Source organism: Pectobacterium carotovorum (genome assembly GCF_033898505.1).
GTDB classification, from domain to species: Bacteria; Pseudomonadota; Gammaproteobacteria; order Enterobacterales; family Enterobacteriaceae; genus Pectobacterium; species Pectobacterium carotovorum_J.
The window spans coordinates 1-57,671 of record NZ_JAXAFK010000003.1; the positions used below are offsets into that span (position 1 = coordinate 1).

A 57,671-nucleotide genomic window follows, 5' to 3' on the forward strand; every position below is an offset into this window, starting at 1 on the left:
TCTTGCGAGGTTATGCGGTATTAGCTACCGTTTCCAGTAGTTATCCCCCTCCATCAGGCAGTTTCCCAGACATTACTCACCCGTCCGCCGCTCGTCACCCAAGGAGCAAGCTCCTCTGTGCTACCGCTCGACTTGCATGTGTTAGGCCTGCCGCCAGCGTTCAATCTGAGCCATGATCAAACTCTTCAATTTAAGATTTGTTTGATTTGCTGAACTCGTCAGCGATGCTCAAAGAATTAAAACTGTTTATTCGTAATGAATTTACTGTTGTTCACTCTTCAAGACTTTTTATATCGTTAAGATACGGTCTTGTGAGTGCCCACACAGATTGTCTGATTAAATTGTTAAAGAGCAGTGCGTTGTGGCCTTAACCACTTCGCGAGGTGGCGTATATTACGCTTTTCACCTTCAGAGTCAACGCTTATTTTAAAGCGTTTTCTCTTTCTTTACCGACCCGGTTGTGAATCACAGCGCCGTGTCGATGGAGGCGCATTATAGGCAGCCGATTCAGAAGCGCAAGCAAATCTAGTAAACTTTTTTCTGTTTGCGCATCTTTCATTCGTTCCGCTGATTAAGTGCGCGTTTTTATCCATTTTGGCAGGTCTGCAAGACTTTCCAACACGCTATCAGCCAGCATTTCGCCTTGTTCGGTGACAGGTTTGCCCGAGCGAACCAACAGTTTGGTTCCTACCCCTGCGCCAATTGCAGCCTGCATATCCTCTAATTTGTCACCCACCATATAAGACGCCGCCATATCAATGTGCAGATCGCGTTGTGCAGAAAGCAACATGCCTGGCTCAGGCTTTCGGCAATCACAAGTCTGGCGGTACTCATCTTTCCCAGCTTCAGGGTGATGCGGACAAAAATAGATGCCATCCAGATCAATACCACGATCTGCCAGCGACCAGTCCATCCACTCTGTCAGTTGCATAAACTGATCTTCTGTAAACTTGCCACGGGCGATGCCGGACTGATTCGTCACCACAACCAGCGCAAACCCCATATTTTTCAACTCACGCATGGCATCGATGACGCCATCAATAAATTGAAAATGGTCAATGTCATGAACATAACCGTGATCGACATTGATCGTGCCGTCACGATCAAGAAAAATTGCTGGAACGCTTTGTGCCACTGACTTTGCTCCTGAATGGCCTAAATTACGCAGTAGTATCGCATGTTTTCGCCTATAGGGAGAATGCAGAGCCTTGACAATCCCGATTGACTTAGACGTCTAGACGCCCTAACATCCATTTCATCTTCTGTTAATACAGAAACGGATTTATCCAGCCATAGGCACTCACGATAAAAAACATATGATTGAACTTTCTAATATTACTAAGGTTTTTCAGCAAAACGGGCGGACCATTACCGCGCTTGCTGATGTCAGCCTTCATGTTCCTACCGGGCAAATCTATGGTGTTATCGGCGCATCGGGCGCAGGTAAAAGTACACTCATCCGCTGCGTCAATTTATTGGAGCGCCCGACAGAAGGGAAAGTGCTGGTTGATGGGCAAGAGCTGACCCAACTGTCGGATAGCCAGTTGACGCGCGCACGCCGCCAAATCGGCATGATTTTCCAACATTTCAACTTGCTCGCTTCACGTACCGTTTTTGGCAATATTGCGCTACCGCTGGAATTAGATAACACGCCAAAAGCTGACATTACCCGGCGGGTCAATGAATTGTTGGATTTGGTTGGGCTTGCAGATAAGCACGACGTGTATCCCGCCAATTTGTCCGGCGGACAAAAACAGCGTGTCGCCATTGCCCGTGCGTTGGCGAGCAATCCCAAAGTTCTGCTGTGTGACGAAGCAACCAGCGCGTTGGATCCAGCAACGACCCGGTCGATTCTTGAGTTACTGAAAGATATCAATCGCCGCCTCGGCCTAACCATTCTTCTTATTACACATGAAATGGATGTGGTGAAGCGTATTTGCGATCAGGTTGCGGTAATCAGCGATGGACGACTCATCGAGCAGGACACGGTCAGCGAAGTCTTTTCACATCCGAAAACGCCGCTGGCACAAAAATTCATTCAGTCCACGCTGCACCTGGACATCCCTGACGATTACCTCATCCGTCTGTCCCCCGACTATCGCCCAGATACCACGCCGTTATTACGGATGGAATTTACCGGCAAATCGGTAGATGCCCCGCTGCTCTCCGAGGTTGCTCGACGCTTTAACGTCAACAACAACATTATCAGTGCCCAGATGGATTATGCCGGTGGCGTCAAGTTCGGCATCATGCTGGCAGAAATGCACGGCAACGATGCGGATATTAAAGCCGCAATCCAATTCCTGCAGGAAAGTCACGTTACAATTGAGGTTCTGGGTTATGTCTGAAGCAATGATGTGGTTAATGGCTAAGGGAATATGGGAAACCGTCGCAATGACGTTCGTTTCTGGTTTCTTTGGCTTTGTGCTTGGCTTACCCGTGGGAGTCTTATTGTATACCACGCGTCCGGGGCAGATTATCGCCAATCCAAAGCTCTACCGGACCGTTTCTGCACTGGTAAATATTTTCCGCTCGATTCCATTCATTATTTTGCTGGTATGGATGATTCCTTTTACTCGCATGATTGTTGGAACCTCTATTGGCCTGCAAGCGGCGATCGTTCCTCTCACCGTCGGTGCCGCACCGTTTATTGCCCGCATGGTGGAAAACGCGCTGCTTGAAATTCCGACTGGCCTGATTGAAGCAGCTCGTGCGATGGGTGCGACGCCGATGCAAATCGTCAGAAAGATACTCCTGCCAGAAGCATTACCGGGCCTTATTAATGCCGCAACCATCACGCTAATCACGCTCGTAGGCTATTCTGCTATGGGTGGAGCCGTGGGTGCAGGCGGCTTAGGACAAATTGGTTATCAGTATGGTTATATTGGTTATAACGCGACGGTCATGAATACGGTATTAATATTACTGGTTGTTTTGGTTTACCTGATTCAATTCTGCGGCGACAGGGCAGTAAAAGCTGTCACACACAAGTAATCACCACAATACGCATTTGCCTGAAGGCATCTGCCAAGAAAATAGTTAATTAGGGGTAAGGATATGGCGATTAAACTGAAATCTATTGCGACCATTGGCGCACTTATTGGTGCTCTGGCGCTAGCGGGATGTGGTCAGGAAGAAAAGAATCCTAATCACATTAAAGTCGGCGTTATTGTTGGCGCAGAACAGCAGGTTGCTGAAGTCGCGCAGAAAGTGGCAAAAGACAAATACGGCCTGGACGTTGAATTGGTCACATTTAACGACTACGTGTTGCCAAATGAAGCCCTGAGCAAAGGCGACATCGATCTGAATGCCTTCCAGCACAAGCCTTATCTGGACCAGCAAATTAAAGATCGTGGCTACAAACTGGTTTCTGTCGGCAACAGCTTTGTCTACCCGATTGCTGGTTACTCCAAAAAAATCAAATCGCTGAATGAACTGCAAGACGGCGCTCAAGTTGCGCTGCCAAACGACCCGACCAACCTGGGCCGTTCCCTGCTGCTGCTGCAAAAAGTCGGCTTGATTAAACTGAAAGACAACGTTGGTCTGCTGCCAACCGTACTGGATGTCACTGAAAACCCGAAAAACATCAAACTGGTTGAACTGGAAGCACCACAGCTGCCACGTTCTTTAGATGACGCGCAAATCGCACTGGCTGTAATCAACACCACTTACGCTAGCCAGATTAACCTGACGCCAACTAAAGATGGCCTGTTTGTTGAAGAGAAAGATTCTCCGTATGTGAACCTGCTGGTTTCACGCGAAGATAACAAAGACGCTGAAAACGTGAAGAAATTCGTTCAGGCCTATCAGTCTGATGAAGTGAACGACGCAGCAAATAAAATCTTTAATGGCGGCGCGGTGAAAGGCTGGTAATCCAGCAATTATACGCTAAATAATTCAAGTTTTCAGTAAGGCGGCAAGGGAAGGAATCCCGATGAGCTTACTCAAGTAAGTGATTCGGGTGAGTGAACGCAGCCAACGCACATGCAACTTGAAGTATGACGTGTATACGCGTTTAATTAAAAGATATCTGTAAGACGGGCTACGGCCCGTCTTGTTATTTATGCAATTGCTTGCTTCAATACTCGCTCTTTGAGAAAAAGCAGAGGAATCCTTAATGCGTGCTGTTCCCTTTATATTGTTGGCCATGTCGCTGACAGGCTGTTCTTTATTTCAGAAGCCACCGGCACCGGCTCCTCAACCTGTTATTGAAACCAAAACCGCAGAACCCGCGCCTAAACCGAAGCCAGTCGCTCGCCCGACTCCAGCGGTGTTATATAAAAGTGCAGAAGAATTGGTGGGTAAACCTTTCCGCGACATGGGCGAAGTGTCAGGCTCTTCATGCCAGGTCAGCGCTCAGGATTCCCCCCCTAACGCAGCAAATGCACGTAAAAGAATGCAAAACCGCGCCACGGCCATGAAAGCCAATGCGGTTTTGCTGCATGAATGCCAAACCGTCAGTGGTGTAGCGGGTTGCTACAGTCAGGTCGTTTGCCAGGGCACCGCGCTGAAAGTCTCTGCACAATGAGTCAATTTGTTTTCAATCAGATCGGGATTATCCGCTCTCCGTATAAAGAAAAATTTGCCATTCCGCGGCAGCCGGGTCTAATTGAAGATGGAGGCGGAGAACTTCAGCTATTGCCGCCATACAATCAGGCGGAATGTGTGCGAGGGCTGGAGGAGTTCAGCCATATTTGGGTATTGTTCATCTTTCATCAAACGATGGAAGGCGGCTGGCGTCCGACAGTTCGGCCACCGCGTCTGGGGGGAAACACACGGACGGGCGTTTTCGCTACGCGTTCTACTTTCCGCCCCAACCCTGTTGGTATGTCGCTGGTTGAATTAAAAGGGATTCGAGTAAAAGGCGATGCCATTACACTCGAATTAGGCAGCCTCGATCTGGTCGATGGCACACCAGTCATCGATATCAAACCTTACCTGCCTTTTGCAGAAAGCCATCCTCAGGCGCGAGCTGGTTTTGCCCAAATGGCACCTGATGCGGCAATGCCGGTGCTTTTTTCGCCCCTTGCGGAAAACCAGATAGCCCAGCATCAAAAGAAATATCCCCAGTTAAAACGTTTTATCTCACAGGTATTAGCGCAAGATCCACGTCCGGCCTACCGCAAAGGTGAAAGCACCACGCGGGAATACGCCGTTTTACTGCTGGAATTCAATGTGCGCTGGCGCGTCTGCGGAGAACAAACCGAAGTGCTAAGCCTCGACTCGTCAAACGCGTGTTAACACATTAACCACAGCAATATATTCTAAAATTGTTCCTGCTCTCTTTTGACGCGCCGTCCGCGCTGGTAAACTAAGCCACTTTTTATGTGCTTTCGGCTGCGCGGCAGCCCTATGCTATTTGTCGTTCTAACGGAACTAAAACCCCATGCGTACTAGCCAATACATGCTCTCCACACTCAAGGAGACGCCAGCCGATGCAGAAGTCATCAGTCATCAGTTGATGCTCCGGGCAGGAATGATTCGTAAACTGGCCTCTGGCCTTTACACCTGGTTGCCGACCGGTTTACGTGTTTTGAGAAAAGTTGAAAACATCGTGCGCGAAGAGATGAACAACGCTGGCGCGATTGAAGTGTCCATGCCCGTTGTTCAACCTGCCGATTTATGGGTAGAGAGTGGACGTTGGGATCAATATGGCCCAGAGCTGTTGCGCTTTGTCGATCGTGGCGAGCGCCCTTTCGTACTCGGCCCAACACATGAAGAAGTCATTACTGACCTGATTCGTAATGAAATCAGCTCCTACAAGCAGCTGCCGCTGAATTTCTTCCAGATTCAAACCAAATTCCGCGATGAAGTTCGTCCGCGTTTTGGCGTGATGCGCTCGCGTGAATTCCTGATGAAAGACGCCTACTCTTTCCACACTTCTCAGGAATCATTGCAAGTTACCTACGACGCGATGTACGCCGCTTACAGCCAGATTTTCAGCCGTATGGATCTGGATTTCAGAGCCGTTCAGGCGGATACCGGCTCTATCGGCGGTAACGCATCCCATGAGTTTCAGGTACTGGCTGCCAGCGGTGAAGACGATATCGTTTTCTCAACGGAATCCGACTACGCGGCAAACATTGAACTGGCAGAAGCGGTTGCACCGAAGCTAGGCCGCGCAGAAGCGACGGAAGAGCTGCGTCTGGTTGACACACCGAATGCCAAGACCATCGCCGAGCTGGTTGAGCAGTTTAAGCTGCCGGTAGAGAAAACCGTGAAAACGCTGCTGGTTAAAGCGACGGAAGAAAGTGGCCATAAACTGGTTGCGCTGCTGGTTCGTGGCGATCACGAACTGAATGAAATCAAAGCAGAGAAGATTGCTCAGGTAGCCAGCCCGCTGACATTCGCAACGGAAGAAGAAATTCGTGCCACCATCGGCGCAGGCCCGGGCTCGCTGGGTCCAGTCAAGCTGTCGATTCCAGTCGTTGTCGATCGCACCGTTGCAGCCATGAGCGATTTCGGCGCTGGCGCGAACATTGATGGCAAACACTATTTTGGCATCAACTGGGAGCGTGACGTTGCGCTGCCACAGGTTGCGGATATCCGTAACGTGGTTGAAGGCGACATCAGTCCAGACGGTAAAGGCGCACTGCAAATTAAACGCGGTATCGAAGTGGGCCATATCTTCCAACTGGGCAGCAAGTATTCTGAAGCGCTGAAAGCGACGGTTCAAGGTGAGGACGGTCGTAACCAGACGCTGACGATGGGTTGCTACGGTATTGGTGTAACGCGCGTTGTCGCGGCGGCGATTGAGCAGAATCATGACGAACGCGGCATCATCTGGCCAGACGCGATTGCACCTTTCCACGTTGCTATTCTGCCAATGAACATGCACAAGTCTTTCCGCGTGAAGGAAGTCGCTGAGGATATCTACCAGCAGTTGCGCGCTAAAGGCATTGAAGTTCTGCTTGATGACCGCAAAGAGCGTCCGGGCGTGATGTTCGCCGATATGGAACTGATTGGCGTGCCGCACACCATCGTCATTGGCGATCGCAATCTGGATAGCGAAGAGATTGAATATAAGCATCGCCGGGTTGGTGAAAAGCAGATGATTAAAACCAGCGAAATCGTCGATTTCCTGCTGGCAAATATCGTCCGCTAATCGCTGCCAGACCGCCCTTTCGCAGGAAAGGGCAAATGCAGACATAAAAAAATGGTGGGTTTCCCCACCATTTTTTATTTCAAGACTTCAGTAACTTATCGCGAATTATTCACGAAACAGTTCTTCAATGCTCAACCCCTGAACCTGCAAAATTTCCCGCAGGCGGCGTAAGCCTTCAACCTGAATCTGACGAACACGTTCACGCGTTAAGCCAATTTCACGACCGACATCTTCCAGCGTAGCCGCTTCATACCCTAGCAGGCCGAAACGACGCGCCAACACCTCACGCTGCTTGGCGTTAAGCTCAAACAGCCATTTAACGATATTCTGTTTCATATCGTTATCCTGAGTGGTGTCTTCAGGTCCGTTGTCTTTTTCGTCTGCCAGAATATCCAGCAGCGCTTTTTCCGAATCACCGCCCAGCGGGGTATCGACGGAAGTAATACGTTCATTCAGGCGCAGCATGCGGTTGACGTCATCAACGGGCTTATCAAGCTGTTCGGCAATTTCTTCCGCACTCGGCTCGTGATCCAGTTTGTGAGACAGTTCGCGCGCGGTGCGCAGATAAACGTTGAGTTCTTTGACGATGTGAATCGGCAAGCGGATGGTACGGGTTTGATTCATGATCGCCCGTTCTATCGTCTGTCGAATCCACCAGGTTGCGTAGGTTGAAAAACGGAATCCTCTTTCTGGATCGAATTTTTCAACCGCACGGATCAGGCCGAGGTTCCCCTCTTCAATCAGATCCAGCAGCGCCAGACCACGATTGTTGTAACGGCGGGCAATTTTCACCACCAACCGCAGATTACTCTCAATCATCCGGCGGCGCGATGGAACATCGCCACGCAACGCACGCCGGGCAAAATAAACTTCTTCTTCTGCGGTCAAAAGCGGCGAATAGCCGATTTCACCTAAATAGAGCTGTGTTGCGTCCAGGACACGCTGTGGGACCCCTTGCGATAACAGCTCGTCTTCCGCCGAGTCATTATCATTGGTATCTTCCTCTGCCAGCGCCTTATCGTCAAAAACGTCAAGTCCATTCTCGTCGAAATCGGTATCTTCATGTAACTCGTTAACTTTCAGCGTACTTTGGCTCATAAGTGGCTCCTACCCGTGATCCCTTGGCAGAATACCGAAATACTCTGCCCGATTTATCGCTGCGGCAGAAAACGCAGCGGGTTTACGGATTTCCCCTTGTAACGAATTTCAAAGTGCAAGCGAACTGAGCTGGTGCCCGTACTGCCCATCGTAGCGATTTTTTGTCCTGCCGTGACATCTTGTTGCTCACGGACTAGCATCGTATCGTTATGGGCATAGGCACTGAGGTAGTCATCATTATGCTTGATGATTATCAGATTTCCGTAACCACGTAGCGCGTTACCCGCGTACACCACGCGCCCACTGGCGGTTGCGGTGATCGGTTGCCCACGTGAGCCGGCGATATCAATCCCTTTATTTCCCCCTTCGGAATCGGAGAAACTATCTATGACTTTCCCATCGGTAGGCCAACGCCAACTGCCGACAGCAGCCGTATTGCTGCTGGCAACAGCCGCTGGTGCGGAAACAGGAGCGGTTGTCGTTGCCCCTGCCGTAGGTAACATCTTACCTACATTCTGTTTACCCTGATTACCAGAATACGCATTAGTTGACTGAGAATCAACCGATGTAGTTTGTATTTGAGCACTTGATGGCGGTGTTGGTACACCACCTCGGGTGGCATCGGTTGTTGCCAGCATACCACCACCGCTCGTCAAGCCACCGCCCGAAGCGTTGTTGCCGGCTCCGTTGCCTAAATTCAGTGATTGCCCCACATTCAGGCTGTATGGTTCAGGAATATTGTTGCGCTGCGCCAGATCCCGGTAATCATTGCCGGTAATCCAGGCAATATAAAACAGGGTATCGCCACGTTTAACGGTGTAGGAATTGCCGCCGCTGTAGCTGCCTTTCGGAATATTACCGTAGCTGCGGTTATAAACGATCCGACCATCGGACGTCGTTGCCACACTTTCACTCGTCGTTGAAATACGCGATGGTGGCGCAGATAACATTCCCCCTCGGCTGCCCGTATTTCCGTCAACGCTGCTGATCGGTGCGGATTTGGAATTATTGTTGGTACATCCAGCCAATCCTAAGACAATCACCGTACAAGCAGCAATGTGACGCAAATTCATCATTCGGCTTCCCATGCGCCTTACTCCCCTATAACTATAACGTTCAAAAAAATAGCGTTCAAAAAAGTGTCGATAACATTCAAGAAACAGTAATACTCAGAACCCAATTCGGACATGTTTGCCTCGCATCTGCTGCCGTTTTACTGGCTGTAGCCCAACTGCCCATTGCGTAGTTACTGCCGTTGCATAGTTACTGCCGTTGCGTAATTGATTGTAGCGTAAACGATCTCCGCTCATGTATTCGTTAATTGGAACGAGAAAGATCGCTACTTCACCATCGCTGGCGCATAAGCAAAACGGGAAAGGCACCACGATGATTAGAGGCTAACAATATCAACAAGTTCGCACTATAAAACAGTTGTGTTGAAATTTTAAAGACTTAACAACAAATGCACACCAACGCCACGGTATCAGGCTAATTCCCCTTTGACCAGAGGAACAAACCGAACAGCTTCAACCGTTTGAATAATAAACTCATCGGCATGGCGCTGTACAACTTGCAGTATTTGCGACTGTTCCCCGACGGGCAACACCATTACGCCGCCTTCATCTAACTGTTCCAGCAGCGCACGGGGAATTTCCGGTGGCGCCGCGGTAACGATAATGGCATCAAACGGCCCACGCGACGCCCAGCCCTGCCATCCATCGCCATGGCGGGTAGAAACATTGTGCAAATCCAGCTGCTTTAAGCGGCGCTTAGCCTGCCATTGCAGCCCCTTGATGCGCTCCACCGAGCAAACGTGTCGCACCAGATGCGCTAAAATCGCCGTTTGATACCCCGAACCCGTACCAATTTCCAACACGCGAGATACCGGCGTCAGGCTGAGCAGCTCCGTCATTTTCGCGACCATATAGGGCTGCGAGATAGTCTGACCGGAACCAATAGGCAGAGCGGTGTTTTCATACGCTTTATGTTCAAAAGCTTCATCAACAAAACGTTCTCTGGGTACGGCTTCTATCGCCTTCAGCAGACGTTCGTCCTGAATGCCCTGCTGGCGCAGCTGCGCCAACAACGTTTCTATACGCTTGTTTACCATTCCCCGCCGACCTCAGCTCTGGTTAACCTCGTCACCAATACAGCAATTTTCCCGCACAAGGGCCAGCTAACCGCCGCGACCGCACCGTTGCTGGCATGTATTCTCTCAACTATTTTCTGCAAAAAGTCGTAACACATCAGACACCGATATCGGCATCCTGATATGAATGCAGTAATTCACGTACCACGCTGGTCGCAAAACTGCCCGCAGGTAGCCAGAATGTCACTTCCACGGTCGCGTCGTCCTGCCATTCCCAGTGCATCTGTTGCGGATACAGCAGTATCGCACGCCGGGCCGATTCAACCCGTTCACGCTTGACCAACGACCACAGCGTTTCTTGTCCCGCCAAAGCCTGCTCTTCAAATGCCCGCGCCTCATCCTGCGTACCCAGCTCACCATCACCGGGCAGCGGCGCGGTAATCTGGAGTTCACCAGCATCAAGGCGCGTCTGTAAGGCTTCCAGTTCGTCAGGCTTAGCAACAAACCAGCTGCCGCGTCCTGTCAACTGCAATGCGTCACCAGACAAAACGCTTTTCGCCTGCTCTCCCGCCAGTCTTGCACTAGCAACCTGATTAAACATCGCACTGCGGCTGGCGGAAAGATAAAAACTACGTTTATTACGTTCTTTTACCCGAATTTCGTTATTCGCCCAAAGACGAGCCTGCTCAAGATTATTTCCGTTGCGTCCGAAACGCTGGCTGCCGAAATAATTAGGAACGCCGTTCGCGGCAATCAGCGTCAAACGAGCATCAACCTCGCGTCGATCGCTGACCTGACGCAGCACCAGAGTAAAATAGTTACCCCGCAGCGTACCGATGCGCAGTTTGCGACGGTGGCGAGCAAATTCCAGCACCTCACAGCCTTCAAGCGCCAGCGAGGAGAAATCCGGCGTATCCTTGCCCGGCATATGCAGACAGAACCACTGTTCGGTGACAGCATGACGATCTTTCAGGCCCGCATAACTCACAGCACGTAGCGGCAAGCGAGCGAATTTCGCCAGCATTTCGGCCACAAATTGCGTATTGCAGCCGCGCTTGCGCACGCGCAACAGAACATGTTCACCGTCGCCGTCTGGCTGAAATCCCAGATCTTCGACGACGACAAAATCTTCCGCAGCGGACTTCAATGAGCCGGTAGCCTGTGGTTCGCCGTGCAACCAAACGAGTTGTTCGCTATTTTCCATCATTATCCTACAAGGTCATGACCGGATGACGCGCAGCCATGACATTGTTTCTTATACTGTTAATTTTCTATGATTGATAAGATCTTGCTGACAAGACATTGATTACAAAAAAACGGCTTACCACGCGACGATTTCGCCCGTTCCTTTTTTCACCAGCAAAGCAACGGCTTCGCAGGCAATGCCTTCACCACGACCGGTAAACCCAAGCTGCTCTGTCGTGGTGGCTTTCACATTGACGTCATCCATGTGGCACAGCAAATCTTCTGCCAGATTCACGCGCATTTGCGGAATATGCGGTGCCATTTTCGGTGCCTGCGCAATAATCGTAACGTCCAGATTTCCTAACTGATAGCCTTTTTCGTTGATACGACGCCAGGCTTCACGCAGCAAACCACGGCTGTCCGCACCTTTAAACGCCGGATCGGTATCAGGAAACAGCTTGCCAATGTCGCCCAGCGCAGCGGCGCCCAACAGGGCATCTGTCACCGCATGCAGCACCACATCCCCATCGGAATGCGCCAGCAGGCCCTGAATATAAGGAATTCGCACGCCACCGATCACCAACGGACCTTCTCCACCGAACTTATGGACATCAAAACCGTGACCGATACGCATCGCGCATTCTCCTTATATGTATTTAACGAATAAATTTAGCGAATAAAATGAGGTTACTGCAAACTGGTTAAATAGAATTCGGCTAATGCCAAATCCTCTGGACGAGTCACTTTGATATTATCCGAACGTCCGCTGATAATTTGCGGGCGATAGCCACAATATTCCAACGCGGAGGCTTCATCTGTGACGGCAACGCCATCCTGAAGCGCCCGTTGCAGGCACTGTTTCAACAGCGCCGCGGGAAAGAGCTGCGGCGTCAGCGCATGCCACAAATCGTTACGTTCTACCGTGCGATCGATAAACCCATCCGTGCTGCACTTCATGGTATCACGAACCGGGGCGGCCAAAATTCCACCAACATCACTCTGCTCAACAATCGCCAGCAGGCGCGTCAGATCGTCCTGATGCAGACACGGACGCGCCGCGTCATGCACCAGCGCCCACGCGCTATCCGCAACGGCGGACAGCCCAGCCAGCACGGAATCAGCACGCTGCCGTCCGCCCGTAACGGCAAAAATACGGGGGTCGTTAGCAATCGCCAGAGTATGAAAAAATGCGTCATCAGGGCTAATAACGACAACGACACGCTGCACGCGTGGATGGCGTAAAAGCGCGTCGATGGTGTGTTCAAGAATGGTTTTATGGCCGGTTGCGTCATTACCAATCGTCAGATACTGCTTAGGACGATCGTTTTGCATTCTGCTGCCGTTACCCGCGGCGGGCAAAACGGCAACAATATCAGGCGGGGAGAGGCTCGGTGTCTGCATGCGTCAACGTTGTGTATTGTTGGATGGAGAAGGATTAGATGAAGTCGTATTCGCGTTACGGTGGTTCGATTCCGGTACCAGACGATAGAAGCTTTCACCGGGTTTGATCATACCCAGTTCATTGCGTGCGCGCTCTTCAATCGCTTCCTGTCCGCCATTGAGATCGTCAATTTCGGCAAACAGTTGTTCGTTACGGTCTTTTAATTTGGCGTTGTTCCCCTGCTGGACAACAACATCATCCTTCACCCGAACATAATCATGAATGCCATTCTTGCCCAACCACAGTGAGTACTGAAGCCAGCCAAGCAATATCAATAATAACAGCGTAAGCTTTCCCATCCCGCCCCCTGAAAAACCGCCTAATCATCCCATAACTTTTGTTTCGACTCCACTGTGTCCGGCAGTGGAAGGCAAGATTCACCTTGTCACGTCCCTAAATGGGGATATTTCGGGCAGGAATTCGCACCAAGCCAGCCACCAAATCACATTCGCGCCATCTATGCATTATCTTCTCGTTATCTTCGCGCTTTCTGCCGTCTCCCACGTTGCCAGAAAACGCAACCCCATAGGAAATAGCGGGATAAAACCGGCCATAGGAAAACGTCAGTTGAACCATTAATGCTATCTGTGTATTTTTATGCATACAAAGTGCATAAAAAAAGAAAATTTTACGTTTAAACCAGGAGAAAACCATGTTCAAAAAACTGTTATTCGTTGGTGCGCTCTGCGCCACCGCACTATCCACGACCGTACTCTCCACCAGCGCCTTCGCCGCTGAGCCCACTTACGTGGTCGGCTCTGGTGGAACCTATCGCCCCTTTGAGTTTGAAAACGCACAAAAAGAGCTGGAAGGCTTTGATATTGATATTATTAAAGCGATCGCCAAGGCGGAGAATTTCAATATCAAACTGATCAATACGCCGTGGGAAGGTATCTTCGCGACCCTTAACTCCGGCGACCGCGACATTATCATCTCCGGCATCACGATTACCGATAAACGTAAGCAAATGGTCGATTTTTCCGCACCGTATTTCCCTGCAGAGCAGTCTATTGTGGTACCTAAAGGCTCGGCAATCGACTCGATTGCCGCATTGAAAGATCACAAAGTCGGCGTCGTGAACTCCAGTACCGCCGATATCGTGGTCTCTGACGTATTAGGGAAAAACAGTACATCGATTAAGCGCTTCGATAACACTCCGTTAATGTTACAAGAGCTGTATGAAGATGGCGTGGGTGCAGCGGTTGGCGATGTGGGCGTCGTGAAGTTTTACATTAAGACTCACCCTGAAAAACAGTTCAATCTGGTTTCCGACGCCAAATTCGAACGCCAGTATTTTGGGATCGCCGTGGCAAAAGGCAACGATCAACTGCGTGAGAAGATTAACGCCGGGTTGAAAAAAATCGTTGCCGATGGTACCTACGCCAAAATCTATCAGACCTGGTTTGATAACAACGTTCCGACCTTACCCGCAGAATAACGCCTGCAATACACTGCGAACCTCTCCTGGTCTCCATCGCCTCACGCGAGACGTCGCACCAACCGGGCAGCCAGCCTGTCCGGTTTAATTAAAAAAATCATCACGTTAGCCTATTTAAAAAAGGAAACGATCTTGACGGGATTTCGTTGGGAGATCATTCAGGAGTATGCCCCGCTATTTATGGAAGGCACCTGGATGACCATCAAATGCACCATTATCTGTGTCATTCTTGGCACCTGCTGGGGATTAACGCTGGGATTAGGCCGCGTAGCGCAAGCGCCGCACGGGCCGTGGAAATATATCCTGCACTACGGCGTTCAATGGCCGGTACGCATCTACATTAGCGCCTTTCGCGGTACGCCGCTGTTTGTACAAATCATGGTTGTGCACTTTGCTCTGGTACCACTGTTCATCAACCCGCGCGACGGGTTGCTGGTGACCAGCAATATCATGTCGGTCGATTTTGCCCGCACGCTACGCGCAGATTACGGCGCGTTCCTCTCCTGCATTGTGGCCATTACGCTGAATGCGGGTGCCTATGTCTCTGAGATATTCCGTGCGGGTATTCAGTCAATCGATCGCGGCCAGATGGAAGCATCCCGCTCGCTCGGCATGAGCTATGGCCGCACCATGCGGAAAGTCATCCTGCCACAGGCTTTTCGCCGAATGCTGCCGCCACTGGGCAACAACGCTATCGCGATTGTGAAAGATTCATCGCTGGCTTCGGCGATCGGATTGGCGGATCTCGCCTATGCCGCTCGCACGGTGTCAGGCGCTTACGCCACGTATTGGGAACCCTACCTGACGATTTCCATTGTCTATTGGGTTATTACTTTCCTGCTCTCTCTGCTGGTGCGGCACATGGAAACGAGGTTTGGCAAAAGTGATTCACGTTAACAATCTGCAAAAACAGTTTGGCGATACGCATGTCCTGCGTGGTATTTCCTGCGACATCGCGCCTCAGGAAGTGCTCTGCCTGATTGGCCCATCCGGTTCAGGAAAAAGTACCTTTTTGCGCTGTATCAATGCGCTGGAGACCCTGTCAGCAGGCGAGATTACGGTCAACGGCTTTGCCATTCACGATAAGAAAACCGATATCAATCGTATGCGCGAAAGCGTGGGTATGGTGTTCCAGCGCTTTAATCTGTTTCCACACATGACGGTGTTAGAAAATGTGATTATGGCACCGATGGATGTGAAAAAATTGCCCCGCGCTCAGGCCGTTGAACGCGCTAAAGTGTTGCTCAGTAAAGTCGGTTTGCTGGATAAAATTGATGCCTGGCCGAACAGCCTGTCTGGAGGTCAACAGCAGCGTGTTGCAATTGCCCGCGCGTTAGCAATGGAACCCAAGATCATGTTGTTTGATGAACCCACCTCGGCGCTGGACCCAGAACTGGTTGGCGAAGTGTTAGCGGTCATGAAAACGCTGGCAAATGAAGGCATGACCATGGTCATCGTGACTCATGAAATGGCCTTTGCCAGAGAAGTGGCTGATAGAGTGATCTTTATCGATCAGGGGATTATTCAGGAACAGGGGACGCCAGAGGCGATATTTACTCATCCGAGTAACCCGCGCACACAGGCTTTCCTAAGCAAGATACTGTAAATACTCGATAAACTGTAAAACCAAGGCTGTCAGCCTCTTCTACGCTGACAGCTTTTTTACCACCCCGTCAGAAAAGAAAATACCAGCCAGAACAGGCAGATCACCGTCAGTCCCGTCGCAAAAAGCGTATAAAAAATATAGCCTCTCAGCAGAAAGCTAAACCCGACGCCAACCAGCACCGAAAACGGCATCAGCGCCAGAAAGAACGGCCAGGTGTAGAGCATGAAGAAAAACGTGGTATTGGAGCCGTATACCAGAAAGGGGATGCTAAAGGCCAACCAATAGAAGGAGAACCCCGTCACCGCCCCCATAAACAGGTAGGAAACGCCGTCATCCTCTTCTTGCGCTGGCCGAGTCTTGCTAATCGTTAACTGCGTGGCATTTTGCATAATCTTTCCCATTCTTCCCCAGCATCACCCAACAGCGCGGTGAAAAAAAGCGGGGGTGTCAGAGCTTGATAATAGCTCGCTTGCCAAGCAGATCTAACAATTGGCCTGTCAAATTTGTTACTAATTGTTCACCATCCAGATGACTATCGGGCGCTTCCGGGGCTTCATACGCCGAGTCGATCCCGGTGAAATTACGCAACTCTCCCGCGCGGGCTTTTTTATACAACCCCTTAGGATCGCGCGCTTCACAGGTCGCTAACGGCGTATCGACGAAGACTTCAATGAACTGCCCTTCGCCCAGTAAATCCTGCACCATTTTGCGCTCGGCGCGGTGCGGCGAGATAAACGCGGTCAGGACCACCAGACCGGCATCCACCATCAGTTTGGCGACTTCACCCACGCGGCGAATGTTCTCGCGCCGATCGTCGTCGGTGAAGCCCAAATCCCGGCACAAACCGTGCCGGACGTTGTCGCCATCCAGCAGATAAGTGCTGACGCCGCGAGCGTGTAGCGCCTGCTCCAGCGCCCCCGCCAGCGTGGATTTACCGGAACCTGACAGCCCGGTAAACCAGATAACCACGCCCTGATGACCATGCAACTTCTCGCGCGACTCACGGGTGACATCGTGCGCATGCCAGACGACATTCTCGTCAGTCGGTTCATCGCGTAAAGACACGTTATTTGCCTCCCAGCAGGTCGCGCGCGCCCCAATGCGGGAAGTGGCGACGAACCAGCGCATTCAGTTCCAGCTCAAACGCGCTGTACGCGCCCGGCTCCTGATACACCTGCTCGATAGGTTCCCGTACCAGACCCGCGCCTACCGTGACATTACTCAGACGATCGATAAAGATCATCCCGCCCGTCACCGCGTTGTGCTGATAGTTGTCCAGCACCAGCGGCTCATCAAAAATCAGCTCAACCGAACCGATGCCATTCAGCGGCAGGTTCTCCGCGACGCGCTGCGTCAGCGTATTAATCTCAACCTGATACTGAATATTCTCGACCCGGGCACGCGTTTTCTTACCACCAATCTTGATGTCATAGCTCTGTCCCGGCACCAGCGGCTGTTCCGCCATCCAGACCACATCCACCAACGCATGCTGCACTGCTTTCAGCGATTCACCGCTATCGACCAGCAGGTCACCGCGGCTGATGTCAATCTCATCCGCCAGCACCAGCGTAATGGCTTCACCTGCCTGCGCCTGCGGTAAATCACCGTCAAAGGTCACAATACGGCTGACAGTGGATTCTACGCCGGACGGCAGCACCTTAACCCGCTGCCCAACGCGGATAATGCCAGATGCCAGCGTGCCCGCGTAGCCACGGAAATCCAGATTCGGGCGGTTGACGTATTGCACCGGGAAACGCATCGGCTGTTCCAGCGTGCGCTGCGCTACGTTGACCGTTTCCAGCACGTCCAGCAGCGTTGGGCCGGTATACCAACTCATCGTCGTGCTTGGCGTGGCGACATTGTCGCCATCCAGCGCGGAAATCGGCACAAAGGTGATATTCAGGTCGGCAGGCAGTTGCTGGGCAAAATCCAGATAGTCCTGCTTAAACTGCTCAAATACCGTTTGCTGATAATCCACTAAGTCCATTTTGTTCACCGCCACCACCAGATCGCGAATCCCCAGCAGGGTCGCAATAAAGCTGTGACGACGGGTTTGATCCAATACGCCTTTGCGGGCGTCAATCAGCAGAATCGCCAGCTCGCAGGTTGATGCGCCAGTCGCCATGTTGCGGGTGTACTGCTCATGTCCCGGCGTGTCGGCGATAATAAACTTGCGCTTTTCCGTCGAAAAATAGCGGTAGGCCACGTCAATCGTGATGCCCTGTTCACGCTCGGCCTGAAGCCCATCGACCAGCAGTGCCAGATCCAGCTTTTCACCCTGCGTCCCAAGACGCTTGCTGTCATTGTGTAGCGTGCTGAGCTGATCTTCATAAATCTGGCGCGTATCGTGCAGCAAACGGCCGATCAGTGTACTTTTTCCATCGTCGACGCTGCCGCAGGTCAGGAAACGCAGCAGCGTTTTATCCTGCTGTGCGTGTAAATACGCTTCCACACCGCCCTGCTCGGCGATCTGCTGTGCCATTGCATTGTTGATAGCACTGGCATCTTTCTCAGCTGCATTTTCTGCAACGGTGTCTTTTAAAGAAATTTGGCTCATTCGACGATTCCTCAGAAATACCCTTGACGCTTTTTCAGCTCCATTGAACCGGCCTGATCGCGGTCAATCACCCTTCCCTGACGCTCACTGGTGGTGGAAACCAGCATCTCTTCGATGATTTCCGGCAGCGTCTGCGCATGCGATGCCACCGCGCCCGTCAGCGGCCAGCAGCCCAGCGTGCGGAAACGTACCATGCGTTGTTCGATGACTTCACCCGGTTGCAGGTCGATACGATCGTCATCCACCATCAGCAGCATGCCATCGCGTTCCAACACCGGACGCGGGGCGGCCAGATAGAGTGGAACAATCTCGATGTTTTCCAGATAGATGTATTGCCAGATATCCAGTTCGGTCCAGTTAGAAAGCGGGAAAACGCGGATGCTCTCGCCCTTGTTAATTTGGCCGTTGTAGTTATGCCACAGCTCCGGGCGCTGGTTCTTCGGATCCCAACGGTGGAAACGGTCACGGAAGGAGTAAATACGCTCTTTGGCACGCGACTTCTCTTCATCGCGACGTGCCCCGCCAAACGCGGCATCAAAACCGTATTTATCCAGCGCCTGCTTCAGCCCTTCGGTTTTCATGATGTCGGTATGCTTGGCACTGCCGTGTACGAAAGGGTTAATCCCCAACGCTTCGCCCTGCGGGTTGCGGTGCACCAGCAGTTCACAGCCGTAGGCCTTCGCCGTCCGGTCACGAAATTCGTACATTTCACGAAATTTCCAGCCGGTATCAACGTGCAGCAGCGGGAAAGGCAGCGAACCCGGATAGAACGCCTTGCGCGCCAGATGCAGCATCACCGAAGAGTCTTTACCGATGGAGTACATCATCACCGGGTTACTGAACTCGGCCGCCACTTCGCGGATGATGTGAATGCTTTCGGCTTCAAGCTGCCGTAAATGCGTGAGTCGTTTCTCGTCCATACCCTTTCCTTAAGCCAAGTTTACTACCGCTGGGCGGCTGTCTTGCGGCACCGTCGGCGTTGTCTGACCAAACCAGGCAATCTGATGGTGTAAATCCACCACCTCGCCAATTACCAGCAGCGCCGGGGTCGGCGCTTGCCGTGCCAAATGTTCTAACTCTTGCAGCGTGCCGATTTGCACCTGCTGATCGTGTCGAGTGCCGCGGCTGATTACCGCGACAGGGGTCTGTGATGAGCGGCCATGCGCGATAAGCTGCTGTGCAATCTCTGCGGCCTTCATCGTTCCCATATAAATCGCCAGTGTCTGACGCCCACGTGCCAGCGTTGACCAGTCCAGCTCGTCGCCATCCGGGCGACAGTGACCGGTAATAAAAAGCACGCTTTGTGCGTAGTCACGGTGCGTCAGCGGAATCCCCGCATACGCCGTGACGCCCGCCGCAGCCGTCACACCGGGCACCACCTGAAACGTGATGCCAGACTGCGCCACCGCCTGCAACTCTTCGCCGCCGCGGCCAAAAATAAAGGGATCGCCACCTTTCAGGCGCACAACCCGCTTACCTTCCTGCGCCAGCGTCACCAATAGCTGATTAATCTCATCCTGCGGGAGCGAATGCGCACTGGCACGTTTTCCGACGCAGATGCGTTCGGCATCGCGGCGCACCAGATCCAGCACGTCGGGGCTGACCAGATGGTCATACAGCACCACGTCCGCCTGCTGCATCACCTGCAACCCTCGCAGCGTCAGCAATCCGGCATCGCCGGGGCCTGCGCCAACCAGTGCGACTTCACCGCGTGCCGCCGCTGGCTGCTGTTGTTCCTCTTGCTGAAGCGTAAGCTGCTGTTGCAATTCATCTTCGGCCTGCGCCAGTTGACCGGCGGACACCAGAGACGCAAAACGTCCGACAAACAGCCGCTCCCAAAAGCGACGGCGTGCCGGCATCGAATGCAGTCGGGTTTTAATGCTGTCGCGCCAGCTTCCGGCGATATCCGCCATCGTGCCCAGACTGGTCGGCAGTAAGGATTCCAGCTTTTCACGCAGCAGACGCGCCAGCACCGGTGCCTTACCGCCCGAGGAAATGGCGACGACCAGCGGAGAGCGATCGACAATCGAGGGGAAAATAAACGAGCACTTCGGCTGATCGTCCACCACGTTCACCAGCAAATGACGCTGATTGGCCGCCTCAAACACCGCCGCGTTCAGCTCGGCATCATCCGTAGCGGCAATAACCAGAAACACGCCGGATAGCAACTCTGGCGTAAACGTCTGCGCCAGCCATTCAACCTGCCCGACCTGATGCTGCACAGCCAACGGTTCAGCCAGCGCCTGCGCGACGATTTTTACCTCCGCACCCGCGCGTTGCAGTAGATCGATTTTGCGCGTCGCAACCTCGCCGCCGCCGACAACCAGTACCGGACGCTGACGAAGATCGGCAAATAAAGGGAGATAGTTCACAATCGCCTTAACTAAGCAAAAAAGTAGATAATGCGACTATACGGTGCGGATAGAACACTTATGAAATGCCGAATTGGAATGACAAGTTCCGTAATGGAATAACAATACGTTCACAAGCGTTATTCAGGCGATAAAAAACCGGGCGATGCCCGGTTTCTGTTTACCCTTCTTACCCTTCGTGCAGCCCACACTCGCGTTTCAGGCCGAAGAAGCGGGTTTCCTCTTCGCTCATGCCTGGTTCCCATTTGCGCGTAGTGTGCGTATCGCCGACCGACAAATAGCCTTGATCCCATAGCGGATGGTAGCTCAGGCCATTTTCTTTCAGATACTGGTACACCGTCCGGTTATCCCAGTCGATAATCGGCAAGAATTTAAATACGCCGCGCTGAATCGCCAGCACCGGTAATTCTCCCCGGCTGCCGGACTGCTCGCGGCGCAGGCCAGCAAACCACGTTTTCGCCTTTAACTCGCTCAGCGCCCGATTCATCGGCTCGACTTTATTCAGTTGGTTGTAGCGCTCAATGCCTTCCACGCCCTGCTCCCACAGCTTACCGTAGCGCGCCTCTTGCCAGGCCGCGGATTCAGCAGCGCGATAAACTTGCAGATTCAGCTTCAGCTGTTCCGTCAGCGCATCAATAAACTGATAGGTTTCAGGAAACAGATAGCCGGTATCCGTGAGGATAACCGGAATATCCGGCCGCTGCTGCGTCACCAGATGCAGCGATACCGCAGCCTGAATGCCGAAGCTGGACGACAAAACATAGTCGCCCGGCAGATTCTCCAACGCCCAGCTCACTCTTTCCTGCGCAGATAGCTGTTCAAGCTGACCATTCACGACAGCCAGCGCTGCCGCCTGCTCCGCTTTCGGTAACGCGTTGAGCGCCTCAAGGTTAAATTCGGCCATCAGGCTCTCCTGTCAGTCATAAAAATCGCGGGCGGGATCCAGCACCGGTTTAATGATATTGGTGCGAATGGTGAAATCACCGAAGCATTCATTCGGCTGGCGATCCTGCGCCCACAGCCCAATAAGCCGATCAATTTCCGCCAGGATCTCGGTTTCATTAATGTTCTCGCGATACATACGAGGAATACGTGTCCCTTCGCGATTCCCACCGAGGTGCAGGTTATAACGCCCTACCGCTTTGCCCACCAGACCGATTTCCGCCAGCATCGCACGGCCGCAGCCGTTCGGGCAGCCCGTGACGCGCAGAACAATGTGTTCATCACCCACACCGTGCTGCTGCATGATGTCTTCCACTTTCGTGACAAACTCCGGCAGGAAACGCTCAGCTTCCGCCATCGCCAGCGGACAGGTTGGGAACGACACGCAGGCCATCGAGTTCTTGCGCTGCTCGCTGACGCCGTCATCAATCAAACCGTGTTCACGCGCCAGCGCATCGATCTTCGCTTTGCTACGCGCAGGAACACCCGCGATGATCAAATTCTGGTTTGCCGTTAAGCGGAAATCCCCTTTGTGGATTTTAGCGATTTCCGCCAGACCCGTTTTCAGCGGACGGCCCGGATAATCCAGAATACGGCCATTTTCGATAAACAGCGTCAGATGCCATTTATTGTCGATGCCTTTTACCCAGCCGATACGATCGCCACGTCCGGTGAATTCATAAGGACGCACCGCTTCAAATTTCACACCGGCACGCGCTTCCACTTCCTGCTTGAAGTTGTCTACACCCACACGTTCCAGCGTGTATTTGGTCTTCGCGTTTTTACGGTTGGTACGATTGCCCCAATCACGCTGCGTCGTCACTACCGCTTCGGCAATCGCCAGCGTATGCTCAATGGAAATGTAGCCCAGCTCACTGGCCGTGCGCGGATAGGTTTCTTTGTCGCCATGCGCGATAGAAAGCCCACCGCCCACCAGCACGTTGAAGCCCACCAGACGGCCATTATCGGCAATCGCAATAAAATTGAGATCGTTCGCATGCAGATCCACATCATTCTGTGGCGGGATCACGACCGTGGTTTTGAACTTACGCGGCAGATACGTCGAACCCAGAATCGGCTCTTCATCCGTCGTCGCCACCTTTTCCTGATCCATCCAGATCTCGGCATAGGCGCGCGTCCGTGGCAGCAAATGTTCAGAGATCTTTTTCGCCCACTCATACGCCTGCTGATGCAGTTCGGACTCGATCGGGTTAGACGTACACAGCACGTTACGGTTCATATCGTTCGCCGTCGCCAGCGCATCCAGACCAATGCTGTTCAGCATCTGGTGTACCGGCTTCACGTTCGATTTGAGAATACCGTGATACTGGAACGTCTGGCGGTTCGTGATACGAATGCTGCCATATATCGTGCTTTCGCCAGCAAATTTATCGATCCGCAACCACTGCTCCGGCGTCATCACGCCCCCGGGCAGACGGCAGCGGAGCAGCATCGCATGGCGCGGTTCCAGCTTCTGCTCGGCACGCTCGGCGCGAATATCACGGTCATCCTGCTGATACATACCGTGGAAACGGATCAGCAGAAAATTGTCGCCTTTGAAGCCGCCAGTCAGACCATCGTTCAGGTCTTCAGCAATTGTGCCACGCAGGAAGTTACTTTCTGTCTTCATGCGTTCAGCATCAGTGAGCTTCCCTTCTACCACCAGAGGGCCAGGGTGTTTTTCACTGAAAACGTATTTTTCGCTCATTAGTACACATCTCGCTGATAACGGCGCTCAAGGCGCAGATCGCTTAAAAACTCATCGGCCTGTTCACTGTCCATGCCGCCATGCTCAACTATCACGTCCAGCAGTGCCCGCTCGACGTCTTTCGCCATACGGTTGGCATCACCACACACATACAGATGCGCACCGTCCTGAATCCAGCGCCAGACTTCCGCGCCTTTTTCCCGCAGTTTGTCCTGCACATAGACCTTGTGCGCCTGATCGCGCGACCAGGCCAGATCGATGTTGGTCAGCAGACCATCTTTAACGTAGCGCTGCCATTCAACCTGATACAGAAAATCTTCCGTGAAGTGTGGGTTACCAAAGAATAGCCAGTTTTTCCCTTCTGCCCCTTCGGCATCGCGTTGTTGCATAAAGGCGCGGAACGGCGCAATCCCGGTGCCCGGCCCAATCATGATGACCGGCGTGTCAGAATTGGCAGGCAGACGGAAGTTATCGTTGTGTTCGATGAAGACGCGGATTTCATCATCTTCGCTCAGTCGGTCAGCCAGATAGCTGGAGGCACCACCGGCACGCTCACGACCTTCATATTCGTAGCGCACCACGCCAACGGTGATATGCACTTCGCTTTCGACTTCTGCCTGCGAGGAAGCAATAGAGTAAAGACGCGGCGTCAACGGACGCAACAGGCCCAGCAGTTGCTCCGCCGTCAGCTCAGCCGGCGCCTGTCGCACCATATCCACCAGCGGCGTGCGCTGTGCAAACTGCTGAAGCGCAGGCTTATCAGCCAGCAACGACAACAGCGTTTCATTACGCGACAGTGCCGCATATTTCTCGACGATCGGCGCGGTGTTCTGCGTCAGCTCGAAGTGGCTTTTCAGCGCCTGCGATAATGGCAGCGTCTTGCCGTCAACGCTGACGGACTCGTCGCCTTTCAGCCACAGCAGTTCCAGCAATTCCTGAACCAGCGCAGGATCGTTATCGAACCACACGCCCAGCGCATCTCCCGGCTGGTAACGCAAACCGGAATCGCCCAGATCGATCTCGATATGGCGAACATCCTTTTCGGAGTTACGTCCGGTGACTTTCTGATTTACGGCAAACGTGGCATGCAGCGGTGAGGATTTGCTGTACGGGCTACTGGTAATTTCATCCAGTGCACCCTGAGCGGCAATCTGCGCGACGGCTTCGCCTTGAACCGGCACCCGCGCCTGCAAAATATCGACCAGTTGGCGTCGCCATTGTTCGGCAAGCGTCTGATAATCCACATCGGCATCCACACGATCCAGCAGACGTTCAGCGCCTAACTCAGCCAGACGGCTATCGAAATCCTTACCCGCCTTGCTGAAGAATTCGTAAGACGTATCACCCAGACCAAACACGGCAAACGCGGTGTCTTTCATCTCTGGGGCTTTTTTGGACAACAGGAACTTATGCAGCGCGACCGCCTCTTCCGGCGGCTCCCCTTCTCCCTGCGTCGAGGCCACGATCAGCAGCAGTTTTTCCTGTCCGATTTGCTTGAATTTGTAATCACCCGCATTGACCAGATTAACGGACAACTTGGCCGCCAGCAGATCGTCACGCAGCTGTTCCGCAACCCGGCGCGCATTGCCGGTCTGTGAAGCGGAGATCAGTGTGATCGTTTGTACTGGCACCGTGACTGCGGCGGCTGTCGTTGCCGTGGCAGTTATCGCCCCCGGCTGCACGTTCCCAGGCTGCTGTACCAGCCCCCAGAAATAGCCGGATAGCCAGGCCAGCTGCGTCGATGAGAAATCACCGGTTGCCGCCTGTAAACGCGTTAATTGCTCCGCACTCAGCGGAAGCAATGAAGTGGGGGAAACCGGAGTAGTCATTGTGATTTCTGTTTCCTTGTGCCTGTGCTGTTAGCCAACGACGCTAATACAAAAACATGCAATAAAAAGATGGATGGAGGATAAGGGTAACGATCTGCATCTTAACAATTAAAGAAATGATGGAAATATTAAATAACCAAAATGACTAAATGGTTTTTCTGATAGTCCTTATTGCTTAAAGTGTTATAGCCGATGGCATGCGCCTTTTATGAGGATATCGGTAAGAATGCATTCGGAAAGCGGGGCTTATGCGCAGCCCATATAAACCAGTCCTTCATACGTAAATACAAAGGGCATCGCGGATTTTGCCGTTATCCGGCGTAAAAAATTATGCTGAGGAGATAGCAGGCTTAGGATGAGCCGCATGGACGCGGCGAGAGCTTGCGCCACGTCGGACAAAAACGTCAGAGACGTTTTTGAACAGCACTCGTGCTGGCCCGAAGGGCGAGCCCCATTTATGGGGCGAGTAAACGTGTCGCAAGCGATCCGTTAAGCCTGATACCGACGAAGGAACCGCGTCAGCGGCATAATTCCCCGCCAAAAGCCAGGGGTCACGGGGCGAGCGGCGTTTGAGCCGCCCCGTGTCGGGCGCGTGCTACGAGGTAGCATGACAATAACGGTATTATCGCGCACGAAACTGCCCCACAGTGGCATAAAAATGTTGCTAAGAGACAGCTACAAACAAGGTACTCACTAAATTTTCAGAACTTTCATGCCAAAATCGTCTGGATTCACGATGTTTTCGAGCTTACCGACCTGCAACAAGTCACCTTTAGATACGATGCTGCTGATATTGGTATCAGGAAAGCGAAGGTTCTTAACAAGGTGCACCGCAATAGGCCGGCCCTTTTTATCAATATCCATCACCCACCCGAGGAAGCCTCCCGAGTATTTCGCCAGACTGCCTATTGGGTAGAGGCCGTAAATCTGGACGTACTTGACCAGTACAACCTTGTCATAGGCGGCGTTCACCTCATAGATTTTGCGGTAGGCAGCCAATGGCGTGCGGGGCGAAACACCATTACGCGCATGCCTGAGCTTATTAATCGCTTTAATGACAGAAACCAGCCGGACTAACCGCGACAATTGTTCAGCGCGTTTGCCTTGCGGATAGCCGCTACCGTCCAAACGTTCATTAGCATTCTCGATGACATCGCGGCAAGTGGGGCTGATTGCCCAGCCCAGTTCACGTAACTTCTCGCACAGCACCGCCACGTGACCACTCAGGATCGCTTTCTGCGTCGGATTCATGTTGACCTTTAGCGATGGCAGACGGGCATTGACCAACAGCGGTTTACCCATGGTGTGAAGTAACGCGCCTAACACCGCCTCGCGTGCATAGGGATCGTGTGGATCGGCAAGGAGCAGCATGTCGGCCAGCTTTCCCGCAACCTGCACCGCATGCCTGACCCAATCCGCCTCATCACGCAGGTACGACAGCGCATACAGAAAAGCCTTTCTCTCTTTTTTGACCATATAGAGCAGGGTATCGACACAGTCATAAAAGATCTCAACGGGCAGTTGATTGCGCGTTTTTATGTACATCAGCCCAATCTGAAGCCGATGGGCAACCTCCATGACGCCTCGTTCCATAGGCGTCTGGCGGGTGCGTTTCTCACTTTCCTGGCTTTCTCGCAGCAAGAGGTTTTTCTCCTTGGTGCCCGGAATGAACAACGGGGACGAATACACCATGCTGCCAGTGACGCCGGTTCGGTACGCCGCCTCTCTTTCCGACTCATTCGTATAATGAAGCAGGGCTTCAGACTGGGATGAAGACAAATTCATAAACTGGATACCGACAGCCGCATAGCCATTATTCCCAAAAGGTCGTATATGGCGAATTCTTCCCTCGGCATAAAAGCTTTCCCCGTTAGGAAACTCAAGCGTAATGCCGGGGATATCCTGACCCACACCAATCGCAATACTTTCAACCAGATCGATTTCGACCATACACCCGCCGGTCGATAAATTACGCAGCGTACCGGGCACGTTAAGCGTGTGCATATAAACGTCGATACGGACCCGAGCCTGCATGCCAAGAATAAAGGGAATGCGAATCGCCCCTCGGTTTTCAGTGACGAAAACAGATTCTGGCAGGCGACACTCCAGACGATAAAACATGCTATCCGTCTTGAATAGTTGGGTAGGAATATTACACAGACTGTAGGTTTCTCGTTCGATGTTCTCCGTGCCTTTGAGCGCCTCCAGATCAAAATTCAAACCGCCATCGGCAAGATATCTATCGATATCCGAGCCAGAATATTCTACTGCCAACACGATACGGTTTTTATCCAGATTCAATTCCGCAACGTCAGCCTTTAATGCATATAGCATATCCTTGGCATAGATAGACATCACATATGAATGTTGCAGCAATGCGCTAATCACTTTAGCGGGAGGAGGAGAAAAGTGTTCCACGATAAGATCTACCTATTAACGCGACGGTGATATACCCCAAAATCCAAAAAGGATTTCTCTTTTAATAGAAACAAATTTTTACACGGAATTAAATTTTTTACACACATTAAACACAGTAGAAAAACACTTATCCTTACTGAGTAAGACATTCCCCAGATTTAATTTATGCGTTTTTCTTCACTCCAGTACCATTACGAAACGACGAGCTTCATGTTGTTTATCATCCTAACAAGGATGCTATGAAGTCACAACGGTCATGCATTACCGCCAGGTTGATTTAAATTCAAACAAAAACAACTTAACCACCAATAAAACAAAATTAAGCAATTTTAAATACCAGTTAAATTAATAAAAACCAGATTAAACACCAATCACAACATAGATTTAAACGATCATTATTTTTCATTCAATAGTCAGCAACTATCAAATGAGAATTATTGATCATTTTAAACAATTTCCAAATATTCCAAATTGCTGTGTAGAATCCAGACGAGCAAAGCTATGGAATTCCTATTTCTATGGAGAGGGTGAGTAATCAGTAAAATGAATACAACAACATTGAATATTGATGGAAAAATTCTTAGGCTGACCGCAGAGTTCCAGCCTATCATCCATCTCCCTCACAATAAAATATTCCGCTATGAAGCCCTCGCCAGGTTTTATAATTCGGAAGGGACGCTCATATCGACTCAACAAACAATAGATAAAATAGAGAAGTATAAAGCAATTGATAAAGTGACAGACTTTATGTTTGATGTAGTCTGTCAGGTAATAAAAAACAAAAGCAGCATGACAATATCATTCAATCTTTCACATTTACTGTTTAATAACTCTGCCTATCTGGAAACGTTATACCAAAAATGCGTCATGCATCAGGTTAGCCCAAAGAATATAGAAATAGAGATCAGTGAAAAAACGACCCGACAGCAGTTAATAGACGGGATCCCCTTTTTAAATCAGGCCAAGAAATATGGCTTTATGATTTCATTAGATGACTTCGGCGCAGGAAATCTACAAATAGACAGCCTGAACCTGTTTGACTTCGATACCATAAAAATCGATCGCTCTATTATCGATGGCATCGGTAAAGAAGAGACAAAATCACAAAAACTAAAGGTCTTATTAAACAAACTCATTCCTCTTGGCGTAAACATTATCTGTGAAGGCGTGGAGAAGGCGACCGATTTGAACCGGTTAAACAAATACCACCCCATTGGGATTCAAGGATATATCTTCTATCGGCCACTCACATTCAGCCAGTTAAGGCTGCTGGAAGGCTTTTAGCCGATATCCTTCAGTTCTGCTGCCCGACGTCGGCTGATGAACGCGTCATCATGCCGCCGATAGTCGACATTCCCACGATAACTGCCCCGCCAACAACCTCTTACACGATCGACATTAGCGAACAGGCTCACATTTCTGGCGTTCGCCCCAGGAATTTATCCTTTGCGATAGCACATCAATGCGATACTCACACCAGTGACAACGGGAGAAAAATGATGTGGCAACGACGCGCACTGGAACTCAATACGCAAGATATTTGGCACTGGCAACAGGTCCTCTCGGTCATCGATTATGCCCGTGAACAGGGTTTCAATACGCTGGTGCTGGGTGCGGCGGATTTGCTGGATAAGCTGGTAACGCCAGAAGCCTACAATAACGCGCGTTTTGACGATCGCATCAGCAGCCAGCAGCGTTCTCGCTGTGTTTACCTGAATCAGGTCGCGGCGCACTGCCGTGAACAGGGGCTGGCCCTGTATCTGCAATGCAAAGAGCTATCGTTTCCCACAGATTTACTGCTCCATCACCCGGAATTACTCGACGACAAACATAGCCTCCGCATGGATACCGATTTTTGGGGCGACTACCTTGCCGCCAAAGTCGAGCTGCTGATGCAGCAGATCCCGCGGCTGAGCGGCCTGCTGTTGGCGATCTCCAACAGCGATAGCCTGCTGCGCTTTTCCGCACCGTCCGGCGATGAAATCAACGGCGTCGTTCCCGTCACAACACACTGGCCGACGAACGCCGACAGCGAGCAGATCTATCACCGCCTCTTCTCCGCCGTCGCACGCGTGATGCACTACCACCAGCGCCACCTGGTATTACGCGCCTTTCCCGCCAGCCATCAGGACATCGGTAATGTGCTGAACGCCATTCGCACATTGCCGGAATCCGTTTCTGTCGCCATCAAAGTCACGCCGGAACGCTTCTGGCCTGAGTTCCCCAATAACCCTGCGCTGCTGGACGTCAGCGGGCGTGAAGTCTGGGTTGAACTGGATTTGGCTGGGGAAGAAGTGGGCTGGGGCAATCTCCCCTTCCTGCGCTACACCGAAGTTCAGGGGCGGCTGCTGTGGTGTCGGGAGAAAAATCCGGCGATTGTCAGCGCGCTGTGCCGTATCAGTTGGGAAGGCGTGGACAACCACAGCGTGATCGGCACGCTCAGCGAATTTACGCTATTCGCCTCTTCCCGCTTACTCACTCACCAAACCGCATCGACAAACGAAAGTGCGCTGTTTGCACAATGGCTGATGGCACGTTATCAATGGCAGCCGGATGAGACGGTGCTGCATACGATGCAGGCTCTGCTGGATCAGGCACATCAGGCTATCTCCCTGTCGCTGTACGCACGCCACCACGTTTTTCATCGCCACAGCCTGCTGCCGACCAGCTTTGGTCAGGCGATCTGGAGCCTGTACGGTCAACTCAACCGCAACCACTGGCTGCCGGGCTCCGGTCAGGATATTACCTTCGATCCGCAGCACGCCGAGCTGGCTTCGCAGAACCTCTATCACATCGCGAAAGAGAAAGATGCCGCGTGGCAGCTGGCGGAACAGTGCCAACAGGCCGCCCTGCAATTCTCCCGTGAACACACGATGCCGGAAGCGCTTAGACAGCGCTGGCAGCAGGAATGGCGCGGTCTGACGCTGTACTGCCGCGCCTTTGTTCATGCGCAGAAAGCCTTCTTTACGCTGCACTACTGCAAACAGGTGGAGAACAACTGGACGCTGCGGGAAATCGCCAAAACCAATATTCAGGCGCTGTACGGTATCGGGCATGAGATGGAGGATTTTTGCCTGCAACACCGGGCGTACCCGGTGAGCATGCATGTGATGTTTGATGCCGGGCGTCCACGCGCGTTAGCCGATAGCCTGCAACAGCAGTTGGCTGAACTCACGTAACGCACCGGCCAATAAAATACCTTAGTCAGTAATTATCTGAGTTAGTCATTCGCTTAGCGAATCACCCGCTTCAGGATGCGCTCACCTGAATTGCTGAAGTTTTTCGCCGATTCTTCCACGCTCTTTTTGCCGTAGTCGAGCTGTTCGATAGTTTGCAGGATCAGGCTGGCAAGCTGCGGATCTTCAAGATACGAGGACACAGGCGTTTGCATCGGTTTTTCCAGCGCCATCGAGAGTCCGACAACCGATAGATCGTTCGTATCCAGCTTCTGCTTTTCTTCCAGCGCTTGTCTGGCAATACGGCTGAGCGGAATACCGCGCTCAGTGCCCATCAGCAGCGCGCCTTCAGGATCGTTCATCAGATAATTCAGCAACAGCGCCGCTTCTTTCGGATGTTTGGTATTTTTACTGATGGCAAACAGCATGGATGGCTTGAAGAACTGCCCGGAATTATCCGACCCCGGCGTCATGATGTACGGCCCTAATTCGAGCTTGCCGGGTGCCGCCAGCGGATCGGCGTATTTCTTCACAACCGAAATCCACAGATGGGCGCCGCCGTATTCCCCATTAATCCAGGGGCGTGTTTCATACATGCCGACTTTGCCAAACGCGTTGTAATACTTCGAGGATGGCATCACATGTTCGTCGATCAAGCGCTTGTAGAAGCGAAACGCCTCGATCCATTGCGCCTCACTGTAGTTAAAGCGTTTGTTCTTTTCGTCGATCATGCCGATCTGGTATTTCTGCGTCATGTAATAGTTGAGCAGTTCCAGCAAGCCTTCACCGCTGTCCTGCGCAGGCGATGCGATGGGGAAATAGTTATCACCCAATTTCTCTTTAAATACCTTGCCCGCATGGAACAGCTCATCCCAGGTGGTGGGATACGGCAGCCCGGCTTTCTTCCAGGTTTCCGCGTTGTAGTACATCACCAGCGCATTCAGCGAGGTGGAAATCGCATTCACCTTGCCGTCAATCGTCGCAGGCTTCAGCGCATCTTCAGGGAAATCCTGCAATTTTAACGTATCGGTCAGCTTATTCAGGTCATAAAAGCCGGTGCCGGTTTTGGAAAAAATCGGCAACCAGTTCCAGTTAACCTGCATGACATCCGGTTCTTCCCCGCTGGCAATCTGCGTGGTCAGGCGGGATAAGTGCCCGTCCCAGCCGGTATATTCCGGCCTCACGCTAATGTGCGGATATTTTTTCTGAAATGCCTCCAGCGCGGTCAACGTCGCCTGATGACGGCTGTTTCCTCCCCACCAGGAGAGGCGCAATTCCACGGGTTCAGCAGCCTGCGCGAACGAACAGAGCGCAGAGAAGGCGATGACAATCAGTCCAGGTAATCTCATTTTTCCCCCAACGACATTATTATTGTGTTTGTGCGTGTGTCTGGCGTACTGGTGTGACGATATAGATGAGAAAGCAGGTCAGGTACATAGCCGTGAATCAAACCATTTCTCGACTCTGACAAGATAGGCAGAACCCTTTTTGTCGCGCCAGCCACTACGGCGGGAAAACGCGTGATTTGCGGGACTGGCGGAAGAAATGTTGATGACCGCATCGCGTTAGCGAGCGTTTCAACCACGCGACACGAGCGCTATCTGGCGCAGCAGGGAGGTGCCTCACATCATTAACCGACACACCACACCAAAAAGAGATTTAATTCACAAATAAGAAACACAAAAACAACAAAACTGCACCACACAGGCGGTAAAAGAGAAAAAGCAGCGTAAAAACGTGATGAAACACACATCGCATAAAATGCCGCATCTTCTTCTTCGTTATGCCTTTCACATTCTCTTACGCCACACGCCGTGCGCTGTGAAGCCCGCTCCAACCTCCGCAGATTTCATCACAACAGGCACAGCCAAAGACCAGAAAACGTGCTGCAATCCGTTCATTAATGGTAAACCGTGGATGACACGATGAAACACTCGATTCAGTCATACTCCCCTGCCGCCGACGGCATTACGCTGGATACCGCCGTCTTTCAACAGGCTATCGATCGGATTGCGGCACAGGGCGGCGGCACCCTGACGGTAGAACCGGGGCGCTATCTGTTAGGAGGATTGCTGTTGCCTTCCAATTTTTGCCTGCTGTTGGAGGCGGGGGCAGAGTTAATCGTTAGCGGTGACTATGAGCAATTTGCGCAGGCCACCACCATCAGCATGGCCGAACTGTCGCACCGGGCGTTTCTTTATGCTTACCAGCAGCGCAATATCACGATCTGCGGTCAGGGTAAGATCATGGGAAATGCCGACGCCTATTTCTCGGCGGAACCCGACGATCAGGGCTATCGCCTGCCTGCACAACATCGCCCGCGCATTGTGGTCTTTGAGGATTGCGAACACGTCCGCCTGTGCGATTTTACGATTGAGCACGCCCCAATGTGGACCGTGCATCTGGTCAGCAGTCGCCAGATCGTCGTCGAACGTCTGACGATTGATAACGATCTGAGCATGGCGAATACCGATGCGCTGGATCTCGACAGCTGCCAGCAGGTGCAAATCAGCAACTGCTCGCTAAGCGCCGCTGATGATGCGCTGTGCATCAAAACCACCAATAAGCCGCCCCATCTGCAACGTAAAGTGCAGCAGGTCGTCATCAGCAATTGTCTGTTGCGATCCAAGAGCTGCGCCCTGAAGGTCGGCACCGAAACCTTTGCCGATATTGAAGATATTTCCGTCAGTAACTGTGCCATTTACGATACCAACCGCGCGATCGGCCTGATCTCCCGCGATGGCGGTGCGTTCCGACGCCTGCAGTTCAGCAACATTACGTTCCAGTGCGTCGCCGCGCATCCGTGCCACTGGGGCAAGGCCGATCCGATCTTTATCTCCGTACGCTATCGCGATCCCGCCATCGAACCGGGCCGGATCGAAGCGGTACAGTTTTCTCAGATCGCGGGGATCAGCGAGGGGGCGATTAACCTGCACAGCACGCCCGCAGGCTACATTCGTGATGTCCATTTTCATGCCGTACACCTCGAACAGCGGCAGAGCGACTCGCCGGAACAGGGCATGTACGATGTGCGTCCACCCTGCAACCCGGAACGCCCTACGGGTATGGGGCTGGACAATGCCTATCGGGTCGATCCCACAACGGGACGTGCATTCGGCGTTGAACACTACCCTGGCGGCATGCCCGCGTTATTTGCTCGTGGTGTCCTGAACCTGACCACCAGCCATATGACGATCCACCGTCCCGATCCGCTGCCCTCCGGCTGGCATCACGCCGAGATCGTGCAGCAGGAAGAATAAGTGATTCAAGCGACACTTTCGGGTAGTATGCGACGGTTTTTTGCATACTATGTTCTGAAAGCCCCCTTTTCAGAACGAAACCGGGAACCTCGCTATGGTCACTACGCTATTTAAAGATTTTCAGTTTGAAGCCGCACATCATTTGCCTCACGTGCCGGAAGGCCACAAATGCGGGCGGCTGCATGGGCACTCTTTCATGGTGAGACTGGAAATTACCGGTGAAGTGGATCCGCATACCGGATGGGTGATGGATTTCTCTGAGCTGAAAGCCGCGTTCAAACCTACGTGGGAACGGTTGGATCATCACTATCTGAATGAGATCCCTGGGTTGGAAAACCCGACGAGTGAAGTGCTGGCGCACTGGATCTGGCATCAGCTGAAGCCGACATTACCGCTGCTCAGCGCCGTGATGGTGAAAGAAACCTGCACCGCTGGCTGCGTCTATAAAGGCGAGTAAACCGCCGAACTACATCTTTCTGTAACATGTCCCCGTCATTCTGCTTGTGATGCATTCATCATCATAATCATAATGAATAGGGGATCCCCATGTTGTTTTCAGTCAGAAAATTAGCTGTCGCGCTTTCGTTTTTCTCACTCTGTGCAACGGCTGCGCCGATCAATATTCTCGATTTCCCGCAGCCGAAAAATACCCCTGATGAAATTTATGCCGTCACGGAAATTCCAGCGGGCAGCATGATTAAGTATGAAACCGATGCAGAGACCGGGTTCATTATTGCCGACCGTTTTCAATCAATGCCAGTGGCGTATCCGGCAAACTACGGCTCGCTCACCCAGTCATTAGGCGGTGACAACGATCCTCTCGATGTGATTTTTTATACCCGCGCCCCGCTGATCCCCGGTTCACTGATTAAGCTGCGTCCGATTGGCATCCTGAAAATGATCGATGCAGGCGAAGTCGATGACAAAATTGTCGCGGTTCCAACCAGCAAAATCGATCCGACCTATGACAACATCAAAACAATTGCCGACCTGCCGCCCATTGAACAGGAAAGGCTACAGGCTTTCTTCCGGGTCTATAAACAGCTGCCGGCAGGAAGAAAAGTGGTTGAGCTAAAAGGATTTGAAGACGTCAATGCCGCCAAAACAGTGATTTCAGCGGCCCATGACAGCTATATGAAGAACCATAAACAGCCATAAATAGCCATGAAGAATCACCAGTAATCAGGCGATATTCAGGTATTTATGTGTCTGCATAGACAGCCGCCAGTTGCGGGCGATGCAGGTCGCAATACACAGTTTGGTCGCATCGTCTTTCTGGCTGATCGGCTGTAGCGCTACTATGCGCGGCTTATCATCATCAAGCCGCGCCAGTAGCGCATCCAGTGCTTCAATATCACGCTCACGCGCCACCGGGTGTTTGATCTCATCCGCTCGTTGCAGCGCCCGATCGAGCACTTTCATACCACCGCGCATATTCACCTTCGGCGATACCGTCACCCAGGTTTTGGGCGAACAGCGCACGTCGTGGGTACCGCTGGTTTCAATCTGGCAACTAAAGCCCTGCTTTTCCAACTGTAGCGTCAGCGGTGTCAAATCGTGGATGCACGGCTCACCGCCAGTGATCACAATGTGGCGCGCCGTGTAGCCCTGTTGCGCCATCAGCGCCAGAATGTCGTCCGCACTCGCCGCGCCCCAGGCATCGCTTTCTTCCGTTTTCACCAGCACCTGATCCAATGAGGTTTCCCGCTCTGCCAGCTTGTCCCAGGTGTGTTTGGTATCGCACCAGCTACAGCCTACCGGACACCCTTGCAGGCGCACAAACACCGCCGGCACACCGGTAAAATAGCCTTCGCCCTGTAACGTCTGGAATATTTCATTAATCGGGTACTGCATGGTTTTCACTGTCTCGTTCACTTAAAAATGCATTATACCCTAAATCCTCCGCGTTGCAGGACGGCAGCGATGCGGTGGCAAATCCGGCGGGAACGCGTCAGCTCGGTGACAGTTGAGTAATTCGCTCAGTGCGTCAATAATCAATCTGTTGTTACAACTTCACCTGCTTTCATATGTTTCATTATTAACAAGGACAAAAATAAATGAAGTTATTGAAACCGTTAGCCCTATTACTCGCCTCTTGTGCCTTTGTGCCTGCATTTTCTCAGGCGCAGGATATCACTCAGGTTAAAACCCAGCCGGGCTATTACCGCATGATGCTGGGCCAGTTCGAAATCACGGCACTGTCTGACGGCACCAATACCATGCCGATGGATAAACTGTTGCAGCGGACACCACCGGAAAAAATCACCGAACTGCTGGCAGAAAAAGCGCTGACGCCGCAGGTAGAAACCTCCATCAACGCCTATTTGGTCAATACCGGCAAACACCTGATTCTGATCGATACCGGCAACGGTAAACAAAGCAATCCTACCGTAGGAAAAGTGCTGCCGAATCTGATTGCGGCGGGTTATAAACCTGAGCAGGTCGACACCATATTGATGACCCATCTGCACGGCGACCATTTTGGCGGTTTAGTGCAGGACAATAAGCTGAACTACCCGAATGCCACCGTGTATGTCAGCCAGCCAGAAACCGATTTTTGGCTCAGCCCGGATAATCTGAAGAGTGCGCCAGAGAACAGAAAGGCCGCGTTCCAACGCGTGCAGAGTACCTTTGATGCCATTCGCAAAGAGAACAAGCTGAAAACGTTCCCGGCTCAGCAGGCAACGTTGTTACCCGGCATCACCGCGATTCCGAGTCCGGGACATACACCGGGGCATACGTCGTTTCTGATTGAGAGCGAAGGCAAAAAACTGCTGGCATGGGGAGACATCATTCATGCAGAAGCGGTACAGATGAGCTTACCGGCCACTACCATCAGCTTTGATTCAAATATGGATCAGGCGACAGAATCCCGTAATAAAGCACTGGCCGACGCAGCCAGTCAGGGTTACTGGGTTGCAGGCGCTCATCTGCCCTTCCCTGGCATCGGCCACGTGGGGACACGTCTGGAACGCAACGGCACCACCAACGGCTACCGCTGGCTTCCGGCGAACTACAGCGTGGCAGGGTTGTCACAATAATTTCAATGCTGCCACTCAAGCAGGAGGCCAGTCTGCCTCCTGCTCTGCAACCACCTCAGCAATTTGCTCATACACCCACTTTATCGCCGGGTTACTGTCCTGCCGGGCATGCCAAAGCGCCGAGAGCGTATACGTCGGTAACGCAAGCGGTACGGGGCTGTCGATCAGGCCATAATGCTGACACCACAGTGTCGCCAGCTTTTCCGGTACGGTAGCGACGGCTGGTGTGTGCTGCAAGATTCCCGGCAGAGCAGAGAAATGCGGCGTGGTGTAATGAATTGCCCGTGCCATTCCCTGTTTTTCCAACATGTCGTCCACAATGCCATGCGCACGTTCACGGTACGTCACCAGTAAATGACGCTGCTGGCAGTATACGGCCAAAGAAAGAGGACGCGGCAGATCAAGCTGCTGCGGATGCCACAACGCCCTGAATCCTGACGAGAGTAAGGCTTGTTGCTTCATCCAGCCAGCCTGTGAACTGGCAACGGACACCACCAGATCGACGCTGTCATTTTCCAGACGCGCCACATCCAAAAACGGATCGGTGGCCACAAGGTTGATACGTAAATAAGGGGCATGGGTTTTGAGTCGTTTCAGCAGCAGCGGCATCAACCAGATTTCCACCCAATCGGTCATTCCCAGCGTAATCACACGTGAATCAGTCAGCGGCTCAAACCTCTCAGGTTCACCCAGAACCGACTGTAAGTGTTCAAAAGCAGGTGACAACTGGGTCGCCAGATAATCCGCACGCGCCGTCGGGCGCATCACCTGTCCCGTACGGATAAACAGCGGATCGTCAAACAGCGTACGTAAACGCGCCAGCGCCCCGCTCACGGCAGGCTGCCCCAAATGCAACTTATCCGCCGCTGCGGAGACACTTTTCTCGCGATACAACACCAGAAATGTCACCAGCAAGTTTAAATCCACGCCGTGAAAATCATTTTCCATGATAGTCAGTATCAAATTAATCAATTTGAACAATAGTACAACCAACAGAATAATCCTTCCAATCCCTGACAAGCAGGGTCCCCTTCCAGGAGTACGTGATGAAAATAAATATTCTGAAGCAGACGTTATTATCGGTCGTTTTACTCGCGGGAATGCCAGTTATAGCCAGTGCTGAAGCGGTACCTCAACTGAAAACACAGGCACCGGGTTATTACCGGATGATGCTAGGTCAATTTGAAATCACCGCCCTTTCTGACGGTACGGTCACTATTCCACTGGATAAACTGCTCACTCATATTTCCCATGAGGAAATGCTACATCTGCTGGCACAAAAGAATCTCCATCCGCAGGTGGAGACCTCCATTAACGCGTATCTCATCAATACGGGCAAACAGCTGATACTGGTAGACACAGGGGCTGGGCCGTTGTTTGGGAAACTGGGAGGGAAATTACCCGACAACCTGCGCGCCGCCGGCTATCCCCCCGAGAAGATCGATACTGTTCTGCTGACCCATATTCATGCCGACCATTCCGGCGGTGTGTCGCGTGACGGCAAGCTGGTTTTCCCTAATGCCACCGTTTATGTTAACCAGAAGGATGCGGATTTCTGGCTCAATCCGGCCAACAGCGCGCATGTGCGGGAGAGCGAGAAACACACATTCGGACAATCTGAAGATTCACTGCACCCCGTGGTTGTCGCAAAGCGGCTGAAAACCTTCTCCGGCAAACAGCAGCTTTTTCCGGGTATTACCGCCGTGCCGGCACCGGGACATACGCCGGGGCACAGCCTTTATCAAATTGAAAGTGAAGGCCAGAAACTGACGCTGTGGGGCGATACGATCCATGCCGAAGCCGTGCAATTTCCTCGCCCTATGACCACGATCGATTTCGATCGCAATATGGATGAAGCCTCAGAGGCTCGCTTACAGATTCTGGCCGAAGCGGCACAGAATAATGAATGGATTGGTGCGGCACACATTTCCTTCCCCGGTTTAGGCCAGGTCAAAGCCGTGTATGATGCTAACGGTAAACCAAACGGTTACCGCTGGCTCCCGGCGAATTACAGCCTGTCAGGACTAAAAAATTAGGTGTCAGAATGGAACGCAATTATGGGTTTTGCCGTTATCCGGCGTAAAAATTATGCAGCGGTGGGCGTGGCCGCCGAGTGAGCGGCATGGATGCCGCGAAAGTCAGTGCCGCGTCGGGAACGCGTCACTGACGGCTCGAATCGCGGTCATGAACACCGATGGCACCGCGCAGCGGCATAATTTAGCAGGAAGCCAGGGTTCACAGGGTGGCGGCGACTGAGCCTCCCTGTGTCGGGCGCGTATACGGTATCGCATATAAATAGCGGCGGTATCGCGCACGAAACGAGCCTCTTAGCCAGCATAACCGATATGACTAAGAGGCAACGCTCACGTTAACCTAATTACAGATACACCCGCAGATATTCCGCCAGGCAGAGAATCGCCATTGCCTGACCGTATGGCATGGAGGTCAGCGCGATGTTGCGATAGAAATCCAGATCGTTGCCCATCGCGGTGCCGAATGACACCTGCGTCAGTTCGCCGTCCTCATTAACGTGATTAATCACACCGCGAATCGCTTTCTCCGCCACCTCAGCGTAACTCGGATCGACGTAGCGCTTACGCACCGCTTTCAGGATCCCGTAGGCAAAACCGGCGGTTGCCGAGCTTTCAAGGTACGAGTTCGGATCGTCGATCAGCGTGTGCCACAGGCCGCTGTCATCCTGATATTTCGCCAGCGCTGCAATCTGGCTTTCCAGCACCTGCAACAGGAAGCGGCGCGTCGCATTGTGTTCCGGCAGATCCAGCAGTTCGATAAACTCAGGAATCACGATGGTCAGCCAGCTGTTACCACGCGCCCAGCGCGCTTTCGCGTAGTTGTGCTGCCCTTCGAACGTCCAGCCGTGGAACCACAGGCCGCTTTCGCGATCCATCAAATATTGCACATGCAACAGGAACTGATACGTGGCTTCTTCCACAAACTCCGGCCGGTTTAACAACTTGCCGATTTTCGCCAACGGCAGCACACTCATCATCAGCGTGTCGTCCCACAGCTGCTGGTGGTTTTCGTTGTTATAAACAATGTGCTGCAAGCCCTGCTTGTCCGTGCGCGGCATTTCGTACATCACCCACTCCGCCCAGCGCTCCAGATACGGCAACCAGCGCGCATCGCCTGTTTCTTCATAGCGATAAGCCAGCGTCAGGAACGGGCACACGGTGTTCACGTTCTTCGTCGGCGTACCCTCCGCCAGACGCTCGGTAAACCAGTCGTCGATGATGGCGCGCATCTGCTCGTCGCCCGTTTGCTGGTAATACTGGTAAATCCCGTACAGCCCGATGCCGTGCGTCCATTCCCAGCCCGCCCAGCCTTTGGTATCAATCACCCGACCATCGTCCAGCCGTAACAAGAACTCACCGGTTTTATCCTCAATATTCACCAGATTGTCGGTGATACGGCAAATCAGCGCCTTCAGATCCTCACGGGAGATGAAGCGTTCCGGCTGACGTAAAAGCGGGCTATGTTTTACACTGAATACGGTCATAGTCATTCATCCAATTGAGTTATCAGTTAACAGGTCAATACAGTTACGACTGCGTGGCGTGCGTGATCGACTTGTCGCCTTTATGGCGGTTCAGGTAGCCGATGTTGTTATTGCCCCACAGTGATTCATACGGCATACCGGCCAGCATTTCGACCGTTGCCCGCGCCTGCGGCGTAATCTTCTCCGGCACAGGGCGTCCGGCTTCGCGCATTTTCAGCGTTTCTTCCCGCAGCACGCTGTGCGTTTGCAGATTGAGTTTAAAACGCAGAGAAACCAGAAAGCCCAGCGCCAGCACGCCCACGGTGCCAATGCTCAAAATCATCAGGATAGTGTGGCTGACGCCCGGAGCCTGTACGCTCTGGCCGGATACAAAGCCGGAGAGCTGTAACACCACGCCCACCAGCATCACCGCACCAGCCTGAGAGGCTTTACGGGTCAGCGTCATAATTCCGGCGAAGATCCCTTCGCGACGCTGCGCGGTGATCACTTCATCCACGTCGGCGATGTAAGTGTAGGTGTTCCACGGCACGTAGTTGATCCCGCCACGCCCGATGCCAGCCAGCGCAGAAATCAACAACAGCAGAGAGAAGGTGTCATGCAGGCCGCTGTACCACAGAACCCCGTAAGAGAGCGCACTCACGCCAAACAGACAGACCACTAAACGGTAAGACGGCGCGGGTCCAAAACGGATACACAGCGGGATCATGCCAATTACCGCGATAAATTGCAGAATCGCCATCGTTCCCATCAGGTTCGACGCCATCGTCGGGCTCTGCATCAGCACAAAAACCACGTAGTAGGTGAACACGGCGTTAAACACGTCCTGTGCGATATACCCGCCCAGATACATACCCAAATGCTGGCGGAAAATACGAATGCGCAGCGTAGAGAGCAGTTCGACGTTCAACCGCTTCAGGCTTTGGCCTAACGTCAGAGACTGACGTTCTTTCTCCGCCCGTAGCGACGCTTCCGACATCTGATCCCGCGGCCGTTCCCAGGTAAAGCAATACACCAACGTCAGCACCAGCGCACAGATAATGGAGAACACCAGACTCGAGTAGAAGAAAGAAACAGCGTTATCTTTGCCAAAGTAACCCAGCAGGATGCCCGGCAGAAACGCGGCTAAAATGGCAGACAGCTGCGCCAGCGCGATACGTGCGCCGGAGAATTTGGTTTTCTGTTTGAAATCGTCGGTCATTTCCGGCACCAGCGTTTCATACGGCACCAGCACCATCGTGTAGACGATATCGAACAGCAGGTACGTCAGCAGATAGTACCAATAGCCCATATCCCCAACCCACATAAAGCTGTAGCTGAAAACACAGGGAATACCGAGCAGAATAAAGAACTTACGCCGGCCAAAGCGTTTGCCCAGCCAGGTGGAACCGAAGTTATCGGTCAGGAAGCCCATCAGCGGGCTGACGACGGCATCGAGCACGCGCGCCATCGCAAAAATAAAGGTTGCCTCAATCGGCGTCAGGCCACAGAACGTGGTGTAAAAATAGAGTAACCAGGCGGCCGTCAGCGCCGTTGTACCAGCACCAAGAAAGTCCCCTGAACCGTAGGCTAAATAGTTAGCCAAACCGATCTTACGCGTTTTCATCGCCATCCTTCCCCGAACATTTTTAGTTATGAAGGTGTCACGGTGCTACGTTAGCGCCCGGCGATAGTGAAAACCTTTGCACGCTTGCCATCACTCGCCCCGCGCTGGCAGCACAGGGAAGATTGGTGCGATCCGCGTCAAAGATTTTATAAAAAGCCATTTTAACTGAACGAAACCAGCAGTTCGTTTATGGCGATCACAGGATGGAAGAAGGGATGTCAGCAGGAAGAAAAGCAGCGTCGCCAACGGACGCTGTCTCATGATGTCTTGAAAAATGGCGTTTTGTTTAGCAGAGACTAGCGCTATTCAGCGTGCTGCAAACGCCACAGAAAAGTCTGCCGCGCATGCGCTAAACGTGGCTGACGCAGCGCGCCCGGCACCCAGGCCAGATAGTAATCCAACTGCGTTGTGCCGACAGGAGGTGGAATGATGGCAAGCTCTCCGGCGTCCAGCAGATCCTGACATAAATACACCGGCATCACCGTCCAGCCAAATCCGCTGGTCAGCACGCGACGCAGCGCACGCAGATCCTGGCTCACCACGGCAGGCACCAGCCCTTTATCTTCCATGCGGTTCTTCTTCAGCCAGTGATCAATCAGGGGCAGCTCAAGGTCATACGCCAGCATCGGTTCCTGCGCCAGCGCCTGCGGCAAGTCACCGGCCTGCAATAGCCGTTCGACAATCGCAGGTGCCGCCACCGCCTGTAGCGTCGCACTCTTTAACAGATCGCTTTTCAGCCGCTTATCCGTCACCGGGTGCGCCGTTATGCCCAAATCACAGTGCCCTTCCAGCAGCATCTGTTTAATCAAATCGCCGTCGCCGGTATGCATATGCACCCGCACGCCCGCCTCAAGGAGCGGCAATAGCTGCTCAGACACCACTTCTGCCATGAAATCCGCATGGCCAATGATATGCAGTGTCCCCGCAACGTCCATTGATCGCGCGCGGGCAGAGGCCAGTGCCGCCTCGGCTTCATCGAGCTTGTCCCCCAGATCCGCCGCCAGATCGTCTGCCGCCGATGTTGGCGTCACGCCGTTCGCCTGACGCTCAAAGAGACGCCGCCCTACCGCCACCTCCAGCCCGGCAATATGCTGCGACACTGCCGGCTGGGTCAGATTCAGCGCGCGCGACGCCCCGCTAATTGAGCGCTGCCGATAGACTTCCACAAATGTGCGTAGACGGATGAGTGACATACGAGACCTATAAAATTATTTATACCCCCCGAATAATAATCTTGTTGGCGGACAGATCAACCCCTGCCGTATCCTTTATCCCATCCTGAGTGACCCGGAAATCCCGGATAACTTTCTGTTTTCTCTGGTACTCGACGAATAAAAGAGGACACAACATGTCGACACAACAATCCAAAAAGGATTTACACGCTATCCTGAATACGATGAAGCGTGCTCACATTGCATCTGGCCCCGCCGATGCCGCACGGCGTAAAGATCGCTTACAGCGTAGCATCAATCTGATCCGTGAAAACCACGCGGCGCTCGCACAGGCCATGAGTGAAGATTTCGGCCATCGTAGCCTGTATCACTCCTTCGCCGCTGATGTCGGCACTACGCTGAAGATGCTCCAGAACGCCATCGATAACGTTGAGCGTTGGATGCAGCCAGAGCCTGTTGATGAACCCGCTACCGGCATGCAGGCGTGGATTCAGCATCAGCCTCTGGGCGTGATTGGCGTAATCAGCCCGTGGAACTTCCCAGTGAACCTGTCATTTGGTCCGCTGGCTGACATTTTTGCTGCCGGTAATACCGCGATTCTGAAACCGTCAGAACTCACACCGCGTACGTCTGAACTGCTGGCGGAACTGATTGCCCACTATTTCGACCCACTGGAATTGGCGGTGGTACTGGGCGATGCGGAAATCGGTCAGGCATTCAGCGAACTGCCGTTCGATCATCTGGTCTTCACCGGCAGCACCGCCGTTGGGAAACATGTGATGCGCGCCGCGGCAGAGAATCTGGTGCCCGTCACGCTGGAACTGGGTGGCAAATCACCTGTCGTGATCGATAGCAGCGCAGATATCACCGAAGCGGCTGAACGTACGTTGACGGTGAAAACCTTCAACGCCGGACAAATCTGCCTGTCGCCGGACTATGTTCTGCTGCCCGAAGGTCAGGAGCAGGCTTTCCGCGATGCCGCAAAAGCCTTTATGCAGAAAAGCTTCCCGACACTACAGGCGAACCCGGATTACACGTCTATCATTGCTGACAGGCATTACGATCGCCTGATTCGTATTCTGAAAGAGGCTGAACAGCAAGGCGCAACCGTCGTCAGTCTGGCACCGGAAGGCGAAGCGCCCTACGATGCGAAAAGCCGCAAGATTGCCCCGCATCTGGTGTTCGGCGTGTGTGATGATATGACGATCATGCAGGAAGAAATTTTTGGCCCGCTGCTGCCGATTAAAACCTATCAGGCGGCAGAAGAACCGATTAACTACATCAATGCGCACCCACGCCCGCTGGCGGCGTATCTGTTCAGCAACGATGACGCTATGCAGCAGCGCTTCGCTGCCAGAACGACATCAGGCGCGTTGGTCATCAACGATGTGATGACGCACGTCTCCATCGACACGCTCCCGTTCGGCGGTGTTGGCGCATCCGGCATCGGCGCATACCACGGCGTCCACGGGTTCCGCCGTTTCAGTCATGCCAAACCGATTGTCATACAAAGTGAAGATGGCGCCTCTAACATGACACTGCGTGCGCCTTACCATGAGAAACAAGACGCGATTGTCGCCGCCCTCAAAGGGTAATCGGCATCGATTCACCGGCTCATCCTGCAACCATAGAGAGAAAAATGATGAAAATTTTAATGGTACTGACTTCTCACGACAAACTGGGCAACACAGGCAATAAAACCGGCTTCTGGCTGGAAGAATTTGCCGCCCCTTATTACACCTTTAAAGATGCAGGCGCCGAGCTGGTGCTCGCTTCCCCTGCTGGCGGCCAGCCGCCTCTCGACCCGAAAAGCGATCTGGCCGATTTTCAAACCGAGCTGACGCATCGCTTTAAAGCCGACCCGGCTGCGCAGCAGGAACTGGCCAATACGGTAAAACTCGATACCGTCAGCGAACAGGATTTCGATGCCGTCTTCTATCCCGGTGGTCACGGCCCGCTGTGGGATCTGGCAGAATCACCGGTCTCTATCGCGCTCATCGAAGCCTTTGTACGCGCCAACAAGCCAACCGGTTTTGTCTGCCACGCACCGGGCGTACTGATTCATGTGAAAGCAGAAAATGGCGATGCCCTGATTAAAGGCCGCAAAGTGACGGGCTTCACCAACGGTGAAGAAGAAGCGGTTCAATTGACGGACGTGGTGCCTTTCCTGATTGAAGATGAATTCAAGAAACTGGGTGGGCTATACGAAAAAGGCCCTGACTGGGCACCGTACCTTGTTGAAGACGGCAAATTGATCACCGGCCAGAACCCAGCAAGCTCGGAAGTCGTCGCCAAAGCGATTCTCAAACAGCTGGCTTAACCCGCGCTATCCCCTCATTTGTCTGTGTCTAAAAAACAGGGCTACATCACAACGCTGATGCGGCCCTGTCATTAAATAATCCACCTCGGTTAGGGAGGAGATAAAATAGAATCCACCTGCTGCGCGGTTAAATCGATACCGTAAAAACGCTGATAGAAGTCATGCGTCTCCTTTGCCATATCGATGTGCTGCATCTGCTGTGGATACAGCGTTTTTGCCAGCCAAAGAAATTGCAGCGCCTGCTCCGATGTTTCCCGACACCACCAGAACATGCCCAGCGGATTCGCATAAACGCGCCCCTGTTTTACCGCCCGTAGCTGCTGCCACTGCGCATCCTGACGGATAGCTTTTGCATCCTCAGCCTGCATCGTAATAATCACATCGGGATCGGCCTGATAGATTTGCTCAAGCGAAACCGAAGCGGTCGTTACACCAGCATGGCTAAACCACGGCTCCGCCACGTTGATAGCCCCACCCAGATCCATCCAGTCCTGATTCAGTGAAGGTCGTCCCGATGTGGTTAACGGATCGCCAACCGCATGGTAGACCTTGACGCGCTGCTCTGGGGGGATCTTCTCGATCACCTCCGTCACGCGCCGGACATTATCCTGATAGTAGGCAGCAAAATCCTGTGCCCGACGCGATGCATCCGGCCCCAGAACCTCACCGGTAATCAGCGTGCGTTCGACCATCGCCGCCAGCGAATTGTAGCGGAGCGGTACGATGGCAATACCGGCTTTATTCAGCGCTTCTGCTTCAGCAACCGGCACGCTGTCCGACACGAAAAAGACCTGAGCACGGCGCGAGATCAACGCTTCCGTATTAATCCCCATATTTCCGCTATGAGCAACCAGCGACGCTTGCGTAATAGACGGCACAAACTGGCGAAATAACGGCATATCGCGCACGAGCTTCGTCGTCCCGACAATGCGATCGCCATAGCCAAGCATCGCCAGTATCGAATTTTGCGCATTCCACGAGGTGGCAACCCGCTCAACCGTTACGGGTACCGTCACCGTGCGATCGCCGTAATAGTGAATCGTCCGCTGCGCGGGTTCAGGCGTTTCCGCCTGAACCTGATACACGCTGGAGAAACTCACCGCCAGCAGCACTAACGCATTGAGCAAATACTCGCGATAACGCGTGGTAAGGTTACGTTTCTGCATCACGCTCACCAGTCAACGGTCAAAGAAGCGCGGATTTCACGCGGGTCGCCGACAAACGCACTGGATCCTCGATTTTCCCCGTTCTGACGATAAGGGAAGAGCGAGCTCCAATAATGTTCATTGGTGACGTTATTGAGCGAAACGCGAAACGCTGCCGGCTTGTCGTACAGTTTGAAGCCGTAGCGTGTGCCCAGATCCAGCGTCATATAGCTATCTACCCACGCTGTGTTGGTATTATTGGCCACGCGTTTACCGGTGTAATGGAGGTTCGCGGTATAGACCATATTGGGGTAAGACGGATGGCTGTATTCCGTCAGCAGGTTAGCCTGAAACTTCGGCACCCCGACCACCCGTTTATTCGTCGTCGCCTCAATCCCTGTATCCGTCAACTTGGGATCCAATAACGTCATGCCGCCATAGACATGCAAACCGGAAAATACTTCACCATCCGCCATCAACTCTAGCCCGGTATTAACCTGTTTTCCCTGCTCTTTAAACACGTTATCAGCCGAATCAACATAGGCATATGGGCGTTCCAGACGGAATACCGCTGCGTTCAGATTCAAGCCATCCCACTGTGATTTCACCCCCGCTTCATATTGGGTGCTGCGGTAAGGCTTCAGCGTCTGCGCTTTGTTCACCGCGCTATTAGGAGCAGTATCTCCCTGCTCCAGAGAATCAGCATAGGCGACATACGTCATCACGTTAGGCAAGGGCTTGTACATCAGCGACACCGTCGGGCTGGTACCCGTCGCACGTTGCACGCTATCATTAGTGAAGCTACGTGAGGTCAACCAGCTTTGGCTCACCACGCCCATCGCCGACCAGCGATCGTTGAAGGTGATGGTATCACCGGCGGTGATAGCCTGCTGGCTGGTACGGCTGGATTTATAGTGACCAGAACCCGCATAATAACGCCCATCGCTGGGATCGTTGTAATGCCGTGGCGCATTGATGGGGCTGGTTCCCAGCGTATATTCGTCATCCTCTCCAGGAGAAGAAAACATCGTCCATTGATACCCAGTGGTACTGAATACTACATCGTGGGAAGGCCCGTCCGTATCGATATGACCGTTCAACTGCAGCGTATTACTCAGAACACGGAAACGCCCGGATGAATATTGTCGCGTCAGAGTGGTTTCCACATCCCCTGATGGCAAAATATTATGCGAAAGTGAACGCATACCGCGATCGGCGACTTGATAGCCCACCCCACCCGAAGCGTACCAGTTATTATTAAAGTAGTGTTTCAGACGGGTGCTGGCTGTTTTCGTTATCAGATCGAGGCCTGCAAAGCTCTGTCCGTATCCCTGTTTCGTAATATCCGGCGCTTTGGGTAGTTGCATCGTCGGCCCATAGGCAAAATCACCGGCATAGCCCATTTTCCTGAAGCGATATTCGCTGGCGTTAATTTCCAGGACCGTATCAGGCGAGATATTCCAGTCAAACGCGACGCTGGCTAATTGCCGTCTTAGCGTGCTGTTGCTGATATTCCCTTCGCCTTCATCGTGCAGCAGGTTGATGCGATAGCCGAACTGGTTTTCGTCCCCCACATGTCCGCCCAGATCGGCATGCCCCATCGCGGCACCTTTACCGAAATAGCCTACGGTAAAACGATTCAGCGTTTGAGCCGTAGGCCTTTTTTGTGTGAAGTTGAATTGACCTGCGGGGCTGGCAGGCCCATACAGTGCGCCAGTCAGGCTGTTAATCACATCCAGCCGCTCCAGCATTTCCACCGGGAATGCCGTGGTAGAAATAATGTTCAACCCATCCAACCGGCTGTTTGCCAATACATTCCCCTGCATACCGCGACTCTGTGGGCGACCTACGTCAATGCCGCCCCGTGCCTGCATCTGGCTGGACGAGTTGTACTTCAGGAGGTCGTTAACGTTCTTCGCCTGCTGATTGGCAATCATGGCTTCCGTCACGGTCGTGGTCGAGTACGGCGTGTCCAGTCGTGAACGTTTCCCCAGCGGCCCGATCTCCACATCATCGGTCGTCATGCCAGCGCCAGCCAGATTCGCATTCGCCTCACTGCGCTCTGCCTTAACGACCATAACGTCAGCCGCTTTTGCCTTTTCGCTGTCTTTACTCGTTATCGGTTCGGCGCTCAATACAGGTGGAACAACCACCATTAATGCTGGCAATAACCACTGTGCTTTTTTTCTATTATTTTTTCGGGCTTTCATCCGCTATATCCCTGTTGGTCAATATCATGTCAATTATCGGTATGTAATTTTTTATATATCGCCGCATACTATACAGACATGACAAAAAGAAAATAAGGAGAGCGATAGAGGGATTTATTTTATAAAGCGTTGAATTTTAAAAATTAAAATATAAAAACGAGGCGTATAACTGATACCCCAAAGTGGGCAGCGGATATCCAAGAAAAGGAAGGGACAGAGCGTCTTTCAACGTTGCACAGCAACGGCCCGCAGGGTGACGGACTAGGATGTCCGTCATAAAAAAATCCAGAAACGTTTTCACGCTTCTGGATTTTTAGAGTTAACCACGTTGGCGTATATCAGGCCGTTTTCTCAAAGGCTTGATACACCAGAGACGTAATTACTGGCCTTTAACTTCTTTCAGACCGTTGAACGGTGCAGAATCACCCAGCGCTTCTTCGATACGAATCAGCTGGTTGTATTTAGCAACGCGGTCAGAACGGCTCATAGAACCGGTTTTGATCTGGCCAGCCGCTGTACCTACTGCCAGGTCAGCGATGGTTGCATCTTCAGTCTCGCCTGAACGGTGAGAGATAACAGCCGTGTAGCCTGCATCTTTCGCCATTTTAATTGCAGCCAGCGTTTCGGTCAGAGAACCGATCTGGTTGAATTTGATCAGGATAGAGTTAGCGATGCCTTTCTCGATACCTTCTTTCAGGATCTTGGTGTTGGTTACGAACAGATCGTCACCAACCAGCTGGATTTTGTCGCCCAGAACTTTAGTCTGGTAAGCGAAGCCAGCCCAATCAGATTCGTCCAGACCGTCTTCGATAGACACGATCGGGTACTGTTTGGTCAGATCTTCCAGGAAGTGGGTGAATTCTTCAGAGGTGAACGCTTTGTTGCCTTCGCCAGCCAGAACGTATTTACCGTCTTTGTAGAATTCAGACGCTGCACAGTCCATCGCCAGCGTGATGTCTTTGCCCAGCTCGTAGCCTGCTGCTTTTACCGCTTCTGCGATAACGGCCAGCGCTTCAGCGTTGGAACCCAGGTTAGGCGCGTAGCCGCCTTCGTCACCAACAGCCGTACCCATACCTTTGGATTTCAGAACTTTAGCCAGGGTGTGGAACACTTCAGAACCCATACGGATGGCTTCTTTCAGAGTTTTCGCGCCAACAGGCTGAATCATGAACTCTTGGATATCAACGTTGTTATCTGCGTGCTCGCCGCCGTTGATGATGTTCATCATTGGCAATGGCATAGAGTATTTGCCTGGAGTGCCGTTCAGTTCAGCGATGTGAGCATACAGCGGCAGGCCTTTTGACGCAGCAGCAGCTTTAGCAGCAGCCAGAGAAACAGCCAGAATGGCGTTTGCACCGAATTTGGATTTGTTGTCAGTACCATCCAGGTCGATCATGATCTTGTCGATGTTCGCCTGATCTTTCGCGTCTTTACCCACAACAGCCTGAGCAATCGGGCCGTTAACAGCGGCAACGGCTTTCGTTACGCCTTTGCCCAGAAAACGGGATTTGTCACCGTCACGCAGTTCCAGCGCTTCGCGAGAGCCAGTAGAAGCTCCTGATGGCGCAGCAGCCAGACCTACAAAACCACCTTCCAGATGAACTTCAGCTTCAACAGTTGGGTTTCCGCGTGAGTCGATGATTTCACGGCCGATGACTTTAACAATTTTGGACATTAGATTTTCCTCAGTACAAGTTAAACTAAAACTTTAGACAGAACTAAAACCCTAGACGAACAACGCGCGATAGCGATCGCGCGTTGCTGATATAACTCTTACTTCACCTGACGCTTCTGGTACGCGCCAGCGGCTTTCACAAAGCCGGCAAACAGGGGATGTCCATCTCGCGGCGTTGATGTGAATTCCGGGTGGAATTGACAAGCAACGAACCAGGGATGATCGGGTAACTCAACAATCTCCACCAGTTTGCGGTCGGCGGAAAGACCAGCAACCCGTAATCCCGCCGCTTCAATCTGTTTCAACAGCATGTTGTTAACTTCATAACGATGACGGTGACGTTCGATAATCGTCTGCTCACCGTACATTTGACGCACCAGACTGCCTTCGGTCAGATGGCATTGCTGCCCGCCAACGCGCATGGTGCCGCCCAGATCGCTGGCTTCATCACGGACTTCAACATTACCGTTCTCATCACGCCATTCCGTGATCAACGCAACCACCGGGTACTTACAGTCTGGCATAAACTCCGTTGAGTTTGCGCCTTCCATTCCGGCAACGTTACGGGCAAATTCCATTAATGCGACCTGCATCCCCAGGCAAATGCCCAGATAAGGGATATTGTTCTCACGGGCGTAACGCGCCGCCATGATTTTCCCTTCGACGCCACGATAGCCAAAACCGCCTGGAATCAGAATAGCGTCCAAATCTTTCAATACTTCGACACCACGGGTTTCGACATCCTGTGAGTCGATCAGCTTGATATTTACCGTCAGACGGTTCTTCAAGCCGCCGTGTTTCAGCGCTTCAATCACGGATTTGTAAGCATCCGGCAGCGCAACATATTTGCCGACCATACCGATGGTGACTTCACCGCCCGGATTCGCTTCTTCATACACAACCTGTTCCCATTCTGACAGGTTTGCTTCAGGGCAGTTCAAGCTGAATCGTTTACAAATATAATCGTCCAGCCCCTGTGATTTCAATAGCGACGGGATTTTATAAATCGAATCAATGTCTTTAAGGGATATTACTGCTTTTTCCGGCACATTACAGAATAAAGCAATTTTTGCACGCTCGTTGGCGGGCACGGTGCGGTCGGAACGGCAAATCAGCACGTCAGGCTGGATACCGATGGAAAGCAGTTCTTTAACAGAGTGCTGCGTCGGCTTGGTTTTCACTTCGCCCGCCGCCGCCAGATACGGCACCAGCGTCAGGTGCATAAACAGTGTGTGCTCGCGGCCTACTTGCACCGCCATCTGCCGAATCGCTTCAAGGAACGGCAATGATTCGATATCACCGACGGTACCACCGATTTCAACCAGAACAACATCGTGACCTTCGCCGCCTTCAATGATGCGCTCTTTAATCGCGTTGGTGATATGTGGAATCACCTGAATGGTCGCGCCCAGATAGTCGCCACGGCGCTCTTTGCGCAGGACATCAGAGTAGATACGGCCAGTGGTGAAGTTGTTGCGGCGCGACATTTTAGTGCGGATGAAACGCTCGTAGTGACCCAAGTCCAGATCGGTTTCGGCGCCGTCTTCGGTGACGAATACTTCACCGTGCTGCGTCGGGCTCATCGTGCCCGGATCCACGTTGATGTACGGGTCCAGTTTCATGATGGTAACGTTGAGGCCACGGGCTTCAAGAATAGCCGCCAGAGAGGCTGCGGCAATGCCTTTACCCAGAGAGGAAACGACCCCGCCGGTCACAAAAATATAATTAGTTGTCATGCTGAACCTGAGAGTTTAGGTTTAAAGACGATGGAAGTACCAAGACGGGAAAGTAGTATACCTGAACCTGATGAGCGCCACAAATGTTCGTTTTACACAATGTGACGATTCCAACACACGTGCAGACGAGGTGAAACCACCCTCACCTCGACCTACAATCACTTTAAAAAACAATAAAATAAAAACATTAAAATCAATAAAAAATGGTTTTATCGATAAATAGGGATTAATGGCTGATTTCCTGTTTTTTCACCTGCTGCCATGCGGCTTCCATTTCGTCGAGCGTTGCCTGTTCCAGCGTTTTTCCCGATGCCGTAACGATTTGTTCTACCTCACGAAAACGTCGAGTGAACTTACGATTTGCTGCCTGCAACGCCGTCTCGGCCTTGTGTCCCAGATGGCGAGAGAGATTGACTGTAGCGAACAATAAATCACCAATCTCTTCACCTAATTTTTCTTCATCGACAACGGCTTGCCGCGCCTCAAACATCACCTCATCGATTTCTTCATACACTTTGTCGAGCACCGGCCCCAGGCTGTCCCAATCGAAGCCAACAGACGCACAACGCTGCTGAATTTTTTGCGCTTTCATCAACGCAGGCAGTGCATCAGGAATATCATCCAACTGCGAATGGCGATCTTTCTCCGCCCGTTCCTGCGCTTTTGTCTGCTCCCAGTTTGCCAGCACGGCATCACTGTCCGTCAGCCTCAGCTCCCCGAAGATATGCGGGTGGCGGCGTTCCAGCTTATCGCTGATGGCGTTACACACGTCGGAGAAATCGAACAAGCCCTTTTCTTGCGCCATCTGTGCGTAAAACACCACCTGAAACAGCAAATCTCCTAACTCACCGCGCAAATCATCAAAATCCTGACGGCTGATGGCATCCAGCACTTCGTACGTTTCTTCCAGCGTATAGGGCGCGATAGTGTCAAAGGTCTGTTTCTTGTCCCACGGACAACCATTTTCGGGATCGCGTAGGGTTTTCATGATGGCGAGCAGACGCTCGACGGGGGATACGTTCGTCAAAGGTACAGTCATAATATTCCTGGAAATCAAACAATTATTGTTCTACAGAGATGACAGACAAGATAGAGGCGTTTCGTGCGCGATACATTCCAACGATCACTTCCGCAACTGCGTCGCGCCCGACACGGGGCGTCCAATCGACGCCGCCCCGTGCCCCCTGTCTTTTTCGCGGGAATTACGCCGCTTCGCGGTGCCTTCGGAAAAACAGTCTTCTGGCGGACCGTCGCTGACGCGTTCCCTACGCGGCAGCGACTTTCGTGGCATCCATGCCACTCATCCTGGATGACTGTTTTTCCTCAGCGTAATTTTTACGCTTGAGGCAAAACACAGCATCAATACTTACGCCCCTTGTTGGCGCCGCGCGTCGATCACATCCGGCAGTTGGTTGAGCTTCGCCAGAATGCGGCTCAGCACTTGCAGGTTGTAGATCTCGATATCCATATCAATCGTTGCCAGTTGCTGTTTGGTGTCGCTCCGGCTGGCGACGCCCAGTACATTGACCTTCTCATTCGCCAGAATCGTGGTGATATCCCGCAGCAGGCCGCTGCGATCGTTGGCAATCACCCTCACCACCAGCGAATATCCGCTGGAGTAGCTTTCGCCCCATACCGCATCCACAATCCGCTCCGGCGAACTGGCGCGCAGTTCGTCCAACTGTTCACAGTCCGCGCGGTGAATCGAAATTCCCCGACCGCGCGTGATGAACCCAGTAATCTCATCGCCTGGAATCGGCTGGCAGCAGCGCGCGATATGGTGCATCAGGTTACCGACACCTTCCACTACCACACGACCGTTATCTTTATGGGTACGCGCTGGCGGCTGCTGCGATTTCTGCGTCAGTTGGCGCAGCGCTTCACGATCCAGTTCTTCCGCAGTAGGCTGTTTTAACTGCGATTGCAGGAAATTCACCATCTGGTTCAGACGAACATCGCCGCCGCCGATAGCCGCCAATAATTCATCCAGCGAATTCACGTTGTAGCGCGGCAGCAGCAATTTCTCCGCCGCTTTCAGGCTGATCCCCAAATGCGCCAGTTCGTCATCCAGAATCTGCCGCCCCGCCAGAATATTCTTGTCGCGATCCTGCTTGCGGAACCAGTTCTGGATCTTGGAACGTCCACGGCTGGTGGTGATATATCCCAGATTCGGGTTCAGCCAGTCGCGGCTCGGGTTCGGCTGCTTCTGGGTGATGATTTCAATCTGATCGCCCATTTGCAGTTGGTAGGTAAACGGCACAATGCGTCCGCTGATTTTTGCCCCGATGCAGCGGTGCCCGATATCACTGTGGATGTGGTAAGCGAAATCCAGCGGCGTGGAGCCGGCAGGGAGATCCACCACATCGCCTTTCGGCGTAAAGACATAGACGCGATCGTCAAACACCTGACTGCGAACTTCGTCCAGCACGTCGTTCGAATCGGCCATCTCTTCCTGCCAGGCAAGCAGTTTACGCAGCCAGGCAATGCGGCCTTCGTAGCCGGAACGCCCGCCCACGGCGGAGCCTTCTTTGTATTTCCAGTGTGCCGCCACGCCCAGCTCGGCATCTTCATGCATCTGGCGCGTGCGAATCTGGATTTCAAGCGTCTTGCCGCCCGGCCCTAGCACCACGGTGTGAATGGACTGATAACCGTTCGGTTTCGGGTTGGCAACGTAATCGTCAAACTCGTCCGGCAAGTGGCGATAGTGGGTATGCACGATACCCAGCGCCCCATAGCAGTCCTGCAAACGTTCGACAACAATACGCACCGCACGCACATCGAATAGCTCATCGAACGACAGCGATTTTTTCTGCATTTTGCGCCAGATGCTGTAGATATGCTTGGGACGGCCGTAGATCTCCGCCTGCACGCCCTCTTCTTTCATCGCATCGCGCAGCGTTTTGACAAAATCGTCAATGTACTGCGCGCGATCGATACGACGCTCGTGCAGCAGCTTGGCGATTTTTTTATATTCATCAGGATGCAGGTAGCGGAAGCAGAAATCCTCCAGCTCCCACTTCAACTGGCCGATGCCTAGGCGGTTCGCCAACGGCGCGTAGATATTGGTACACTCTTTGGCTGCCAGCACCCGTTCTTCTTCCGGGGCATCCTTCACTTCGCGCAGATGCGCGATCCGCTCGGCGAGCTTGATCACGACGCAGCGGAAATCCTCCACCATTGCCAGCAGCATACGGCGGATGTTATCGACCTGCTCAGACGCGCCAGAGTCATTCTGCGTCGCTTTGAGCTGGCGAATTGCATCCATATCGCGCACGCCATGCACCAAATCAACGATGTTTTTACCAAACGCGGATTCCAGCGTCGCCTCATCGACCACGCCTGCATCCGCCAGTGGAAAGAGCAGCGCCGCGCGCATGCTGTCATTGTCCATACTGAGCGTGGACAGGATTTCCACCATTTCAATGCCGCGCCACAGCAGTAGCGATGCATCGGAGTGATCTTGCGTTTGCTGCTCACAGTAACGCCAGGTTTCGGCTAAACGTTCACATGATTGCTGACTGGAAATACCCAGCGAAGCAATCCACGCGTCAGGGACAAATTCACCTGCCGTATTCAAATGCGCACTTCTTACCGCAACCATAATTTCTCCCTACGTTACCCTTCACCTTGCAAACGACGCCGCTTTGCAGCCTATTACGCCTTTCGCGTGCCGGTATCGTGCAAAAACAGTGCCATCGATTCAAGGTGCCCGGTATGTGGAAACATATCCAGCATCGCGACATTCACCAGCCTAAAACCTGCCGCCAGTAATACTTTGCTGTCGCGTGCTAGCGTCGTGGCATTACAGGAAACATAGACCACCCGTTCAGGTGCCAGTCGGGTTATCTGCTCCATCACGCCTGCCGCGCCCGCACGTGCCGGATCAAGTAGTATCTTATCAAAACCCTGAGCCGCCCACGGCTGCTGTGTGACGTCATCTTCAAGATTTTGGTGAAAAAATGTGACATTGGACAGCGCATTGCGTCGGGCATTCTCGCGCCCTTTCTCTACCAGCGCGGTCACCCCTTCAACGCCAACGACGCTGGCGGCGCGCTGTGCCAGCGGCAGCGTGAAGTTACCCATGCCGCAAAACAGATCTAATATTCTATCCTGCGGTTGCACATCCAGCCACGCCAGCGCCTGCGCAACCATCTGCTGGTTAACCGCGTCGTTGACCTGAATAAAATCGCGCGGGCTAAAGGCCAGCGTCAGTCCGGCGACGTGATAAACCGGCTCTTCGCCGGGCAGACACGTCAGCGAATCGGCATCCGGTGCCAGGTAAACCGAGACACCCTGCTGCTGGGCAAAATCTCGCAGCGCCTGTTCATCCGATGAATGCAGAGGATCAAGGTGCCTCAGCACCAGCAGCGGGCCGTTTTCCGCCTGCACCAGTTCCACATGCCCAAGGCGCTTCACCGCCTTTAATCGGCTCAGGCAGTCGCGCAGCGGTTGCAGCAGTGCTTCAAGCTCGGGGCGCAGCACCGGACAGGCTTTGATATCCACCAGATCGTGAGAATTTGACTGCCGATAGCCCATCAACAGACGCTGCTCTTTTGCCTGAAAGTATAACGCAAGCCGCGCGCGCCTCCGATAGGCATAAGGTGTGCCGGCGATCAGCGAGGCTTCCGGCAGCTCAACGCCCGTTTCCCGCGTCATCAGGCGCATTAATGCGGCCGTTTTGCTGCTCTGTTGCAGCGTGATGTCCGCGTGCTGCTGCTGGCAGCCGCCGCAGCGGGTAAAATGCGGGCACAGCGGCTCAACGCGCTGTGGGCTGTGCGTCAGAAGGCGTTTAAGTTTTGCATGCGAAAACTGACGTTTCTCTTCCGTCAGTTGGACCTCAGCCTGCTCTCCCGGCAGTACACCCGTGACAAACACCGTCTTGCCTTCGTGACGCGCAACCCCCTGTCCAAACGGGTCAAGTGACGTGACCGTAACAGTGAGGTTCTTAGCAGGAATCGCTTTCCGGGTCGTCACACGCCGGTTTGGAGAGTAGAATTGCGCCATAATGTACTATTGATTTTTCTCTTG

48 protein-coding genes and 1 rRNA gene are annotated in these 57,671 nt (G+C 52.7%); 18 read left to right on the plus strand and 31 right to left on the minus strand.

Annotation, left to right across the window (positions count from 1 at the left end; all coding sequences use genetic code 11):
- Together R9X49_RS14645 and gmhB are read right to left on the minus strand one after the other, a co-directional pair.
- Nucleotides 1-192, minus strand: a 16S ribosomal RNA gene (locus R9X49_RS14645); the annotation flags it as partial.
- A 379-nt stretch (nt 193-571) separates the two neighbouring features.
- Nucleotides 572-1,135, minus strand: coding sequence for a D-glycero-beta-D-manno-heptose 1,7-bisphosphate 7-phosphatase (gmhB, locus tag R9X49_RS14650; protein ID WP_319849106.1), 564 nt, complete (start codon nt 1,133-1,135; stop codon nt 572-574).
- A 181-nt stretch (nt 1,136-1,316) separates the two neighbouring features.
- Between gmhB and metN the strand changes: the two genes are divergently transcribed.
- From metN to proS, 6 genes are all read left to right on the plus strand, one after another.
- A complete protein-coding gene (gene metN, locus R9X49_RS14655) occupies nt 1,317-2,348 on the plus strand; it encodes a methionine ABC transporter ATP-binding protein MetN (RefSeq protein WP_319849107.1) in 1,032 nt (343 codons plus the stop codon).
- Entirely contained in the window at nt 2,341-2,994 is a 654-nt protein-coding gene (locus R9X49_RS14660) for a methionine ABC transporter permease MetI (protein ID WP_039497700.1), read from the plus strand. The genes metN and R9X49_RS14660 overlap by 8 nt, the downstream gene beginning before the upstream one ends.
- Before the next feature lie 63 nt (nt 2,995-3,057).
- Nucleotides 3,058-3,873, plus strand: coding sequence for a MetQ/NlpA family lipoprotein (locus R9X49_RS14665; protein WP_010681578.1), 816 nt, complete (start codon nt 3,058-3,060; stop codon nt 3,871-3,873).
- Between the two features lie 244 nt (nt 3,874-4,117).
- On the plus strand, nt 4,118-4,528 hold the full coding sequence (gene rcsF / locus R9X49_RS14670; RefSeq protein ID WP_039497702.1) for an Rcs stress response system protein RcsF: 411 nt from the start codon (nt 4,118-4,120) through the stop codon (nt 4,526-4,528).
- Entirely contained in the window at nt 4,525-5,241 is a 717-nt protein-coding gene (gene tsaA, locus R9X49_RS14675; RefSeq protein ID WP_319849108.1) for a tRNA (N6-threonylcarbamoyladenosine(37)-N6)-methyltransferase TrmO, read from the plus strand. The genes rcsF and tsaA overlap by 4 nt, the downstream gene beginning before the upstream one ends.
- 145 nt (nt 5,242-5,386) lie before the next feature.
- Entirely contained in the window at nt 5,387-7,105 is a 1,719-nt protein-coding gene (proS, locus tag R9X49_RS14680; protein WP_319849109.1) for a proline--tRNA ligase, read from the plus strand.
- Between the two features lie 105 nt (nt 7,106-7,210).
- On the opposite strand, the gene rpoS is transcribed toward proS, so the two are convergent.
- The 7 genes from rpoS to ftsB all read right to left on the minus strand — a co-directional run bounded on the left by rpoS (nt 7,211) and on the right by ftsB (nt 13,217).
- Nucleotides 7,211-8,203, minus strand: a complete 993-nt coding sequence (gene rpoS, locus R9X49_RS14685; RefSeq protein ID WP_015841494.1) for an RNA polymerase sigma factor RpoS — start codon at nt 8,201-8,203, stop codon at nt 7,211-7,213.
- A gap of 53 nt (nt 8,204-8,256) precedes the next feature.
- Nucleotides 8,257-9,279, minus strand: a complete 1,023-nt coding sequence (nlpD, locus tag R9X49_RS14690) for a murein hydrolase activator NlpD (RefSeq protein WP_319849110.1) — start codon at nt 9,277-9,279, stop codon at nt 8,257-8,259.
- Between the two features lie 407 nt (nt 9,280-9,686).
- The gene (locus R9X49_RS14695; RefSeq protein ID WP_319849111.1) at nt 9,687-10,313 is read right to left on the minus strand and encodes a protein-L-isoaspartate(D-aspartate) O-methyltransferase; all 627 of its coding nucleotides are present in this window, start codon (nt 10,311-10,313) and stop codon (nt 9,687-9,689) included.
- A 136-nt stretch (nt 10,314-10,449) separates the two neighbouring features.
- Nucleotides 10,450-11,496: a tRNA pseudouridine(13) synthase TruD gene (truD, locus tag R9X49_RS14700; RefSeq protein WP_319849112.1), complete on the minus strand. Its 1,047-nt coding sequence runs from the start codon at nt 11,494-11,496 to the stop codon at nt 10,450-10,452.
- Nucleotides 11,497-11,613: 117 nt separating this feature from the next.
- Entirely contained in the window at nt 11,614-12,111 is a 498-nt protein-coding gene (gene ispF / locus R9X49_RS14705; RefSeq protein ID WP_319849113.1) for a 2-C-methyl-D-erythritol 2,4-cyclodiphosphate synthase, read from the minus strand.
- A gap of 53 nt (nt 12,112-12,164) precedes the next feature.
- Nucleotides 12,165-12,878 (minus strand): 2-C-methyl-D-erythritol 4-phosphate cytidylyltransferase, encoded by a 714-nt coding sequence (gene ispD, locus R9X49_RS14710; protein ID WP_319849114.1) that lies wholly within the window; start codon nt 12,876-12,878, stop codon nt 12,165-12,167.
- A 3-nt stretch (nt 12,879-12,881) separates the two neighbouring features.
- A complete protein-coding gene (gene ftsB, locus R9X49_RS14715) occupies nt 12,882-13,217 on the minus strand; it encodes a cell division protein FtsB (RefSeq protein WP_319849115.1) in 336 nt (111 codons plus the stop codon).
- Nucleotides 13,218-13,570: 353 nt separating this feature from the next.
- Here ftsB and R9X49_RS14720 point away from each other — a divergent pair, with 353 nt between their 5' ends.
- The 3 genes from R9X49_RS14720 (at nt 13,571) to R9X49_RS14730 (ending at nt 15,962) form a co-directional block, all read left to right on the plus strand.
- Nucleotides 13,571-14,356: a basic amino acid ABC transporter substrate-binding protein gene (locus tag R9X49_RS14720; protein ID WP_319849116.1), complete on the plus strand. Its 786-nt coding sequence runs from the start codon at nt 13,571-13,573 to the stop codon at nt 14,354-14,356.
- Nucleotides 14,357-14,488: 132 nt separating this feature from the next.
- Nucleotides 14,489-15,253: an amino acid ABC transporter permease gene (locus tag R9X49_RS14725; protein ID WP_319849118.1), complete on the plus strand. Its 765-nt coding sequence runs from the start codon at nt 14,489-14,491 to the stop codon at nt 15,251-15,253.
- The gene (locus R9X49_RS14730) at nt 15,240-15,962 is read left to right on the plus strand and encodes an amino acid ABC transporter ATP-binding protein (RefSeq protein WP_319849540.1); all 723 of its coding nucleotides are present in this window, start codon (nt 15,240-15,242) and stop codon (nt 15,960-15,962) included. Before R9X49_RS14725 ends, R9X49_RS14730 begins: the two co-directional genes overlap by 14 nt.
- 56 nt (nt 15,963-16,018) lie before the next feature.
- On the opposite strand, the gene R9X49_RS14735 is transcribed toward R9X49_RS14730, so the two are convergent.
- From R9X49_RS14735 to R9X49_RS14775, 9 genes are all read right to left on the minus strand, one after another.
- A complete protein-coding gene (locus R9X49_RS14735; RefSeq protein ID WP_413775894.1) occupies nt 16,019-16,351 on the minus strand; it encodes a DUF3561 family protein in 333 nt (110 codons plus the stop codon).
- Nucleotides 16,352-16,409: 58 nt separating this feature from the next.
- Entirely contained in the window at nt 16,410-17,090 is a 681-nt protein-coding gene (gene cysC / locus R9X49_RS14740) for an adenylyl-sulfate kinase (protein ID WP_319849119.1), read from the minus strand.
- Entirely contained in the window at nt 17,029-18,519 is a 1,491-nt protein-coding gene (cysN, locus tag R9X49_RS14745; RefSeq protein ID WP_319849120.1) for a sulfate adenylyltransferase subunit CysN, read from the minus strand. The genes cysC and cysN overlap by 62 nt, the downstream gene beginning before the upstream one ends.
- 11 nt (nt 18,520-18,530) lie before the next feature.
- On the minus strand, nt 18,531-19,439 hold the full coding sequence (gene cysD / locus R9X49_RS14750; RefSeq protein WP_319849121.1) for a sulfate adenylyltransferase subunit CysD: 909 nt from the start codon (nt 19,437-19,439) through the stop codon (nt 18,531-18,533).
- A gap of 9 nt (nt 19,440-19,448) precedes the next feature.
- On the minus strand, nt 19,449-20,891 hold the full coding sequence (cysG, locus tag R9X49_RS14755; RefSeq protein ID WP_319849122.1) for a siroheme synthase CysG: 1,443 nt from the start codon (nt 20,889-20,891) through the stop codon (nt 19,449-19,451).
- Nucleotides 20,892-21,060: 169 nt separating this feature from the next.
- Nucleotides 21,061-21,795, minus strand: a complete 735-nt coding sequence (locus R9X49_RS14760; protein ID WP_319849123.1) for a phosphoadenylyl-sulfate reductase — start codon at nt 21,793-21,795, stop codon at nt 21,061-21,063.
- A gap of 12 nt (nt 21,796-21,807) precedes the next feature.
- Nucleotides 21,808-23,541 (minus strand): assimilatory sulfite reductase (NADPH) hemoprotein subunit, encoded by a 1,734-nt coding sequence (gene cysI / locus R9X49_RS14765; RefSeq protein WP_319849124.1) that lies wholly within the window; start codon nt 23,539-23,541, stop codon nt 21,808-21,810.
- The gene (gene cysJ / locus R9X49_RS14770; RefSeq protein WP_319849125.1) at nt 23,541-25,370 is read right to left on the minus strand and encodes an NADPH-dependent assimilatory sulfite reductase flavoprotein subunit; all 1,830 of its coding nucleotides are present in this window, start codon (nt 25,368-25,370) and stop codon (nt 23,541-23,543) included. The genes cysI and cysJ overlap by 1 nt, the downstream gene beginning before the upstream one ends.
- Before the next feature lie 693 nt (nt 25,371-26,063).
- Complete coding sequence (locus tag R9X49_RS14775; RefSeq protein WP_319849126.1) at nt 26,064-27,788, minus strand: PilZ domain-containing protein; 1,725 nt, start codon at nt 27,786-27,788, stop codon at nt 26,064-26,066.
- Between the two features lie 543 nt (nt 27,789-28,331).
- Here R9X49_RS14775 and R9X49_RS14780 point away from each other — a divergent pair.
- Both R9X49_RS14780 and R9X49_RS14785 read left to right on the plus strand, forming a co-directional pair.
- On the plus strand, nt 28,332-29,072 hold the full coding sequence (locus tag R9X49_RS14780) for an EAL domain-containing protein (RefSeq protein ID WP_319849127.1): 741 nt from the start codon (nt 28,332-28,334) through the stop codon (nt 29,070-29,072).
- A gap of 215 nt (nt 29,073-29,287) precedes the next feature.
- A complete protein-coding gene (locus R9X49_RS14785) occupies nt 29,288-30,967 on the plus strand; it encodes a hypothetical protein (protein WP_319849542.1) in 1,680 nt (559 codons plus the stop codon).
- Between the two features lie 53 nt (nt 30,968-31,020).
- Here R9X49_RS14785 and R9X49_RS14790 read toward each other — a convergent pair whose 3' ends face one another.
- Nucleotides 31,021-32,313: an ABC transporter substrate-binding protein gene (locus R9X49_RS14790; protein WP_319849128.1), complete on the minus strand. Its 1,293-nt coding sequence runs from the start codon at nt 32,311-32,313 to the stop codon at nt 31,021-31,023.
- Between the two features lie 576 nt (nt 32,314-32,889).
- Here R9X49_RS14790 and R9X49_RS14795 point away from each other — a divergent pair.
- The 3 genes from R9X49_RS14795 to R9X49_RS14805 all read left to right on the plus strand — a co-directional run bounded on the left by R9X49_RS14795 (nt 32,890) and on the right by R9X49_RS14805 (nt 35,382).
- Complete coding sequence (locus R9X49_RS14795; RefSeq protein ID WP_319849129.1) at nt 32,890-34,224, plus strand: glycoside hydrolase family 28 protein; 1,335 nt, start codon at nt 32,890-32,892, stop codon at nt 34,222-34,224.
- Between the two features lie 94 nt (nt 34,225-34,318).
- Nucleotides 34,319-34,681 carry a 6-carboxytetrahydropterin synthase QueD gene (gene queD / locus R9X49_RS14800; protein ID WP_015841518.1) on the plus strand — a complete coding sequence of 121 codons (363 nt, stop codon included), beginning with the start codon at nt 34,319-34,321 and terminating at the stop codon, nt 34,679-34,681.
- 92 nt (nt 34,682-34,773) lie between these two features.
- Nucleotides 34,774-35,382: an inorganic diphosphatase gene (locus R9X49_RS14805; protein WP_230458273.1), complete on the plus strand. Its 609-nt coding sequence runs from the start codon at nt 34,774-34,776 to the stop codon at nt 35,380-35,382.
- A gap of 24 nt (nt 35,383-35,406) precedes the next feature.
- Here the strand turns inward: R9X49_RS14805 and queE are convergent, their stop codons facing one another.
- Nucleotides 35,407-36,078 carry a 7-carboxy-7-deazaguanine synthase QueE gene (gene queE, locus R9X49_RS14810; protein WP_319849130.1) on the minus strand — a complete coding sequence of 224 codons (672 nt, stop codon included), beginning with the start codon at nt 36,076-36,078 and terminating at the stop codon, nt 35,407-35,409.
- 203 nt (nt 36,079-36,281) lie between these two features.
- Here queE and R9X49_RS14815 point away from each other — a divergent pair, with 203 nt between their 5' ends.
- Complete coding sequence (locus R9X49_RS14815) at nt 36,282-37,265, plus strand: MBL fold metallo-hydrolase (RefSeq protein WP_319849131.1); 984 nt, start codon at nt 36,282-36,284, stop codon at nt 37,263-37,265.
- A 15-nt stretch (nt 37,266-37,280) separates the two neighbouring features.
- Here the strand turns inward: R9X49_RS14815 and R9X49_RS14820 are convergent, their stop codons facing one another.
- Nucleotides 37,281-38,213 carry a LysR family transcriptional regulator gene (locus R9X49_RS14820; RefSeq protein ID WP_319849132.1) on the minus strand — a complete coding sequence of 311 codons (933 nt, stop codon included), beginning with the start codon at nt 38,211-38,213 and terminating at the stop codon, nt 37,281-37,283.
- Between the two features lie 98 nt (nt 38,214-38,311).
- On the opposite strand from R9X49_RS14820, the gene R9X49_RS14825 reads away from it, so the two are divergent.
- Nucleotides 38,312-39,301: an MBL fold metallo-hydrolase gene (locus R9X49_RS14825; protein WP_319849133.1), complete on the plus strand. Its 990-nt coding sequence runs from the start codon at nt 38,312-38,314 to the stop codon at nt 39,299-39,301.
- A gap of 341 nt (nt 39,302-39,642) precedes the next feature.
- Here R9X49_RS14825 and R9X49_RS14830 read toward each other — a convergent pair whose 3' ends face one another.
- From R9X49_RS14830 to R9X49_RS14840, 3 genes are all read right to left on the minus strand, one after another.
- Nucleotides 39,643-40,782, minus strand: coding sequence for a glycoside hydrolase family 105 protein (locus tag R9X49_RS14830; protein WP_319849134.1), 1,140 nt, complete (start codon nt 40,780-40,782; stop codon nt 39,643-39,645).
- Nucleotides 40,783-40,825: 43 nt separating this feature from the next.
- Nucleotides 40,826-42,385 (minus strand): MFS transporter, encoded by a 1,560-nt coding sequence (locus R9X49_RS14835; RefSeq protein WP_319849135.1) that lies wholly within the window; start codon nt 42,383-42,385, stop codon nt 40,826-40,828.
- Nucleotides 42,386-42,687: 302 nt separating this feature from the next.
- Nucleotides 42,688-43,578 carry a LysR family transcriptional regulator gene (locus R9X49_RS14840; RefSeq protein ID WP_319849136.1) on the minus strand — a complete coding sequence of 297 codons (891 nt, stop codon included), beginning with the start codon at nt 43,576-43,578 and terminating at the stop codon, nt 42,688-42,690.
- 155 nt (nt 43,579-43,733) lie between these two features.
- Between R9X49_RS14840 and R9X49_RS14845 the strand changes: the two genes are divergently transcribed.
- Both R9X49_RS14845 and R9X49_RS14850 read left to right on the plus strand, forming a co-directional pair.
- Nucleotides 43,734-45,152, plus strand: coding sequence for a coniferyl aldehyde dehydrogenase (locus R9X49_RS14845; RefSeq protein ID WP_319849137.1), 1,419 nt, complete (start codon nt 43,734-43,736; stop codon nt 45,150-45,152).
- 47 nt (nt 45,153-45,199) lie between these two features.
- On the plus strand, nt 45,200-45,877 hold the full coding sequence (locus R9X49_RS14850; RefSeq protein ID WP_015841529.1) for a type 1 glutamine amidotransferase domain-containing protein: 678 nt from the start codon (nt 45,200-45,202) through the stop codon (nt 45,875-45,877).
- An 89-nt stretch (nt 45,878-45,966) separates the two neighbouring features.
- Here the strand turns inward: R9X49_RS14850 and R9X49_RS14855 are convergent, their stop codons facing one another.
- From R9X49_RS14855 to rlmD, 7 genes are all read right to left on the minus strand, one after another.
- Complete coding sequence (locus R9X49_RS14855) at nt 45,967-47,043, minus strand: ABC transporter substrate-binding protein (protein ID WP_319849138.1); 1,077 nt, start codon at nt 47,041-47,043, stop codon at nt 45,967-45,969.
- Between the two features lie 5 nt (nt 47,044-47,048).
- Nucleotides 47,049-49,232 (minus strand): TonB-dependent siderophore receptor, encoded by a 2,184-nt coding sequence (locus R9X49_RS14860; RefSeq protein WP_319849139.1) that lies wholly within the window; start codon nt 49,230-49,232, stop codon nt 47,049-47,051.
- A 379-nt stretch (nt 49,233-49,611) separates the two neighbouring features.
- Nucleotides 49,612-50,907 (minus strand): phosphopyruvate hydratase, encoded by a 1,296-nt coding sequence (eno, locus tag R9X49_RS14865; RefSeq protein ID WP_015841532.1) that lies wholly within the window; start codon nt 50,905-50,907, stop codon nt 49,612-49,614.
- 98 nt (nt 50,908-51,005) lie between these two features.
- Nucleotides 51,006-52,643, minus strand: coding sequence for a glutamine hydrolyzing CTP synthase (gene pyrG, locus R9X49_RS14870; RefSeq protein ID WP_319849140.1), 1,638 nt, complete (start codon nt 52,641-52,643; stop codon nt 51,006-51,008).
- A gap of 226 nt (nt 52,644-52,869) precedes the next feature.
- The gene (gene mazG, locus R9X49_RS14875; protein WP_319849141.1) at nt 52,870-53,682 is read right to left on the minus strand and encodes a nucleoside triphosphate pyrophosphohydrolase; all 813 of its coding nucleotides are present in this window, start codon (nt 53,680-53,682) and stop codon (nt 52,870-52,872) included.
- A gap of 327 nt (nt 53,683-54,009) precedes the next feature.
- Nucleotides 54,010-56,244 (minus strand): GTP diphosphokinase, encoded by a 2,235-nt coding sequence (gene relA / locus R9X49_RS14880; RefSeq protein ID WP_319849142.1) that lies wholly within the window; start codon nt 56,242-56,244, stop codon nt 54,010-54,012.
- 53 nt (nt 56,245-56,297) lie between these two features.
- A complete protein-coding gene (rlmD, locus tag R9X49_RS14885; RefSeq protein ID WP_319849143.1) occupies nt 56,298-57,647 on the minus strand; it encodes a 23S rRNA (uracil(1939)-C(5))-methyltransferase RlmD in 1,350 nt (449 codons plus the stop codon).
- Between the last annotated feature and the right edge of the window lie 24 nt (nt 57,648-57,671).

Coding starts and splice junctions, on each gene's coding strand:
- metN (WP_319849107.1), top strand. CDS start 1,317: ATGATTGAACTTTCTAATATTACTAAGGTTTTTCAGCAAAACGGGCGG.
- R9X49_RS14660 (WP_039497700.1), top strand. CDS start 2,341: ATGTCTGAAGCAATGATGTGGTTAATGGCTAAGGGAATATGGGAAACC.
- R9X49_RS14665 (WP_010681578.1), top strand. CDS start 3,058: ATGGCGATTAAACTGAAATCTATTGCGACCATTGGCGCACTTATTGGT.
- rcsF (WP_039497702.1), top strand. CDS start 4,118: ATGCGTGCTGTTCCCTTTATATTGTTGGCCATGTCGCTGACAGGCTGT.
- tsaA (WP_319849108.1), top strand. CDS start 4,525: ATGAGTCAATTTGTTTTCAATCAGATCGGGATTATCCGCTCTCCGTAT.
- proS (WP_319849109.1), top strand. CDS start 5,387: ATGCGTACTAGCCAATACATGCTCTCCACACTCAAGGAGACGCCAGCC.
- rpoS (WP_015841494.1), bottom strand. CDS start 8,203: ATGAGCCAAAGTACGCTGAAAGTTAACGAGTTACATGAAGATACCGAT.
- nlpD (WP_319849110.1), bottom strand. CDS start 9,279: ATGATGAATTTGCGTCACATTGCTGCTTGTACGGTGATTGTCTTAGGA.
- R9X49_RS14695 (WP_319849111.1), bottom strand. CDS start 10,313: ATGGTAAACAAGCGTATAGAAACGTTGTTGGCGCAGCTGCGCCAGCAG.
- truD (WP_319849112.1), bottom strand. CDS start 11,496: ATGGAAAATAGCGAACAACTCGTTTGGTTGCACGGCGAACCACAGGCT.
- ispF (WP_319849113.1), bottom strand. CDS start 12,111: ATGCGTATCGGTCACGGTTTTGATGTCCATAAGTTCGGTGGAGAAGGT.
- ispD (WP_319849114.1), bottom strand. CDS start 12,878: ATGCAGACACCGAGCCTCTCCCCGCCTGATATTGTTGCCGTTTTGCCC.
- ftsB (WP_319849115.1), bottom strand. CDS start 13,217: ATGGGAAAGCTTACGCTGTTATTATTGATATTGCTTGGCTGGCTTCAG.
- R9X49_RS14720 (WP_319849116.1), top strand. CDS start 13,571: ATGTTCAAAAAACTGTTATTCGTTGGTGCGCTCTGCGCCACCGCACTA.
- R9X49_RS14735 (WP_413775894.1), bottom strand. CDS start 16,351: ATGCAAAATGCCACGCAGTTAACGATTAGCAAGACTCGGCCAGCGCAA.
- cysC (WP_319849119.1), bottom strand. CDS start 17,090: ATGCGCTGGTTCGTCGCCACTTCCCGCATTGGGGCGCGCGCGACCTGC.
- cysN (WP_319849120.1), bottom strand. CDS start 18,519: ATGAGCCAAATTTCTTTAAAAGACACCGTTGCAGAAAATGCAGCTGAG.
- cysD (WP_319849121.1), bottom strand. CDS start 19,439: ATGGACGAGAAACGACTCACGCATTTACGGCAGCTTGAAGCCGAAAGC.
- R9X49_RS14760 (WP_319849123.1), bottom strand. CDS start 21,795: ATGGCCGAATTTAACCTTGAGGCGCTCAACGCGTTACCGAAAGCGGAG.
- cysI (WP_319849124.1), bottom strand. CDS start 23,541: ATGAGCGAAAAATACGTTTTCAGTGAAAAACACCCTGGCCCTCTGGTG.
- cysJ (WP_319849125.1), bottom strand. CDS start 25,370: ATGACTACTCCGGTTTCCCCCACTTCATTGCTTCCGCTGAGTGCGGAG.
- R9X49_RS14780 (WP_319849127.1), top strand. CDS start 28,332: ATGAATACAACAACATTGAATATTGATGGAAAAATTCTTAGGCTGACC.
- R9X49_RS14785 (WP_319849542.1), top strand. CDS start 29,288: ATGTGGCAACGACGCGCACTGGAACTCAATACGCAAGATATTTGGCAC.
- R9X49_RS14790 (WP_319849128.1), bottom strand. CDS start 32,313: ATGAGATTACCTGGACTGATTGTCATCGCCTTCTCTGCGCTCTGTTCG.
- R9X49_RS14795 (WP_319849129.1), top strand. CDS start 32,890: ATGAAACACTCGATTCAGTCATACTCCCCTGCCGCCGACGGCATTACG.
- queD (WP_015841518.1), top strand. CDS start 34,319: ATGGTCACTACGCTATTTAAAGATTTTCAGTTTGAAGCCGCACATCAT.
- queE (WP_319849130.1), bottom strand. CDS start 36,078: ATGCAGTACCCGATTAATGAAATATTCCAGACGTTACAGGGCGAAGGC.
- R9X49_RS14815 (WP_319849131.1), top strand. CDS start 36,282: ATGAAGTTATTGAAACCGTTAGCCCTATTACTCGCCTCTTGTGCCTTT.
- R9X49_RS14820 (WP_319849132.1), bottom strand. CDS start 38,213: ATGGAAAATGATTTTCACGGCGTGGATTTAAACTTGCTGGTGACATTT.
- R9X49_RS14825 (WP_319849133.1), top strand. CDS start 38,312: ATGAAAATAAATATTCTGAAGCAGACGTTATTATCGGTCGTTTTACTC.
- R9X49_RS14830 (WP_319849134.1), bottom strand. CDS start 40,782: ATGACCGTATTCAGTGTAAAACATAGCCCGCTTTTACGTCAGCCGGAA.
- R9X49_RS14835 (WP_319849135.1), bottom strand. CDS start 42,385: ATGAAAACGCGTAAGATCGGTTTGGCTAACTATTTAGCCTACGGTTCA.
- R9X49_RS14840 (WP_319849136.1), bottom strand. CDS start 43,578: ATGTCACTCATCCGTCTACGCACATTTGTGGAAGTCTATCGGCAGCGC.
- R9X49_RS14845 (WP_319849137.1), top strand. CDS start 43,734: ATGTCGACACAACAATCCAAAAAGGATTTACACGCTATCCTGAATACG.
- R9X49_RS14850 (WP_015841529.1), top strand. CDS start 45,200: ATGAAAATTTTAATGGTACTGACTTCTCACGACAAACTGGGCAACACA.
- R9X49_RS14855 (WP_319849138.1), bottom strand. CDS start 47,043: ATGCAGAAACGTAACCTTACCACGCGTTATCGCGAGTATTTGCTCAAT.
- R9X49_RS14860 (WP_319849139.1), bottom strand. CDS start 49,232: ATGAAAGCCCGAAAAAATAATAGAAAAAAAGCACAGTGGTTATTGCCA.
- eno (WP_015841532.1), bottom strand. CDS start 50,907: ATGTCCAAAATTGTTAAAGTCATCGGCCGTGAAATCATCGACTCACGC.
- pyrG (WP_319849140.1), bottom strand. CDS start 52,643: ATGACAACTAATTATATTTTTGTGACCGGCGGGGTCGTTTCCTCTCTG.
- mazG (WP_319849141.1), bottom strand. CDS start 53,682: ATGACTGTACCTTTGACGAACGTATCCCCCGTCGAGCGTCTGCTCGCC.
- relA (WP_319849142.1), bottom strand. CDS start 56,244: ATGGTTGCGGTAAGAAGTGCGCATTTGAATACGGCAGGTGAATTTGTC.
- rlmD (WP_319849143.1), bottom strand. CDS start 57,647: ATGGCGCAATTCTACTCTCCAAACCGGCGTGTGACGACCCGGAAAGCG.